Origin of the sequence: Chitinophaga jiangningensis, from assembly GCF_900142605.1 — a bacterium.
In the GTDB taxonomy this organism is placed as follows: domain Bacteria; phylum Bacteroidota; class Bacteroidia; order Chitinophagales; family Chitinophagaceae; genus Chitinophaga; species Chitinophaga jiangningensis.
The window spans coordinates 461,371-519,041 of record NZ_FRBL01000005.1 but is presented as its reverse complement, the minus strand read 5'-3'; the positions used below and the strand labels follow the sequence as shown (position 1 = coordinate 519,041).

At 46.7% G+C, this 57,671-nt stretch carries 53 protein-coding genes and 1 tRNA gene (2 of these 54 only partly in view); 21 read left to right on the top strand and 33 right to left on the bottom strand.

Annotation, left to right across the window (positions count from 1 at the left end; all coding sequences use genetic code 11):
* Together BUB18_RS15020 and BUB18_RS15015 are read left to right on the top strand one after the other, a co-directional pair.
* Window positions 1-543, top strand: partial view of a 3-hydroxyacyl-CoA dehydrogenase NAD-binding domain-containing protein gene (locus BUB18_RS15020; protein ID WP_073082491.1) — the 3' portion only. It extends 306 nt beyond the left edge of the window; 543 of the gene's 849 nt are visible here — the last part of the coding sequence; the start codon falls outside the window, past its left edge; it ends in the stop codon at window positions 541-543.
* A 56-nt stretch (window positions 544-599) separates the two neighbouring features.
* On the top strand, window positions 600-1,583 hold the full coding sequence (locus tag BUB18_RS15015; RefSeq protein ID WP_073082488.1) for an NAD-dependent epimerase/dehydratase family protein: 984 nt from the start codon (window positions 600-602) through the stop codon (window positions 1,581-1,583).
* Here the strand turns inward: BUB18_RS15015 and BUB18_RS15010 are convergent.
* The 13 genes from BUB18_RS15010 to BUB18_RS14950 all read right to left on the bottom strand — a co-directional run bounded on the left by BUB18_RS15010 (window position 1,569) and on the right by BUB18_RS14950 (window position 15,257).
* Entirely contained in the window at window positions 1,569-2,243 is a 675-nt protein-coding gene (locus BUB18_RS15010) for a hypothetical protein (RefSeq protein WP_073082485.1), read from the bottom strand. The genes BUB18_RS15015 and BUB18_RS15010 overlap by 15 nt on opposite strands.
* Window positions 2,244-2,314: 71 nt before the next feature.
* Window positions 2,315-3,262: a UDP-3-O-(3-hydroxymyristoyl)glucosamine N-acyltransferase gene (locus BUB18_RS15005; protein ID WP_073082483.1), complete on the bottom strand. Its 948-nt coding sequence runs from the start codon at window positions 3,260-3,262 to the stop codon at window positions 2,315-2,317.
* Window positions 3,263-3,747: 485 nt separating this feature from the next.
* Window positions 3,748-5,106 (bottom strand): oxygen-independent coproporphyrinogen III oxidase, encoded by a 1,359-nt coding sequence (gene hemN, locus BUB18_RS15000; RefSeq protein ID WP_073082480.1) that lies wholly within the window; start codon window positions 5,104-5,106, stop codon window positions 3,748-3,750.
* A 4-nt stretch (window positions 5,107-5,110) separates the two neighbouring features.
* A complete protein-coding gene (locus BUB18_RS14995) occupies window positions 5,111-5,821 on the bottom strand; it encodes a sulfite exporter TauE/SafE family protein (RefSeq protein WP_073082477.1) in 711 nt (236 codons plus the stop codon).
* A 6-nt stretch (window positions 5,822-5,827) separates the two neighbouring features.
* On the bottom strand, window positions 5,828-6,265 hold the full coding sequence (locus BUB18_RS14990) for a FixH family protein (RefSeq protein ID WP_073082475.1): 438 nt from the start codon (window positions 6,263-6,265) through the stop codon (window positions 5,828-5,830).
* Between the two features lie 31 nt (window positions 6,266-6,296).
* Entirely contained in the window at window positions 6,297-7,685 is a 1,389-nt protein-coding gene (ccoG, locus tag BUB18_RS14985; protein ID WP_073082472.1) for a cytochrome c oxidase accessory protein CcoG, read from the bottom strand.
* Window positions 7,686-7,688: 3 nt separating this feature from the next.
* Window positions 7,689-8,756, bottom strand: a complete 1,068-nt coding sequence (locus BUB18_RS14980; RefSeq protein ID WP_083550036.1) for a cbb3-type cytochrome c oxidase N-terminal domain-containing protein — start codon at window positions 8,754-8,756, stop codon at window positions 7,689-7,691.
* Window positions 8,757-8,764: 8 nt separating this feature from the next.
* Window positions 8,765-8,935 (bottom strand): cytochrome C oxidase Cbb3, encoded by a 171-nt coding sequence (locus tag BUB18_RS14975; RefSeq protein ID WP_073082469.1) that lies wholly within the window; start codon window positions 8,933-8,935, stop codon window positions 8,765-8,767.
* An 11-nt stretch (window positions 8,936-8,946) separates the two neighbouring features.
* On the bottom strand, window positions 8,947-11,091 hold the full coding sequence (ccoN, locus tag BUB18_RS14970) for a cytochrome-c oxidase, cbb3-type subunit I (protein ID WP_073082466.1): 2,145 nt from the start codon (window positions 11,089-11,091) through the stop codon (window positions 8,947-8,949).
* Between the two features lie 30 nt (window positions 11,092-11,121).
* Complete coding sequence (gene ccoS / locus BUB18_RS14965) at window positions 11,122-11,280, bottom strand: cbb3-type cytochrome oxidase assembly protein CcoS (protein WP_073082464.1); 159 nt, start codon at window positions 11,278-11,280, stop codon at window positions 11,122-11,124.
* A gap of 210 nt (window positions 11,281-11,490) precedes the next feature.
* A complete protein-coding gene (locus tag BUB18_RS14960; RefSeq protein ID WP_073082461.1) occupies window positions 11,491-13,902 on the bottom strand; it encodes a heavy metal translocating P-type ATPase in 2,412 nt (803 codons plus the stop codon).
* Window positions 13,902-14,456: a hypothetical protein gene (locus tag BUB18_RS14955; RefSeq protein WP_073082459.1), complete on the bottom strand. Its 555-nt coding sequence runs from the start codon at window positions 14,454-14,456 to the stop codon at window positions 13,902-13,904. The genes BUB18_RS14960 and BUB18_RS14955 overlap by 1 nt, the downstream gene beginning before the upstream one ends.
* 93 nt (window positions 14,457-14,549) lie before the next feature.
* Complete coding sequence (locus tag BUB18_RS14950; RefSeq protein ID WP_073082456.1) at window positions 14,550-15,257, bottom strand: Crp/Fnr family transcriptional regulator; 708 nt, start codon at window positions 15,255-15,257, stop codon at window positions 14,550-14,552.
* Between the two features lies 1 nt (window position 15,258).
* On the opposite strand from BUB18_RS14950, the gene BUB18_RS14945 reads away from it, so the two are divergent.
* The 7 genes from BUB18_RS14945 to BUB18_RS14915 all read left to right on the top strand — a co-directional run bounded on the left by BUB18_RS14945 (window position 15,259) and on the right by BUB18_RS14915 (window position 21,012).
* Window positions 15,259-15,903, top strand: a complete 645-nt coding sequence (locus BUB18_RS14945) for a pseudouridine synthase (protein ID WP_083550032.1) — start codon at window positions 15,259-15,261, stop codon at window positions 15,901-15,903.
* A 56-nt stretch (window positions 15,904-15,959) separates the two neighbouring features.
* Window positions 15,960-16,835, top strand: coding sequence for a YicC/YloC family endoribonuclease (locus BUB18_RS14940; protein WP_073082453.1), 876 nt, complete (start codon window positions 15,960-15,962; stop codon window positions 16,833-16,835).
* A gap of 15 nt (window positions 16,836-16,850) precedes the next feature.
* A complete protein-coding gene (locus tag BUB18_RS14935) occupies window positions 16,851-17,339 on the top strand; it encodes a gliding motility lipoprotein GldH (protein ID WP_073082450.1) in 489 nt (162 codons plus the stop codon).
* Window positions 17,339-18,358, top strand: coding sequence for a sensor histidine kinase (locus BUB18_RS14930; RefSeq protein ID WP_073082447.1), 1,020 nt, complete (start codon window positions 17,339-17,341; stop codon window positions 18,356-18,358). Before BUB18_RS14935 ends, BUB18_RS14930 begins: the two co-directional genes overlap by 1 nt.
* A 63-nt stretch (window positions 18,359-18,421) precedes the next feature.
* Window positions 18,422-19,132 carry a response regulator transcription factor gene (locus BUB18_RS14925; RefSeq protein WP_073082445.1) on the top strand — a complete coding sequence of 237 codons (711 nt, stop codon included), beginning with the start codon at window positions 18,422-18,424 and terminating at the stop codon, window positions 19,130-19,132.
* Between the two features lie 221 nt (window positions 19,133-19,353).
* Entirely contained in the window at window positions 19,354-20,163 is an 810-nt protein-coding gene (locus BUB18_RS14920) for a sensor histidine kinase (protein WP_143159957.1), read from the top strand.
* Window positions 20,164-20,265: 102 nt separating this feature from the next.
* Window positions 20,266-21,012 (top strand): LytR/AlgR family response regulator transcription factor, encoded by a 747-nt coding sequence (locus BUB18_RS14915; RefSeq protein WP_073082438.1) that lies wholly within the window; start codon window positions 20,266-20,268, stop codon window positions 21,010-21,012.
* 3 nt (window positions 21,013-21,015) lie between these two features.
* On the opposite strand, the gene BUB18_RS14910 is transcribed toward BUB18_RS14915, so the two are convergent.
* From BUB18_RS14910 to BUB18_RS14900, 3 genes are all read right to left on the bottom strand, one after another.
* Window positions 21,016-21,783, bottom strand: a complete 768-nt coding sequence (locus BUB18_RS14910) for a tetratricopeptide repeat protein (protein WP_073082436.1) — start codon at window positions 21,781-21,783, stop codon at window positions 21,016-21,018.
* Between the two features lie 33 nt (window positions 21,784-21,816).
* The gene (locus tag BUB18_RS14905; protein WP_073082433.1) at window positions 21,817-23,733 is read right to left on the bottom strand and encodes a BatD family protein; all 1,917 of its coding nucleotides are present in this window, start codon (window positions 23,731-23,733) and stop codon (window positions 21,817-21,819) included.
* Window positions 23,734-23,839: 106 nt separating this feature from the next.
* Complete coding sequence (locus tag BUB18_RS14900) at window positions 23,840-24,541, bottom strand: SDR family oxidoreductase (RefSeq protein WP_073082430.1); 702 nt, start codon at window positions 24,539-24,541, stop codon at window positions 23,840-23,842.
* 62 nt (window positions 24,542-24,603) lie between these two features.
* On the opposite strand from BUB18_RS14900, the gene BUB18_RS14895 reads away from it, so the two are divergent.
* Window positions 24,604-25,299: a YjjG family noncanonical pyrimidine nucleotidase gene (locus BUB18_RS14895; RefSeq protein WP_073082428.1), complete on the top strand. Its 696-nt coding sequence runs from the start codon at window positions 24,604-24,606 to the stop codon at window positions 25,297-25,299.
* A 160-nt stretch (window positions 25,300-25,459) separates the two neighbouring features.
* On the opposite strand, the gene BUB18_RS14890 is transcribed toward BUB18_RS14895, so the two are convergent.
* The 5 genes from BUB18_RS14890 to BUB18_RS14870 all read right to left on the bottom strand — a co-directional run bounded on the left by BUB18_RS14890 (window position 25,460) and on the right by BUB18_RS14870 (window position 28,622).
* Complete coding sequence (locus tag BUB18_RS14890; protein ID WP_073082425.1) at window positions 25,460-25,687, bottom strand: hypothetical protein; 228 nt, start codon at window positions 25,685-25,687, stop codon at window positions 25,460-25,462.
* A gap of 7 nt (window positions 25,688-25,694) precedes the next feature.
* Entirely contained in the window at window positions 25,695-26,345 is a 651-nt protein-coding gene (locus BUB18_RS14885) for a phosphatidylserine decarboxylase family protein (RefSeq protein WP_073082423.1), read from the bottom strand.
* Between the two features lie 86 nt (window positions 26,346-26,431).
* Window positions 26,432-27,313 carry a phosphatidate cytidylyltransferase gene (locus tag BUB18_RS14880; RefSeq protein ID WP_073082420.1) on the bottom strand — a complete coding sequence of 294 codons (882 nt, stop codon included), beginning with the start codon at window positions 27,311-27,313 and terminating at the stop codon, window positions 26,432-26,434.
* 75 nt (window positions 27,314-27,388) lie between these two features.
* Window positions 27,389-27,664, bottom strand: coding sequence for a putative signal transducing protein (locus BUB18_RS14875; protein ID WP_073082417.1), 276 nt, complete (start codon window positions 27,662-27,664; stop codon window positions 27,389-27,391).
* 64 nt (window positions 27,665-27,728) lie between these two features.
* Complete coding sequence (locus BUB18_RS14870; protein WP_073082415.1) at window positions 27,729-28,622, bottom strand: CPBP family intramembrane glutamic endopeptidase; 894 nt, start codon at window positions 28,620-28,622, stop codon at window positions 27,729-27,731.
* Window positions 28,623-28,770: 148 nt separating this feature from the next.
* On the opposite strand from BUB18_RS14870, the gene dusB reads away from it, so the two are divergent.
* Window positions 28,771-29,838: a tRNA dihydrouridine synthase DusB gene (dusB, locus tag BUB18_RS14865; protein WP_073082412.1), complete on the top strand. Its 1,068-nt coding sequence runs from the start codon at window positions 28,771-28,773 to the stop codon at window positions 29,836-29,838.
* Between the two features lie 42 nt (window positions 29,839-29,880).
* The gene (locus BUB18_RS14860) at window positions 29,881-30,450 is read left to right on the top strand and encodes an NUMOD4 domain-containing protein (RefSeq protein ID WP_073082409.1); all 570 of its coding nucleotides are present in this window, start codon (window positions 29,881-29,883) and stop codon (window positions 30,448-30,450) included.
* Window positions 30,451-30,550: 100 nt separating this feature from the next.
* Here BUB18_RS14860 and BUB18_RS14855 read toward each other — a convergent pair whose 3' ends face one another.
* Complete coding sequence (locus tag BUB18_RS14855; protein ID WP_073082407.1) at window positions 30,551-33,850, bottom strand: AAA domain-containing protein; 3,300 nt, start codon at window positions 33,848-33,850, stop codon at window positions 30,551-30,553.
* An 86-nt stretch (window positions 33,851-33,936) separates the two neighbouring features.
* Here BUB18_RS14855 and proC point away from each other — a divergent pair, with 86 nt between their 5' ends.
* The gene (proC, locus tag BUB18_RS14850) at window positions 33,937-34,734 is read left to right on the top strand and encodes a pyrroline-5-carboxylate reductase (RefSeq protein WP_073082404.1); all 798 of its coding nucleotides are present in this window, start codon (window positions 33,937-33,939) and stop codon (window positions 34,732-34,734) included.
* Here proC and BUB18_RS14845 read toward each other — a convergent pair.
* The 6 genes from BUB18_RS14845 to BUB18_RS14820 all read right to left on the bottom strand — a co-directional run bounded on the left by BUB18_RS14845 (window position 34,731) and on the right by BUB18_RS14820 (window position 44,605).
* Window positions 34,731-35,225: a SixA phosphatase family protein gene (locus BUB18_RS14845; protein ID WP_073082401.1), complete on the bottom strand. Its 495-nt coding sequence runs from the start codon at window positions 35,223-35,225 to the stop codon at window positions 34,731-34,733. The two genes, proC and BUB18_RS14845, sit on opposite strands and share 4 nt — an antisense overlap.
* A gap of 373 nt (window positions 35,226-35,598) precedes the next feature.
* Window positions 35,599-37,326, bottom strand: a complete 1,728-nt coding sequence (locus BUB18_RS14840; RefSeq protein ID WP_245805677.1) for an amidophosphoribosyltransferase — start codon at window positions 37,324-37,326, stop codon at window positions 35,599-35,601.
* Window positions 37,327-37,582: 256 nt separating this feature from the next.
* The gene (locus BUB18_RS14835) at window positions 37,583-38,965 is read right to left on the bottom strand and encodes a peptidylprolyl isomerase (RefSeq protein WP_073082394.1); all 1,383 of its coding nucleotides are present in this window, start codon (window positions 38,963-38,965) and stop codon (window positions 37,583-37,585) included.
* Between the two features lie 166 nt (window positions 38,966-39,131).
* A complete protein-coding gene (infB, locus tag BUB18_RS14830) occupies window positions 39,132-42,785 on the bottom strand; it encodes a translation initiation factor IF-2 (RefSeq protein WP_245805676.1) in 3,654 nt (1,217 codons plus the stop codon).
* Between the two features lie 91 nt (window positions 42,786-42,876).
* Window positions 42,877-44,124, bottom strand: coding sequence for a transcription termination factor NusA (nusA, locus tag BUB18_RS14825; protein WP_073082391.1), 1,248 nt, complete (start codon window positions 44,122-44,124; stop codon window positions 42,877-42,879).
* 16 nt (window positions 44,125-44,140) lie between these two features.
* Window positions 44,141-44,605 (bottom strand): ribosome maturation factor RimP, encoded by a 465-nt coding sequence (locus BUB18_RS14820; RefSeq protein WP_073082386.1) that lies wholly within the window; start codon window positions 44,603-44,605, stop codon window positions 44,141-44,143.
* A 306-nt stretch (window positions 44,606-44,911) separates the two neighbouring features.
* On the opposite strand from BUB18_RS14820, the gene BUB18_RS14815 reads away from it, so the two are divergent.
* Window positions 44,912-45,169, top strand: coding sequence for a DUF4834 family protein (locus tag BUB18_RS14815; RefSeq protein WP_143159955.1), 258 nt, complete (start codon window positions 44,912-44,914; stop codon window positions 45,167-45,169).
* A 38-nt stretch (window positions 45,170-45,207) separates the two neighbouring features.
* Here the strand turns inward: BUB18_RS14815 and BUB18_RS14810 are convergent, their stop codons facing one another.
* Window positions 45,208-45,834 carry an HAD family hydrolase gene (locus BUB18_RS14810; protein ID WP_073082380.1) on the bottom strand — a complete coding sequence of 209 codons (627 nt, stop codon included), beginning with the start codon at window positions 45,832-45,834 and terminating at the stop codon, window positions 45,208-45,210.
* Between the two features lie 142 nt (window positions 45,835-45,976).
* On the opposite strand from BUB18_RS14810, the gene BUB18_RS14805 reads away from it, so the two are divergent.
* Window positions 45,977-46,050: transfer RNA gene (locus BUB18_RS14805), tRNA-Ile, on the top strand.
* A gap of 41 nt (window positions 46,051-46,091) precedes the next feature.
* Here the strand turns inward: BUB18_RS14805 and BUB18_RS14800 are convergent.
* The gene (locus BUB18_RS14800) at window positions 46,092-46,358 is read right to left on the bottom strand and encodes a hypothetical protein (RefSeq protein WP_073082378.1); all 267 of its coding nucleotides are present in this window, start codon (window positions 46,356-46,358) and stop codon (window positions 46,092-46,094) included.
* 401 nt (window positions 46,359-46,759) lie between these two features.
* Here BUB18_RS14800 and BUB18_RS14795 point away from each other — a divergent pair, with 401 nt between their 5' ends.
* Window positions 46,760-47,017 carry a helix-turn-helix domain-containing protein gene (locus BUB18_RS14795; RefSeq protein ID WP_073082375.1) on the top strand — a complete coding sequence of 86 codons (258 nt, stop codon included), beginning with the start codon at window positions 46,760-46,762 and terminating at the stop codon, window positions 47,015-47,017.
* A gap of 173 nt (window positions 47,018-47,190) precedes the next feature.
* Window positions 47,191-48,216 carry an AAA family ATPase gene (locus tag BUB18_RS14790; protein ID WP_073082370.1) on the top strand — a complete coding sequence of 342 codons (1,026 nt, stop codon included), beginning with the start codon at window positions 47,191-47,193 and terminating at the stop codon, window positions 48,214-48,216.
* On the opposite strand, the gene BUB18_RS14785 is transcribed toward BUB18_RS14790, so the two are convergent.
* From BUB18_RS14785 to BUB18_RS14775, 3 genes are all read right to left on the bottom strand, one after another.
* Complete coding sequence (locus tag BUB18_RS14785; protein ID WP_073082368.1) at window positions 48,217-50,661, bottom strand: S8 family peptidase; 2,445 nt, start codon at window positions 50,659-50,661, stop codon at window positions 48,217-48,219.
* Between the two features lie 153 nt (window positions 50,662-50,814).
* Entirely contained in the window at window positions 50,815-51,081 is a 267-nt protein-coding gene (locus BUB18_RS14780) for an Arm DNA-binding domain-containing protein (protein ID WP_073082366.1), read from the bottom strand.
* Window positions 51,082-51,468: 387 nt separating this feature from the next.
* Entirely contained in the window at window positions 51,469-51,951 is a 483-nt protein-coding gene (locus tag BUB18_RS14775; protein ID WP_143159954.1) for a hypothetical protein, read from the bottom strand.
* A gap of 308 nt (window positions 51,952-52,259) precedes the next feature.
* Between BUB18_RS14775 and darG the strand changes: the two genes are divergently transcribed.
* The 4 genes from darG to BUB18_RS14755 all read left to right on the top strand — a co-directional run.
* Window positions 52,260-52,712 carry a type II toxin-antitoxin system antitoxin DNA ADP-ribosyl glycohydrolase DarG gene (darG, locus tag BUB18_RS14770; RefSeq protein ID WP_083550088.1) on the top strand — a complete coding sequence of 151 codons (453 nt, stop codon included), beginning with the start codon at window positions 52,260-52,262 and terminating at the stop codon, window positions 52,710-52,712.
* A gap of 296 nt (window positions 52,713-53,008) precedes the next feature.
* The gene (locus tag BUB18_RS14765) at window positions 53,009-53,599 is read left to right on the top strand and encodes an RNA polymerase sigma factor (protein ID WP_073082351.1); all 591 of its coding nucleotides are present in this window, start codon (window positions 53,009-53,011) and stop codon (window positions 53,597-53,599) included.
* 71 nt (window positions 53,600-53,670) lie between these two features.
* Window positions 53,671-54,861, top strand: coding sequence for a FecR family protein (locus BUB18_RS14760; protein ID WP_073082348.1), 1,191 nt, complete (start codon window positions 53,671-53,673; stop codon window positions 54,859-54,861).
* 278 nt (window positions 54,862-55,139) lie between these two features.
* A protein-coding gene (locus tag BUB18_RS14755) for a SusC/RagA family TonB-linked outer membrane protein (RefSeq protein ID WP_245805675.1) crosses the window boundary here: on the top strand, window positions 55,140-57,671 show its 5' portion. It continues 1,188 nt past the right edge of the window; only the first 2,532 of its 3,720 coding nucleotides appear in the window; its start codon is at window positions 55,140-55,142; the stop codon falls past the right edge of the window.

The window sequence follows — 57,671 nt, the reverse complement described above, 5'->3', positions numbered from 1 at the left end:
GCAGAAGGTAACCACGCAGATACCATCTTCGCCACCAATACCTCTTCCCTATCGGTGTCCGCTATCGCTGCGGCCATCAGCATCAACCCTTCCAGGGTGGTAGGCATGCACTTTTTTAATCCCGCCCATGCCATGAAGCTGGTGGAGGTTATTTCAGGCACGCAAACTTCCGAAACAGCGGCAGGTACCATCTACACACTGGCGAAACAAATGGGCAAAACGCCTGTAAGGGTGAAAGACTCGCCCGGGTTCATTGTAAACCGGGTAGCACGGCACTACTATCTCGAAGCCATGAAAATTGCAGAAGAAGGAACGGCCGATTTCAGCAGCATTGATCAGCTCCTGGAAGCAGCCGGATTCAGAATGGGCCCCTTTGCCCTGATGGACCTCATCGGCAACGATATCAATCTCGCCGTGTCGCAATCCCTTTACAATGCCTTTGAGCAGGCTCCCCGCTTTAAACCGAATCACCTGCAGGAACAGCGGGTAAAAGACGGTAAGCTGGGCAGGAAAACCGGCATTGGTTTCTATCGTTACGAATAATATCCAAACAAACAGCCTATTTTTGAGCCTGCGATTGTAAAAAAGAAACACTTCACATGATTTTAGTAACCGGCGGAACTGGTCTTTTAGGTAGTCATCTTATTCGTTCACTGGTGGAAGCAGGGAAGCCTGTACGCGCCTTGTACCGTAAGCATCCAGCTGCGGTGCTGCAGGACATCAGAAACAAAATAGAATGGGTGAAATGCGATATCCTGGACGTGATTGAGCTGGAAGAAGTGATGGAAGGCATTGAACAGGTATACCACTGTGCCGGTGTTGTTTCTTTTACGCCGGGCAATAATGAGCTGCGACTGGTAAATGTAACCGGGACCGCCAACGTGGTTAACCTCGCACTGGATGCCGGCGTGAAAAAACTGGTGCATGTGAGCTCGGTAGCCGCCCTTGGCCGTGTTAAAGACGGCATTTATATCTCCGAAGAAAGCGAATGGGAACAGAGTAAAAACAACTCTAAATACAGCGTCAGCAAATATGAAGGTGAAATGGAAGTATGGAGAGGTATAGCCGAAGGCCTGCCTGCCGTAATAGTAAACCCTTCCATTATCCTTGGTGCCGGCAACTGGGCAGAAGGCTCCAGCGCACTCTTTAATAACGCCTACAAAGAATTTCCTTACTATACCAACGGTGTGAACGGTTTTGTGGATGTGCGCGATGTGGTGAAGGCCATGATGATGCTGATGGACAGCCCTATCACCGAAGAACGTTTTATCCTCTCTGCCGATAACTGGACTTATAAAGACCTGTTTACCACCATGGCTAAAGCCATGAATAAAAAGCCACCTATGAAGGAGGCTACCCCATTTATGACGGGGTTGGTATGGAGAATGGAAAAACTGAAACATATGTTTGGCGGTAAATCTCCGTTGATCACAAAAGAAACTGCGCACACCGCCCAGATGAAAGTGTACTATAAAAACGATAAGATCCGCGAATGTTTACCGGGTTTCTCCTTCAGGCCACTGGCCACTACGGTGGAAGAGCTGAGCAAACAGTTTCTGAAGGATAAATCAGCGCAGCAGTAGCGCGCCGATTGCTGCCGCCAGCACTTGCACAGTAGATTCGTCCAACCCCTTACGCACCCATACCCTCGGTGCATCGCCGGGAATCACTGCGGCTACAGATTTCTTCCCCTGCTTAAATACATAACAGAGCTGCTCATACGAATTGGCGGGCCCAAAACGGTTGTTGGCCGTAATACGGATGTCCTCTTTTGCGGTACGTAATATACCGGCAGGTTTGTCCGCATTCAGTTCCATATAGGTGGATGCTTTTAGTATCATTTCCCAGCGACTCCCGGCTTTGTTTGCCGGCACATCAAACAGGGTGTAATACAACGTGGCTTTATCCGACGCTTTAGCCAGGAAATCAGGCAGATCGCTGTTCAGGAAGGCAATATGTGTTACCTCTGCTGCTTGCACGGTAATGGTGTTCCCATTGCTGCTTACATCGAAATGAAATGCTTTACCCGGCGTTTTAATAGTGGGTGCAAGTGCCGGAGATATCCCATTTTTCCGTGAGGAGGTAGTATAACCTCCATAGGTGATGGTTTTTGCGGTAAACCAACCATCGTCAATGGATACACGCCATTGGTTCACGGTGTCGTACAGGTCGTCTTTGGGAAAACGCTGGGCCGCTGCGGTACCTGTAATGAGCAGCAACAATATCGCGATCAGAGAGCGCATAGCATAGCTTTAAAAAAGGCAGAGGAGCACTGAATATGCTCCTCTGCGAATGTAATATTTTGCGGCTGATATCAGGAAAGGTGTTTGATCTTTTCCCAGATTTCCGGAATGCGTTTGATCCAGGCCAGTTCTTTTTTCTTGGTGCGGGCTTCTTCCGCAGGGTAACCGAAGTATACCTTACCACCTTCGAGTGAGCTGGGCACACCACTTTGTGCAAGCACAACAGCGTTTTTACCAATCACCAGGTCTTTCGATACACCCACCTGACCCCACAGGATCACGTTATCCTCGATGATGGCTTTACCACCAATACCTACCTGTGCAGCAAAGAGACAGTTTTTACCAACGATGGTACCATGACCGATGTGAATCATGTTATCCAGCTTGGTACCTTTTCCGATTATGGTATCGCCACTCACCCCTTTATCGATGGTGCAGCCAGCTCCTATTTCCACATCATCTTCCAGGATCACCCTTCCGCAGCTTTCCAGCTTATCGTACATCACTTCCCTGTCTGCCCTTTTCTTGAAGTAAAATGCATCCGCACCGATCACTGTTCCTGCCTGAATGATCACATTATCACCGATCACAGCGTGGTCGTAAATGGTCACGTTAGGATGAATGATACAGTTGCGGCCAATACGCACATGATTGCCAATGAATACGTTAGGTTGAATTACAGTTCCTTCTCCTATCACGGCAGTATCGCTGATGGCTTTTGATGCCGGCTCAAACGGACGATAAAACTTTACGAGTTTTACATAGGCACTGAACGGGTCGTTTACCACGAGCAGTGCTTTTCCCTGCGGACAGTCCACTTTTTTGTTAATGATGATGATGGTAGCTGCAGAATTCAGACTTGCTGAATAGTATTTTTCAAAGTCTACGAAGGAGATATCTCCTGGAGTAACTTTATGTATCTCGTTGATGCCGGTGGCCATCAACTGGCTGTTACCAACCAGCTCCGCGCCTATCATGTTTGCGATTTCCGTTACGGCAACAGGTGCTTCGAACTTCATATGAACTGAATTATAGAATATGTTTTAAAGAGAAACAAAGGTAGTAAATCGGAGATTGTAATGTAGTTTTTCAGACAGGAAGTTGAAGATGCATTCTGTTGTTATCCACAATTATTTTAGTAGTGTGAATAAAATTTTTTGTAAATTTTTTCTTTTGTCATGAAATTATTTTTAATATTGTGTAGGGAATTTTGTTTCCCTGTACTTACTAACCCATTCACATAATAAGAAAGTCTGATTGTCTACACGGTCAGACTTTTTTTATTGCCTCTGAAAACCGCTGCAGCACTGCGTTTCATCCGGCACACTTTTTTCGCTTCTCTTTTTGCTCACTATTACTTCACCTGATTTTCCGGATTAGTGGAAAGTTGAACCCGCCGGTGGATAACTCACAAAATTTGATTTTTGGGGAGATATGGATGCCGGGCAGCCCGATTTTTTTCTTATTCTGAAAAATCGGGCTTATCCGGGAGCTTATGTCAGGATTATATAGCGCTGCTGAAGAGTTGTGATGCGGGTAACTTACGCCATAATCTCGCATCAAATGCCATGCAGATATTTCTTATAAACGTTCTGCCATGGGGCGTTACAGCTACCTTGCCAGGGAGTACATTTACCAGTCCGTCCCTTTCCAGTTCCTGTAATCTTTCTATACCATCCACAATAGCATCGCACTGCGTATCTGCTTTATGCCAGCTGGTGGAAAAGTTGCACATCAGGTCGTGTATATGCCCGCGAATCAGCAAGTCCTCCTGGTTGAGTAAATGGCCTCGTACCACCGGAAACTCACCGCGATTTACTTTCTCCTGGTACGCCGCAGTGTTCTTTTCGTTTTGTACATAGGCATACCAGTTATCACCGATAGAAGATGCTCCCAAACCTATCAGTAAGGAAGTGTGCAACACAGTATAACCCATGAAGTTACGGTGTAGCGTACCATTGTTCCACGCATGAAATAACTCGTCGTCAGGCAGCGCAAAATGATCCATTCCGATCTCGGTATATCCTGCTGCTACAAACAATTCCTTACCGGTTTCATACAGCCTGCGCTTCTCTCCTTCTTTCGGCAGATCAGCCTCATCATATTTGCGTTGTCCCACTCCTTTGATCCAGGGCACATGTGCATAACTGTAAAAAGAAATTCTGTCGGGGCGCAACAACATTACCTTGTTGATGGTGTTCTCCACACTTTCTACTGTTTGCAGCGGCAATCCATAGATCAGGTCAACATTCACAGAAGTAAAACCAATCGCTCTTGCCTGCTGCATCACTGACTCCACCGTTTCAAAATCCTGTACGCGGTTGATCACCTCCTGCACCTTCGGATCAAAGTCCTGAATACCCAGACTAATCCTTCGGAAGCCCAGTTGATGGAGTAATGCTAAATGGGCTTTGGTAGTATTGCCTGGATGACCTTCAAAACTGAGTGCTGCATCAGGCAGTAGCTCGGCATTTTCAAACAGCCCATGCATCAGTTGACCGAGGTGTTCCGCACTGAAAAAAGTAGGAGTACCACCACCCAGGTGCACTTCCCTGATTTTAGGCTTACCACCGAAGGTATCGGTGTAGAGTTTCCATTCTTTCAGTAATGCGGTGATATAAGGTTCTTCCACGCTGTGGTTTACCGTAATGTGTTTGTTACAACCGCAATAGGTACATAGTTTTTCACAGAAAGGAAGATGTATGTAAATGCTGATGCCTTCTTTGTTGTTTGATTCGTTGAATGAGCGCTGAAGCAAAGCCTTCCATTGGTCCAGGTTGAAGCCGGATTCATCCCAGTAGGGAACGGTGGGGTAACTGGTATATCGTGGCGCTGCCACATTGTATTTCTGTAGTAGGCTCATTGGTTCATGGTTTTTGACAGTGAATAAATTCAGTGGGTGCCTGTTCGTTTAACCGGGGGCTGATATACGGTATGCCCAGGTTCATGCCGCGCATGAGGAGCATTATTGCCATAATCGCCACCATAATGGGTATAAGTTTGCGCATTTTATTACGGATGCCCAGGCTGAGCAGATGTCCGAACCACCCGGCTGCTACCATGGCAGGCAGGGTTCCGGCGCCGAATGCTGTCATGAAAAGCATTCCCTTTTCTACAGTGCCCGTAGATGCAGCGCCGGCGATTCCCATGTATACTAACCCGCAGGGTAACAAACCATTTAGCACACCTATGGTGAAGAGCGTATGAAAACGTTGCGCAACAAGTAATTTCCCGAGGTATGATTTAACAGCCGCTGTAAAAATACCGGGGGCGGATAATCGAAGTTTACGGTGAGTGGTGAGGTATTGCAGCAATAGGCCGAATAAGAGGATCAGCCCCGCCGTAACGGACAGCCATTGCTGGAAGCCTGCGAGGGACACCTGCTGCCCGAGCCAGCCGAATACGAGCCCTAAAACAGCATAGGTGCATATCCTCCCGGCATTGTATAGCAGGATGCCACCCATTTTTTTGCCGCCTTCCAGGTGCCTCACCGGAACGGTCAGCGCAATTGGCCCGCACATTCCCACACAGTGGAAACTTCCGGCAAGGCCAATCAGGAAGGCAGTGAGTGTAAACATGTGCGATTAATTGATGTGTATAACCTGTTCTTGGTAGTAGGGTTTGTTGTTCATTTCCCAGCTCACCTTTACGCGGTAGTTGCCACGGATGAATTTTTCTCTTCCAACTATCTGAGTACCAGTGCCATCAGGATTTAGCGGCACGCTAAAATCTTTGCCGGAATCTGATGGTCTGTAGAAGTTCACCGTACCGGTTAGCGGCGTACCCACCAGCTCCTGTGGCACTTGTATGGCGACTGCTGCTGCCGGCTGTGTTATTTTTACAAGAGATGAAAGGCTACCGGCATTGGTACGTCCTTCGATCACTTCCTGGTATTTCAGTTCTTCACTGTAGTAATCTTTGGTTACCATGTCGATTTTAGTACGCATGCTTTTGGTAACCAGTGTGAGTATGCCTGCGGCAAACAACACAAAAACGATAATGATGCTATGTCCCCAGTTCATGATAAATAATTGAAATTGTGTATGATAGCTACTATTCCATTGGTCCGGAGAACGTAGTGGAAATGGTGGCTATTTTTTGATGTTGTTGATAAAGTCCTACTTTAATGTTCGACTTCCTTCCATGCACTTCGGTACGTGGCAGCACGATAAAGAAGGTCCCTTCTCCTTGTCCCTCCGGTTTTACGGCAATGTTTTCTTTCCCTATCATTTCTATTTTACCGCCTTCATCTTCCAGCTGAAGACGGAGCGGTATTTCCGCAGTGGTTTTGTTAATAAGTTTGATACGATAGAGGTTGGAGATACTGTCGGTTCCCCGTTCCTGATACAGCATACCCGCGGTGCGGATAATCGTGCCCGTTACCGGCTTGCGGCTGCCGAGCATAAAGGTGATGGCCCCCAGTATCAGCACCAGTACGGCACTGTATACTTTCATGCGGGGGGTAAAGTGCAGCTTCTCTTTGTTGGCAATGCCATTTTCAGAGGCATAACGGATAAGTCCACGGGGACGCCCTGTTTTCTCCATCATAAAATCACAGGCATCAATACAGGCGGTACAGCTAACACATTCCAGTTGAGTACCGTTCCGTATATCTATCCCCGTTGGACAAACCCTTACGCACTGCATGCAATCAATACAGTCGCCCCTATCATGATTCCCATTTTTGGTGTATTTGCCGCGGGGTTCTCCCCGGTTGTAATCGTAGGCCACGATTACTGAGTTTTTGTCCAGTAAAACGCCTTGCAGGCGGCCGTATGGGCATATAATGGTGCATACCTGCTCCCGCATAAACGCGTATACGCCGTAAAACACGCCAGAAAACACCAGGATGGCAATAAAGCCACCGGTATGTTCTTCGAAAGGGCCGGTAATTATTTTCCCCAGTGCTTTGGCACCGATGATATAAGCCAGAAAGATGTTGGCAATGAGGAAGGAGAGTCCGTAAAATACCAGGTGTTTGGCGGTTTTACGCAGCATTTTTTCGGTATTCCACGGTGCTTTGGCGAGCTGCTGTTGTTTTGCCGCGCTGCCTTCTATCCAATACTCCAGCCTGCGGAACATCATTTCCATGAAAATGGTCTGCGGACATGCCCATCCGCAGAAGAGCCGCCCGAAGGCCATGGTAAACAGTACAATAAACAATATAAAAGCCAGCATGGCGAGCCCGAAGATGAAGAAATCCTGCGGCCAGAAAATGACGCCGAAGAGGATGAACTTCCCTTCCAGCACGTTGAGCATAAACAAGGGCCTGCCATTTATGGAAATAAACGGCAGGCTGAAAAATGCAATGAAATAGAAAATGCTGAGTAAAGTGCGGACGTTATAGAAACGGCCTTCGGGCTGCTTCGCAAAAATCCACTTGCGCTTTCCTTGTTTATCAACTGTGGCTATGCTATCTCTGAATGTCGTACTGCCTTCCATCTGCTACTGTGCTTTTTCGCCCTGTGGGGCTTTCGGATTAGGAGGATTGGAACCTTTGATAGATTCGATGAAGCTGGCCAGCATCGCTATCTGCCTTGGTGAAAAATCTTCCTGCCATGCTTTCATCCCTTTTTCAGGAACACCGTATTTGATGGTTTTAAACACATCGTTGATTTTCCCACCGTGCAACCAGTACTCGTCGGTAAGGTTAGGCCCTACCACACCCTGTCCCTGAGGGCCGTGGCATGGAGCGCAGTTGCTGACGAAGAGCTTTTGCCCGCCGGCCAGCTCATCTGCGGAGGTGAGTAAGGTGACCGTGTTTTCATCTACATTATTGGCGGCATTTTTCAGAAATTCCGCTTTGGCGGCAGCAGCTTTTTCTTCTGCCATGGCCAGCTCTTCAATCTGTGTGGGTGCAGTGCCAGATACATATCCTCTCCACAGATACACCACACCAAAGGCGATACTGAAATAAAAGCCCCATTTCCACCATGGTGGGGTGGGGTTATTCAACTCGCGGATACCGTCGTAATCGTGTCCCATGTCCTGCTCTGCTTCGGAAGCCTGATCCACCGTTTTGGTGTTGTTGAGCTTTTCGAACCAGTTGACACGTGGCTTGCCGGGCACGGGTGCTTTCTTCGGTTTGCGCTTGCGCTGAATACCCACCAGGTGTTTCAGTGTAAAAAGTAGGGTTATGATTACCAGGATTTCTAAGAGGATTACGGACACTAATGTCCACAGGGATGTTTTGGACAACAGGCCGCTGGTAGGAGCTTCCACCAGTGCATCGGCGGCGTGTGCCTTTAAAGCACCCGACATGGCCAGTAGAATCACCCCGATGGTGATCATGGCTTTGCCGGCATCTTTTTTCATTTTTTCCCGGAAGATGTCCATGGCTCCCATTACAGCATTGCCAAGTACTGCGATCGCTATCAGCAGGAAGCCGGCAATGATCAGCAGCATCAGCGCTACCGGGTCAGCGAGCTCGGAAGGTTGCGGCTTTCCGTTGGCCAGTGCCGGCACGCTCATAAGCGTACCGGCCGTTAATATGATCAGTGGTTTGATGTTCATGTTGGTGATTAATTTTCTTCTTTGTCCAGTGGAATACGACTTACATGATCCATCATTCTTTTATCGGAGCTGAACGCCAGGTAGGCTGCTGCCACAAAGAAAATGGAGAATATCAACAGGGATGCAAGCGGGTAAATGCTTACGCCGGTGATGGATTGCAGGTAGTTGATGAATTTCATGATTACTGGTTTTAAAAGTCAGTGTTTGCGGCAGCAGCTGGTGCTTTGGGCGCATCTTTAATATCCTTGCCGAGGCGCTGCAGATATGCGATCAGTGCTACAATTTCCCGGTCTTTCCCTACCGGCAGCTTATCGTTTTTCAGGTTCGCTACGATGCCGTTTGCCTGTGCTTCCAGGTCAGCGTTGGCTTTGGTTTCATATCCGCCCGGATAAGGAACACCCAGCTTACGCATTACATTAATCATTGCTGGTGTTTTGCTTTTATCAATTCTATCTTCAAACAGCCATGGATAAGCCGGCATGATAGAACCCGGCGACATAGACGTAGGATCCAGCATGTGGTTGAAGTGCCAGGAGTCAGGATACTTACCTCCGAGGCGGGCCAGATCCGGACCTGTGCGTTTGGAGCCCCATTGGAATGGATGGTCGTACACGAACTCGCCGGCTTTGGAATATTCGCCGTAGCGGGCCACTTCGTCGCGGAACGGGCGGATCATCTGGGAGTGACAGGTATAGCAACCTTCTCTCAGGTAAATATCACGGCCATGCAATTCCAGCGGTGTATAGGGTTTTACACTGGTGATAGTGGGTATATTACTTTTCACGAGGAAGGTAGGCACCATTTCCAGCAGGCCACCAATACCTACCACAATCAGGCTGAACACGACCATCTGCACTGGACGGCGTTCAATCCAGTTGTGCCAGTGACTTTTACCATGTGTGGTGATCACTTTAGGCAGTGGTGCCGCTTCTGCTGCTTCATTGGCCACAAAGCTTCCACGACGGATTGTTTTGGTCAGGTTCACTATCATCAAAATCAAACCACCCACATAAAACAGGCCTCCAACCGCACGTAGTGCATACATGGGCAGAATAGCGCTTACTGTTTCCAGGAATTGGTATTTTAAAGTCCCTTCTTCGGTGAACTGCTTCCACATCATGCTCTGGGTAAAGGCCGCCCAGTAGAGTGGAATAGCATAGAAGATAATACCGAGTGTACCCAGCCAGAAGTGTGTGTTAGCCCATTTGCGACTGTATAACTGGGTAGAAAATATTCTCGGGATCATCCAGTAAAGAATACCGAAGGTCAGGAATCCGTTCCAACCCAAGGCTCCTACGTGTACGTGTGCGATGGTCCAGTCAGTATAGTGACTGATAGCGTTTACGTTTTTCAGGGATAACATGGGACCTTCAAACGTAGCCATACCGTAGCAGGTAAGGGCTACTACAAAAAACTTAAGAATAGCATCTTCCCTAACCCTATCCCAGGCTCCACGCAGGGTAAGCAGCCCATTGAGCATACCGCCCCATGATGGGGCAATCAGCATGATAGAGAATACGGTACCGAGTGACTGTGCCCACTCTGGCAGTGCAGTATATAACAGGTGGTGAGGGCCTGCCCAGATATAAATAAAGATCAGTGACCAGAAGTGAATGATTGACCAGCGGTAGGAATATACCGGCCTGTTGGCAGCCTTCGGAACAAAGTAGTACATCAGTCCCAGGTAAGGCGTGGTGAGGAAGAAAGCCACGGCGTTGTGCCCATACCACCACTGTACCAGCGCATCCTGCACGCCGGCGTACCAGCTGTAACTTTTAAATAACGTGATCGGATACTCGAAGGAGTTAATGATATGCAACATCGCGATGGCTACCCAGGTACCTATATAGAACCAGATGGCAACGTAGAGATGAGCTTCGCGGCGCTTCAGGATAGTTCCCAGCATATTGGCTCCAAACACCACCCAGATAAGGGTTATGGCGATATCAAAAGGCCATTCCAGTTCGGCATATTCTTTACCGGTAGTGTAACCGAGGAACAGGGTCAGGGCACCGCCGGCGATGATAGCCTGCCAGCCCCAGAAGTGAATTTTACTCAGCAGGTCGCTAAACATTCTGGCTTTACACAACCGTTGCAACGAGTAGTACACGCCCATGAAAATACCATTGCCCACAAAAGCAAAAATAACGGCGTTGGTGTGCACCGGGCGTAAACGACCAAATGTGGTGGGAGCAAAACCGAGGTTAAGGTCTGGAATTACCAGCGCTGTAGCGGCCCACAGCCCGGCGAGCATGCCTATTAAGCCCCAGAATACACAGGCGTAGGCAAACCATTTAACCGTTCGGTTGTCGTAGTAGAAACGTTCTAAAGACATAAGTATGATGGATTGAGTGCGGAATTACGTTTAGTCGTTGTTGTTAGTTGTTTTATCCTCAAACAGGATGCGGTGTGCGGGAGAAAAATCATCTTCAAACTGTCCGTGCTTCACAGACCAGATAAACGCGGCCAAAAATCCGAGTGCGACGGTAAGACTCGCTCCCAGTAAGAGTATGATGACGCCCATGGCAACAGTAGTTTGGTGATAGTAAGCTTCCAGCGCGACAAGGGTTACCCGTTGCCCCGCAAACGATTGTTTGCGGGGCCCATTTCAATTACGGGCATTAATACTAGCGCTTTGGAGTTATTACTATGTATATGTTTCGTGTCGTTAGCAAAGGTAATTTTGGAGGAACGGTGGTACAATGATATTGCTCAATCGCAAACATGATTTTTGTCAGGCATTCGCTGAAAGTCCTTTGTCAGAAAGCCTTTTGCCGTATATCTCGCTCATGCTGTAAGTAAGCAGGATAATACTGATGGAGCTGGCCGGCATCAGGATAGCGGCCACCAGTGGGGATAGTATGCCCTGCACGGCGAAGTATAGTCCGGTAATATTATATGCGAGCGACATAATAAAGCTGATGATCACAATATGTTTGTTGGCTTTACAGAGGCGTATAAACGCTGGCAGCATGCTGAGCTGCTGTGCTTCAATGATGCCGTCGCTGGCAGGTGTAAAGTTGTTAGTGCTTTCTGCTACGGAGATGCCAATATCGCTTTGCCTTAATGCACCGGCATCATTCAATCCATCTCCTATCATCAATACTTTTTCACCATGCTGCCGGAGATGAATAATGTAGTCCAGCTTGTCCGTAGGTTTTTGCTCAAAACGCAGTGTGGCACTGCTTCCCATGAGGATGCGCAGGCTGGCTGCCTCGCGGGTATTATCCCCGGAAAGCACGGATAAATTGTAATGGTTACGGATGTTTTCCAGCATACCGCGTATCCCCGGCCGGTACCCATTGCGGACCGTAAACAGTCCTACCGGTTTTTCATTGAAACCAATATACACAACGCTGCCGTCCTGTTCTTCTTTTGGATCAATACCTACAAATGCGGCACTGCCCATGCGGATGTATTGGTTTTCTATCCATCCGGAGATGCCATCGCCTGCGGTCTCTTTAAATTCACGTACCGGGTAGCTGCTGCTGTTGCCGCAGTAATTATTAATAGCGTTACTGAGCGGATGGGTGGATTGTGCCGCCAGGCTACTAATCATCATCTCCTGCATGGGACTGAGTGTATCCCCAACATAGCGGACTTCTGTACCGGATTTGCCGGTGAGTGTGCCGGTTTTATCAAATACAATGTGCGTGGTATTGGCCAGATTTTCAATGGATTGTGCGTTTCGCAGGTACAGTTTGTGCCTGGAAAGTATGCGTAGAATATGGCCGTTTGTAAAAGAAGAGGCAAGCAGTAAGGCGCAGGGGCAGGCAATAATTAATATAGCCGTTACCGATGGCCATATACGTGCAGGATCTTTTACCGCCCACACTGTAGCTGTTACAACGGCAATGAGCAGTACTACCCAGGTAAAGTACTGGCTGAGCAGGTGTACAAAAGAGGTGTTGGTATCACTTTCCTTTTTAAGCTCATCGCGGTTCCAGAGGCTGGTGAGGTAGCTCTGGGCTACCTCTTTGATGGTGAGCACTTCAATGTTGCCACCCATTTGCCTGCCTCCTGCGTACACGATTTCCCCTACGGATTTCTTTACCGGTGCAGCTTCGCCGGTAACGAAGCTATAATCGATCAGTGCCTCGCCGCGGGAAATAATGCCGTCTGCCGGAATCAGCTCCTGGTGATGAATCAGCAGGGTGTCATTAATTTTAATATCCGGCAGTGTAGTAGGTACCGGGTTGCCTTCCTTTATAACGGAAACGGCTATGGGAAAATAGGACGTATAGTCGCGATCAAAAGATAATCCCTGGTAGGTTTTTTCCTGTAAAATGCGGCCGATGAGCATGAAGAACACGATGCCCGTCATGGAATCGAAGTAACCGGAGTTGCCGGTGGCCACTTCGGTCAGGCTCCTGATAAATGTAACCCAGATGGCGAGTACAATCGGGACGTCGATATTGAGGAAACCGTGTTTAAGGCCGCCCCAGGCGGATTTATAAAATGCCTGTGCGCTGTAAAAGAAAACCGGTAAGGAAAGGCCGAGGTTCATGAACTGGAACATTCTGTTCATGGCAGCATCCGTATGCCCTGAGCCGGAAAAATATTCCGGAAAGCTCAGCAACATAATATTGCCAAAGCAAAATCCTGCTACGCCCAGTTGGTACACCATTTTACGTTGTACGGTTGGTTTTTTCTCCTTCATATCATTTAGGGAGATGTAAGGTTCGTAGCCGATAGCCGTCAGCACTTCTGCCACGGCGCGGAGGCTGGTAGCCGAATGATCGTATATAATGAAGGCTTCTTTTTTACTAAAGTTGACGGTTACACGTTGTACGCCTTTATTGAGCCTGTGCAGGTTTTCCAGCAGCCAGAGGCAGCTGCTGCAGTGGATCTGAGGCAAGTAAAAGGTCACATGCACCTGTGTTTCGTCCTTGAACTGGATAAGATGCTGCTGTACCTTTTCATCTTCCAGGAATGCAAATTTATCTCTCCTTACCTGCATACGCTGGTTAACGCCTGGCTGTGCGTTCAGGTCATAATATTCACAAAGATTGTTCTGGTGCAGTATTTCATATACTAGTTTACAACCTTCGCAGCAGAAAGTTTTTTCTGCCATCATCACCGGGCTGTTGTTGCAGTCTTCGCCGCAATGGAAGCAGGCGACCTGTGTTTGCATGGTATCAGACATCAGTCAATGCTTGAAGAGTGAGGTAAATCGTCCTGCTGGATCATGATAGTTCCTGGTTTGGTAACGGCAGGGTACAGTATATTCTGGGTTACGTACATCCATTGGTGTACGAGTAGTTCCAGCAGGTACATATCGCCTATACATAATTTGTAGGCATTGCTCCAGGATGGCTGTAGCTGGTAGTTACCGGTTACCTGACGCAGCTTTTGCAGCAGCAGGGTTATTTTCTGGTAAGAGGATCGGATGGATTGGTAGGTGTTGGGTTGTATGCAGCGGATATTTTCCTGGTTTTCCTGTGCCTTTTCTATTACGGGAAACAGGATGGTACTTTCCTTGCGGATTACCTGGAGTATTTCGGCCTGCATGCGGGAAAAAAGCAGGTGTTGAATATCTGCTGCTGCCGGGGCATTCCCATCATCCTGCCGGTCGAGCAAAAAGTAGGACATCACCTGTTCAGCGGTTTGTTCTACCGGCGTATGGAATTTATGGACAGTGACCTCACAGAGTTCTGCGGGGCATAGTTCATGAAAGTTTATAATGGCAAAAGGCAGCATCAGTACGGACGTATTTTTGATGCAACAAATTTACCGGGAGCCGCAGGGGCATCCAATGACTTGTGTCAAGCGTAAAACTGATATTTATCAGGATTAATCGTGCAGGTTGGCGGTACGGATAATTTCCGGCATATCTAGGAGGCGGATTTTTTTACCGTCCAGTTCGATCATACCGTCCTTTTTAAATTCGGAGAGCAGTCGGATAGCGGATTCGGTGGCAGTGCCAACGAGGTTGGCGATTTCCTCACGGGAGAGGCGCACGTTGAGGGTATGGCCGTCTTCTTCGAGGCCGTAGGTTTCTTTAATGAATAGTAAGGTTTCGGCGAGGCGCTCACGCACCGGCTTTTGGGCGAGGTGGGTGATTTTGAGTTCTGCCTTACGCAGTTCGCTGGACAGGATGCGCATCATCTCGAAAGATAGGGATGCATCTGACTGTAGGATGTTGAGAAACAGGTCTTTAGGAATAAAGCAGATAGAAGAATCTTCCAGGGCGGTGGCAGTTGCGGTGTAACGTTCGTTACTGAGCAAGGCCTTATAGCCCATGATATCGCCGGCTTTCACGAGGCGTACGATTTGTTCGCGGCCATCGTCGCCACTGTGCGACAGTTTGATTTTACCGTCGTTGATACAGTAGACACCAAATGGGTAGGCTCCTTCGTGGAAAATTACCTGTCCTTTTTTGTAGGATGAGCACACTTTTGCCGCATCAATCTGTTCAAGATTGTTTTGGTCCGCTTTGCAGAATATAGACGAGAAGCGGTCTTTACAGTTTTGACATGCTGGATTTAACGGTGTACTCATAATGAATTGTGCAAATGTACTAATTTACGGCTCCTTAACCAAAGCAAAAGCAGTTGTGGCGCTTCATTATTATGTAATTTATAAACCATACGAAGTACTGACCCGGTTTACCCCCGAGGGGAACAAGGCTTGTCTGGCAGATTTCTTTAAAGTACCTTCAGATGTATATCCTGTGGGGCGCCTGGATTATGACAGTGAGGGGCTATTATTGCTTACGAACGATAAAGCATTGAATCACCGTTTGTTATCTCCCAAATACCAGCACGAAAGAGAGTATTGGGTACAGGTAGACGGCGCTGTGACGGAAGAGGCTGTCAGAAAACTGGTGCAGGGAGTACAAATAAATGTGGATGGCAAAATGTATCTCACGAGAAAATGCAAAGCAGAAATTTTTGAGGAGGAGCCTGTTTTACCACCACGCAATCCACCGATCCGTTTTCGTAAGAGCATACCCGCTCCCTGGCTGCGGATGACGCTGCATGAGGGAAAGAACAGGCAGGTAAGAAAAATGACGGCGGCCGTAGGCTTTCCTACGTTGAGGCTTGTACGTTATAGAATGGAGGGGTTAACAATTGCCGGTATGAACGCCGGAGATATGGTGGAACTGAGTCGCGAAGAGGTTTACCGGAAGCTAAAACTGCTGTGATGCTTTTTGGCTTTCTGGTCTTATTTAACTAGGTTTGTTGCCTACAAATTTCTATTATGCTGAAATCAATGACTGGCTTCGGAAGGGCGGAGAGCACAAGAGGCGAAACAACTATTGTGGTGGAGATCAAATCGCTCAATGGAAAACAGTTTGAGGTGAATCTGAAATTTTCTCCTTTACTGAAACCTTATGAGTTTGATATCCGCTCCCAGATGCAGCAGGTGCTGCAGCGCGGAACACTGGATGCTACCGTCAACGTACGTCAGAATGGCGCTACAAGGCCTGTAGTCATTAACACTGACCTTGCCAAGTACTACTACCAGTCCATTACTATGCTGGCCAACCAGCTGGAGCTGCCGCAGGGCGACATGCTCAACATCCTCATGAAACTGCCCGAAGTAGTGACCCCTGCCACCGAGCAAATCACCGAAGGCGAATGGAAAGATGTGGAAGAAGTATTACAGGCTGCTTTGCAGGACCTCGATATGCACCGCCAGGACGAAGGCATTATGCTGGAAGCCGACCTGATTCAGCGTATTGAAAATATCGAAACATACATGGGCAAGGTGAAAGAGCTGGACCCGCTCCGCAAGGATCGCATCCGCCAGCGCCTCGAAGGCCTGCTTGCCGAACATGTAGGTAAAGAGAATGTGGACAGCAACAGGCTGGAACAGGAACTCATCTTCTATTTAGAAAAACTCGATATCTCCGAAGAGCTCTCCCGCCTGGAAAACCATTGCCGCTATTTCAAAGAAATTTTGAAAGAAGCAGATCCTGCCAAAGGTAAAAAACTCGGCTTCGTGCTGCAGGAAGTAGGCAGGGAAATCAATACCACCGGCTCCAAAGCTAATGACGCCGGTATTCAGCAATGGGTAGTGCTGATGAAAGACGAACTGGAAAAAGCCAAAGAACAAGTACTAAACGTTTTATAGCAAGGCGTAAACCTTATGAAGAGACTACTCCTGGTAACCGCAGGCCTTTTAATTCTGGCTGCAGCCTGCAAGCCGCCTAAACTGGACGTCTACGAAAAAAACCTGGAAATCCCGGGGCATGACTGGACCTACGACTATAAACCAGCTTTTGAAGTTAAACTGGAACCGGAAGATACTGCCTGGCTGTACAACATATACGTGAACGTACGCCACCAGACATCTTATCCGTACAGTAACCTCTGGCTAATGGTAGGAACACAATACCCGGGCGACAGCATCCCTGCCCAGCAACGTGTGGAACTGCCCCTGGCAGAACCCTCCGGAAAATGGCTCGGCAGCGGTATCGATGATATATATGAGCATAGAGTGCCTATTCAGCAAAATGCAATTTTTAGCAAACCAGGCACCTATAAAATCACTTTTGAACAAAACATGCGGCAAAATCCGCTTCCCCATGTAATGAATGTTGGTTTGCGGATAGAGAAAGCCGGTAAACGGCCTTGATGAAAAGAATTTATAATAAAATGCAGGAAGGAAAATCAGTATCCTTCCTTTACTTTTTAGTACTGTTTTATACAGTTGCTGCACTGGTATGGTGGGGAATACTACTCCTGCGCCAAAGCCACCAGATCACCGGTTTTGAAGTGCAAAACCTCGCCCTCCGGATCGATAGCCTGCAAAAACCAGTGGAATACCAGCTGGAACTTCAGCGCATCGAAAAAGACGAAAAAATGCGCTTCATCAAATATCTCGGCGAAGGCCTCACCTTTCTCGGCATATTGCTGGTAGGCGCCGGATTTGTATACCGCGCCATCTGGAAATACATGAAACTCAGCCGTCAACAGCAAAACTTTATGATGGCGGTTACCCATGAACTGAAGTCCCCTATTGCGGCAGCCAAGCTAAACCTGGAGACTATACGCAGACACAGTAGCCTCGACGAAGAAAAGAGGTCACGGCTCATCGATAACACCATCCGGGAAACCAATCGCCTCGACCAGCTGTGTAACAACATCCTGCTGGCAGCGCAACTGGAAACCCACCGCTATCAGCTCTTTAAAGAACCCCTGAATGTATCGCAGCTGATGGAGTCAGATATTAAAGAAATTGGCGGACGAATTGGCACTCATACTATTCAGGCAAGCATTTTGCCAGGGGTATGGATGGAAGGTGACAAGCTGATGCTGCACATCGTACTGAGTAACCTGGTGGAAAATGCTGCCAAATATGCACCCAAAAACACCGCTATTCTGGTAAAACTGTTCGAATCCAATAAACAGCTCAAGTTACAGGTAGTGGATGAAGGTCCTGGTATCCCTGACGAAGAAAAAGAAAGAATCTTCCTCAAGTTTTACCGCGTAGGCAATGAAAATACCCGTAAAGCCAAAGGCTCCGGTCTCGGACTGTTCCTGACAGCTAAAATTGTAGAGCAACACAACGGGATCATACATGTGCGCGATAATAAACCTACCGGCGCCTGCTTTGAAATAACATGGACTGATTATTCCATACAAACGGCGTAAATTTAAACCGGATTAAATGACAGCCTTTAATCCATCATTTGACTTACAATCAAATATTAACACATGAAGGAAGCTACAAAAGCATCAATACTACTGGTTGAAGACGAAGAAAATCTCCAGGAGGCGCTTAAGCTGAACCTGGAGCTGGAAGGCTATGAAGTTACTGCCGTTGACAATGGGACCGCTGCCCTCAAAGCAGTCAAAAACGAATATTTTGACCTGATCATACTCGATATCATGCTCCCGGAAATGGACGGCATCGCTGTTTGCGAAAATATCCGCATTCAGAATAACGAAGTGCCCATCCTGTTTTTGAGTGCTAAAAACAGCAGCGCCGACAGGGTGCTGGGACTCAAAAAAGGCGGGGACGACTACATGACCAAGCCCTTCAACCTCGAAGAACTGCTGCTGCGTGTAGAGAAACTGATCGTAAAAAATAAAAAAATACAGGATAAAGACAGCGTACCAAACGTTTACCGCTTTGGTAACAATACCATCGATTTCGCCGCACAGGAGTGCATTGGCAAAGACGGTAAACATTATGAGCTCAGTAAAAAAGAAGCCATGCTGCTGAAACTACTCATCGAAAACAAAGGTGAAGTAGTGACCCGTGAAAAAATCCTGCAGGTAGTTTGGGGATATAACGTATACCCCACCACCCGTACCATCGATAACTTTATCCTCAACTTCAGAAAATACTTTGAAGAAGACAGCCGTAACTCTAAATACTTCCATTCTGTACGCGGAGTAGGCTATAAATTCACAGAAGCATAAGCTATTTCACGCTGGTCAATGGCCTTCGGCCATTGACCAGCGTGTTTTAATCGCGCAGGAGGCGCGATTAAAACACGCCACCGAAAGCAACTATGCCTCAAAACGCAATGCAAACAACAAAACACCAAATTTCCTCCAAATCTCACCGCTTTCCGGTTATTTTCTGCCTTGTACAAAATGACACTTCCATCTGGCAGTGATTTACCCGATATTTAATTATCGTGGCACATTTAACTATAGCAATGGTGTTTGCTGCAGTCTGGCCGTATTGGGTATTCTTCGGGGTTAGCCTCATTACGATCCTGCTTTTTTTCTTCGAAAGAGAGAAAAGAATCCGTCGTGCCGCCAAAGAAGCCCTGCACCGGCAGCAGGCCATGATCAACCTGGAACTCAACGCCTTTCAGGCCCAGCTGGACCCTCACTTCATCTTCAACAGCCTTAATGCCATCCATCACTATATCCTGGCTACCAGCACAGATATGGCCTCCCTTTACCTCACCCGCTTCTCCAAACTGATGCGGCTCATGATGGGAAATTTCAAGAAGGAATGGATCACCCTTCAGGAAGACCTCGACGCACTGGAGCTTTATTTACAACTGGAGCAGTTGCGGTTTGAGCAGCAGTTTACCTACCGCCTGGTGCTGGAGCCGGAAGTGGAACCTATGCACACGCTGATTCCTCCCCTGATTATACAACCTTACGTGCAATATGCCATCTGGCACCGGCTGCTGGTGCGCCCGGAGAAAATCGGCGGCCAGCTGGATATTATTATCGGCCTCAAAAACGACCGGCTTTATATCCGGGTGGAAGATAACGGCAATCCCACCGCCTCCCTGCTGGACGATACCGCAGCCCGCCTCGCCAACGGCATCGATATCGCCTCCGAACGCCTGTACCTCATGAGTGAGCGCTACCATATGAAAGCCAGCATTTCCGCACAGCCCATCCTGGACAGCGCCAGCCACCCTTGCGGCAATCGTCTCGTGATCAGCATGGAACATACCCCCGCCCGACAGGAACTGACGGGCTGAATGCTTGTACAGCAGCAAAAAAAAGCGTAATTTTTCATCGTCAAACAGAGGCATTTCCCCCTCTTTTTGTAATTATACCATCTATCAACTATTTCTACCTTCATGCGCGCCATCATTGTGGACGACGAGAAGCACAGCCGAGACGTACTTCGAATTCTTCTTGAAAAAAACTGCCCGGATATAACGGTAATGGCTACATGCAATAATGGCGAAGCCGCCCTTGACGCAATTGCCATGTACGACCCTCAGTTGCTGTTTCTTGATATTGAAATGCCCGGACTGGACGGATTCCAGGTACTGGAAGCCACTAAACGAGGCTCCTTTGCTGTGATCTTTACCACAGCGTACGACCATTATGCGGTCCAGGCCATACGGCACAGCGCACTTGACTATCTCCTTAAACCAATAGATACAGCAGAACTGAAAGAAGCCGTTATAAAAGCCACCGAACGCATGGGGCAACCGGTTACTAAAAAAGTGGATAACCTCGTGGAAATGTTGCAGCAGCATATTAAACAGTCGGAGCGACTGGCGCTGCCCACCACAGAAGGCCTCCGCATGGTGATCGCCAGCGATATCCTTTACTGCGAATCAAACGGGGCCAACACCAACGTATACCTGCGTTCCCAGGAAAAACCTTTCCCTGTAACCCGTACCATGAAGGAAATGGAGGAAGTGCTGGAAGATAAAGCTTTTTTCCGCGTGCATAACAGTTTCCTCGTCAACCTCTCCTTTATGGATAAATATATCAAAGGCGACGGTGGTGAAATCATCATGTGTGATGGACAGCGAGTGCCCGTATCCCGCCAGAAAAAGCAGGACTTCCTGTTAAGGATCGAGAAGATGTAATGCTTACAAACGCTTGATGGCAGCGCAGGATACCCAGCCGTTCTTACCGTCGTTGAGCTCTACTTTGCAGTATTCGCTGGTAGCGTCCACCAGCTTCACTTTCATACCTTCATGCAGTTCAAACAGCTCCTTGCTGTTATCGTCCGGAGCGGCCTTTACTTTGATGGAGCCCGTCATTACAATACCACTGTTGTGGTTATTGGCGATGTTATAGGTATCAACGGCCATCAGCAGGTACACGATAAACAGTACGCCAAACAGGTAATTAGCCCACTTTAGGTATTTATTGTGTAGTCCGGGAATCTGGGTGTTTATAATAAGAGATGTAATGAGTATCCAGATAAAAATGACCGCGCCTACCGCCCAGCCATTAGAGGTGTGCAGGTGTTGCAGCTGTAGCCACCAGCGCTGGAAAAATACCAGCGGGAGATCCCCTACGTAGCCATTCACCTTTTGATTGGCCACGCTGAGGTTATGCTTGATGGCAGCGTCTTCCGGTGACAGCTGCAGGGCCTTTTCATAGTTATACACCGCCTGTCCCGTTTTGCCTGCCTTATACCAGGCATTGCCTGCGTTGAGGTATAAAGGGCGTGCGGTGTAGCCGGCATCTATTAGTTGCTGATAGATAGTGGCTGCTTCCGTAAACTTGCTCTGACGATAGAGGTTATTGGCTTCGTCAAAGCGTACTTGTGGATTCACTTCCTGCGCAAGGGCCGGCGTGAAGCAGGCCATCAACAGAAGGCCTGCTGCCAGGAAAATCGATTTGAACATTCTGCAATAGAACATTTGCCTGGTGGTTAAAAATTAATTCTTCAATGCGTCTTCCAGGTTGGTGATGATGCTGACAGCTTTTTCATACGTCCCCTGCATCCGGCGGTTGTCCTGGCCAGGGGCATACAATGCAACCTCACAATTGTCTATCAGTTCAAAAAGCTCGGAAGTATTGCTGCCATTGATACTACGGGCAGTCAGTTTCTCCTGTACCAGTTGCTTGCTAAGGTCAGCAAATGGAATTTTGAGCTTATGGCTTAAATAACCCCATACGGCCCTGGAAGTTTCTTCGTAGAAGGCTTTGTCCTTACCTTCTTTGAGGTAACGGGCGGCCAGTTCCAGGCGTTTGAGTGCTACTTTGTTTGCATAGCGGTGTTTGAGCACAGCAGCGTTGGTGGTATTGTAATCCTGGCGGCGTTTATAAAACACAGCGCCTGCATACACCAACACCGGTATCAGCAGCAGGATGTAGAACCATATGCTGGTTACAAACCAGGTATGTTTTTTTACCCATGGCATAATGCCGGTTTCAATGCCCACCAGCTCATTTCTACCTACGCTGTAATCCTGCTTTTCGGATTTAACTTTTTTCCCTTGTGTGATATTAATAGGGAAAGATGCAGATTTTATCGTTTTATAGGTGTTCGCGGAAGGGTCGAAGTAAGAGAACTCCACAGGAGGAATCACATGCTCCCCTGCTTCTGTTGGCATCAGTACAAACTCGAATGTACGGCTGCCCGACAGTGGATTACTGTTCTTTTCAATATTGTCGGTTACTTTCGGGTCATATGCTTCGAACCCGGAGGTGACGTCCACTTTGGGTGTATTCAGCAGGTTTACGTTGCCCTGGCCGGTGATGGTCACTTTCAGGGTCAGCGCTTCGTCGGTGGAAAGTTTGTCCTTATTTACCTCCGCGGTCATATTAAAGCGGCCTACGGCACCATTGAAGCTCGCAGGGCGGCCATCCACGGGCAGCGGCTTCACGGTAATTTTTACCGGGTTGCACTGCGTTTTGTATGGCACATCTTCATATTCCACATCCGGGCGATTAAAGAAATCGTCGAAGAAGGGATCCTTAAAGGCAGGGTCATTGAAGAAGTCCTCAAACGGGTCTCTTGCCCGGCGTTTGTTTTGTACCACTTTCACCAGGCGCACCTGATTATCCACTTCCACGGGTTCCAGTTCCAGGGTGCCGGATTGTAATGGGAACAGCAGCGTTTTACGGATGGTAAACACCTTAAACAACTGGCCATTCACCATTTCTTCGGTGGCCTGCGGCGGGTTGGGAAGTTCTATGTCTTTAGCAGAAAAGCCTTTGAAGGCAGGGACTTTTGTAACACTTGAATTAGTAGGGAGGCGGGTATAGAGTTTATACGTAGCGGTTAGCTGGTCGCCTTCGTAGAGATTGGTTTTATCCACATCTACTTTTACAAATATGTTCTTACGGAGTTTTTCGTCGATATTTTCACCTTTCTTCAGTATGCCGTCAACCGCTTCATCGCGGCCGCCACGCTGGCCATAGCCACCGGCAGACTGCTGTTGTTGCGGGGCCTGTTGCTGGGAAGCACCTGCACCCCTGCGTACTTCTATCAGTACAGGGTTGGATTTTACCACGTTGCCATTTACTCTGGCCTGTGCGCCGGCAATGGTGAAACTACCTACACGTTTGGGCTGAAGCACATATATGAGCGCTATGTATTCTGATCTGCGTCCATTCATGATGGATTGACCCATGCTTTGACTGGGGCCTTGCAGCACATCAAAATCTTTGAAGTCGGGAGGGTTAAAGCTAGTCACATTGACCCCATTCTCAATCATGAACTGAATCTGAAATGGCTCGTCCAGTGCCACCGTGTTGCTGCTCACAGTGGTAGTAAAGCGGAAATCCTGCGCAAATGCGCAGTTCACCAGCCCTACTAAAAACAATAAGGAGAAAAGACACTTTCTCATACTAAATCTGACCATCATAATTATGTCAACAAATTTAACCTAACCCGCCATGGATGCGGTACCTGCGCCGTTAAAAGTTAGTTAAAAAATTATGAATATATGATTGTTAAATATCTCCTAAAACTGGCCGTAGTACGATATCTTCGACTACTGTTTGTTTGGCAAGTGTAAAGGCGGTCCACACTACAGTGGCGATATCTTCAGGAGGCATCATCCTGTCGGGCGGCGCTTCAAAACCATCCCAGGAGGCGGTGAGGGTGGCGCCGGGGCTGATGCTGGTTACTCTTACACCATAGGGTTTCATCTCTTCGCGCAGGTTGCGGCTAAAGCCGAGCAGGGCGTGCTTGGTAATGCTGTAGGAGCCGCCATTGGCGTATGCCTTGTGGCTGGCCACCGAGCAGAGATTGAAAATATGTCCTTTGCGGAGCTGCATCATTTCCGGGAGCAATGCCCTGGTGAGGTGATAGGCGCTGTATAAGTTAACCGCCATCAGCTGCTCCAGCAGCCCTTCCGCTTCTTCGTACAGGGAGCCTGGGGTAAATATACCGGCATTGTTGACAAGGATATCCACCTGGCCGAAGGCATTTTTCACCGTTTCTGCAAAACGCAACACCTGGGCCTTATCGCCCATGTCCACCTGCTCCGCGAGTACGGTTACCGCGCTGTTTTGCGCCTGTATTGCGGCTTTAGCTTCCGCCAGGGCCGCGGCATTACGGGCACATATGGCAATGTTAAATCCTTCTTTTGCTAATCTTTCAGCTACTGCCCTGCCAATACCCTTACTGGCGCCGGTTATTACTGCATTCATGGTTATGTCCTGAGTTAAAGCGGTAAAATAGTAAAAATTGTATTTCGTAACTTTGCGCGATCATGAAATATAAACATCTTTTCTTTGACCTGGATCATACACTCTGGGACTTTGAGACCAACGAACAGGAAACACTGCTTGAACTATACGAGCAGCATGCATTGGAAAGTAGAGGGGTGCCATCATTTCAGGAGTTTTCAACTGCTTATGTCGACATTAACGAACGCCTCTGGGATCGCTTCAGAAAAGGCTTTATCACCCGCAAGGACCTTCGCTATAAACGCTTCAGCATGACTTTACTGGCCTTTAAGATCGGTGATGAAAAGCTGAACGAAGCCCTGTCAGACCAGTTCCTGGAAGTATTGCCGACTAAAAAAAGGCTCTTCCCGCACGCCGTAGAGGTGCTGGACTACCTGGCGGCCAAAAATTATCCCATGCATATGATCACCAATGGTTTTGAGGAGACGCAATTGCTGAAGATGAAAAATTCCGGGATAGATAAATATTTTACTCATATCATCACCTCCGAAGTGGCGGGCAGTCTGAAGCCATACCGCGAAATTTTCGATTATGCGATGGCCAAAGCGGTTACTTCTGCCCCGGAAAGTATTATGGTGGGAGATGCGATGGAACTGGATATAAAGGGTGCGCATGGCGTAGGGATGGATCAGATCTATTTTAACCCTGCCAAGCCTCCGGTAGATTTCAAGCCTACGTATACCGTGAATTCGCTGGCGGAAATCATGGATATTCTTTAACCGATCACAGCTTTGTAAGTGAAATTGCAGGGTTGATCCGCCGGTTGCGAGGCTGAACGCCAGTGGCGATACTGAATAGAACCAAACCTTAGGTTTTGCGCCTAAAACAAAAAGGAATCGCCAAGCGATTCCTTTTTGTTTATTCCAATATGTTAATGGCTTATTTAGTAGTTTTTTTAGCCGCCTTTACGCGCATGGCTGCGGTTTTGGATGGCTGTTTACAGCAGCTTTTCGCTGTGCCCTTGCTTTGACAGGTGGCGGCATCTTTGCAATCCGCCTTTTGTGCTGTTTTGGCTTCCTTTGCAGGAGCTTTCTTCGTATTGTCTTGCGCAAATGTGGTACCTGCAACGAGCAGGGAGGCGATAGCCAGTGTAAATAACTTTTTCATAGCCCGATTAGATTTTTGCAATTACTGTTTGTGCACCTTTTACAACCTGTTCCAGCTGCACGGTTACTTCTGTTCCTAAAGGTAAGTAAAGATCCACCCTTGAACCAAATTTAATGAAGCCCATTTCGTCGTTCTGGCTTACCTGCATACCCGGCTTGAGGTAGTTAACGATACGACGTGCCAGGGCGCCGGCGATCTGGCGGATCAGGATATCGGTTTTGCCGTTGCCGATCACCACGGAATGTCTTTCATTTTCGGTGGAAGACTTTGGATGCCAGGCCACCAGGTATTTACCGGGGTGGTATTGGGAGAGTTTAACCTCACCGCTGATGGGATTTCTATTTACGTGAACGTTGGCAGGGCTCATGAAGATGGATACCTGCAGGCGTTTGTCTTTGAAATATTCAGGCTCATATACTTCCTCAATCACCACTACTTTACCATCGCATGGGGAGATAACGAGGTTATCGCCTTCAGTATTTTTTCTGGCCGGTAACCTGAAAAAGGATACGATGAACAGGAAAAATATTACGGAAATGGCCAGGAGGCTCCAGGTGAGCGCCGGTGAGTCGAACCAGTAAAATACTGCTCCGTTAATTACTAACAGTACCAGGAACACAAGGGAAATGGTAGCAAATCCTTCACGATGGATCTTCATTGTTTTCTATTTGTTTGTCTGTTTATTGGTTTAATCGCACAGCGAAGTTAGTTCAATTCAAAAAATTCAGCATACGAATTTCTTTTTTACAGCATAAATGACTGTACGTAGATCCAGGCAAAGGGTGCTGCCAGCAGCATGGAATCGAACCGGTCGAGGAATCCGCCGTGGCCGGGCATGATGTTGCCGGAGTCCTTTACACCCGCCATACGCTTGAGTTTGGATTCGATGAGGTCGCCAATGGTGCCAAACACCGCTGCGATGCCTGCCAGCACCAGCCAGTGCTGTAAGGCAAGGTAGCTGCTGCCCCAGAAATGGCCGTATACACCGGCAGCTGCTACTGCGAGGATCATACCGCCCAGAGTACCTTCAATGGTTTTTTTAGGGGAAATGGCCGGCGCAAATGGGGTGCGGCCAATCAGCGAACCCACAATGTACGCCATGGTGTCGTTGATCCAGATGAAAATGATAAGCAGCAAGGGGATCAGCCAGCCGGGAGCGGTGCCTACCTGGTCGGCGGTGTAGTGAATATCGATCGCATTCAGGCGGATATTCACCAGCATGCTGAATGGGATGGTAACATACAGCAGCCCCAGGGCGGAATAGCCGATGTTTTTAAGTGAAAAGTCTTTGCTGAACAGGATTTCGCCTAACGGGAGTACCATCAGGAAGATAATGGCGAGCCACCATCCTATAAAGCCGGCATTAATATCTCCCAAAATAAAATTACTACCGGTAAATGCCAGCATAATGGCGCAACTGGCGATAGAAACGCCATAGCGGTGTAACCCGGAGGTATTGGCAAAATCAGTATCGATCTGCCTGATCAGTTTGAAATATTCCTGCAGGGCGAAAAAGTTCACCAGGAAAAACAGCAGGAAAAAAGTAAAGGGATTCCAAAGGATACCACCCAGCATCACTGCTACAAAAACCAGTGCTGACGCGGTGCGGGTAAAAAATGTTTTCATTATCGAAATTGCTGTTAGTTGATTTTAGAGCCGCAAAAGTCTGCAAAAATTTGAGCAAATGCCAGTCCGGGTGTATTATTCATGGTCCCCGGCCTTGTTTCCTTCCTCTTCATCCAGCTCGTAAGGGTCGCCGGTAGGCAGGTTATTATGCTGGGTAACCAGCGATTTCGCCGTTTCTGCCTGCTCATCGGGCACGTACAGCTCTACCTGACCAGGGATGGTAAAGGTATAAGAGGAAGATTGTTTGTTGAGAATAACCGCGTCAATTCCATTTTCGATCAACATACCTTTCACGATTTCCGTTTCGTATGGTCGGTCGCTTGCGAATACTTTAGTCCAGCCTTTTTCCATGTTACAGTTATTTTGTTAGTAAGTTAAGTTACTATTTTTCTGCCGTTTAGCGTGGTGCGTCTGCCTATTCTACTTCCAGTGGCTCCGGCGAACGCTTCATCAGTGCCCAAATCAGCCCAACGGTTACCACCGCACTGGCGAGTCCGAGGTACCACTCCACCCCCTGCTCTACCGCCGGGTCAGTTTTAATGTAACCGTGCTGAAACAGGTAATACTGAATCACCAGCATGCCGTTGTTAATCAGGTGGGCCAGTATGGCCAGCCAGAGGTTGCCGGTGACCAGGAAAATAGTACCCAGGATAAACCCAAGGGCTATACGGGGTAATACCGCCTGCATTTCAAAGTGCATTGCTGCAAATATGACGGCAGTCACCAGAACGCCGGTCCATTTGAGGCGGGTGAGGTTGATGAAGATCCGCTGGAACACGCCTCTGAAAAACACTTCCTCTGCAATAGCCGGTACGATGGCCATAAGAATCAGGTTCATCAGCAGGTCCGTGATGGCTGGCATCTGCAGTAGGGCCTTCGTCATCTGTTCATTCCGCTGCTGTGCGCCGAGTGCCGCAGCGGGCAGATCCCACTGCAGGTTCCATTGCGCCAATACTCCTACCACAGGCAGGCAGCAAAAGAATAAAGCGATGGTAAGTATGATTTGCAGCAGCGAGGCTTTCGTTTTTAAACCGAGATAGCGCATCGGCTCCGGATGCCAGAGGTAGGCAAAGATGGCCGCAGGTAAAAGATATGTTAAAGTTGTGTAGAAGAACTGTAACCACTTCTGCATCGTCAGAAACTTAGGATCAGTAAGCACTCCCTCGGAAATCTCCATTGCCGTATAGCCGGTAAGTTTAGGTGTCAGCAGTGCTGTCAGCAGTATGAAAACCCCTATGGATCCTGCATAAAAGCCAAGAATGGTGATGAACTGTAATAAAGGAGGGTGCTGCTTAAGGTAGCCTCTCATAATCAAATACTGTATTAAAATGCGTAAATTTACAGCGTGAAATTAAGCATTGCAGCAACAGTATCACAAACTACCCTGCTGCATTTAGCAAAAATATATAAGTTAATACAATAATACCTGGTGCCTTGTTGGCCGTGGTTCTTACTTTATGGTGAAGATAGGAAATATAGAACTGGGAGAATTTCCCCTTTTGCTGGCGCCCATGGAAGATGTGAGCGATCCGCCGTTTCGTGCCGTTTGCAAGGATGGCGGTGCTGATCTCATGTACACAGAATTTATTTCTTCTGAAGGCCTTATCCGCGATGCTATCAAAAGCCGTAAGAAACTGGACATCTTCGAATATGAACGCCCGGTGGGCATCCAGATCTTCGGGGGTGATGAGGAACCATTGGCAATGGCCGCCCAGATTGTAGAAGCTACCAACCCGGACTTGCTGGACATCAACTTCGGCTGCCCGGTGAAAAAGGTGACCTGTAAAGGTGCCGGCGCCGGTATCCTGAAAGATATTCCTAAAATGGTGAAACTTACCGCTGCAGTAGTAAAAGCTACTAAGCTGCCGGTAACTGTTAAAACCCGCCTCGGCTGGGACGACGACACCAAAAACATTGAAGAGGTGGCAGAGCGCCTGCAGGACGTAGGGATCAAAGCCCTGACCATCCACGGCCGCACCCGCGTACAGATGTATAAAGGTCATGCCGACTGGACCCTCATCGGAAAAGTTAAAAATAATCCGCGCATCAACATTCCGATCTTTGGTAACGGTGACATATGTACGCCGGAACAGGTGATTGCTGCCCGCGCCAAATACGGTGTGGATGGCGTTATGATCGGACGCGCTGCGATCGGCTATCCCTGGATTTTCCGGGAGATAAAGCATTTTATGCAAACTGGCGAACATTTAGCCCTTCCAACTGTTTTGGAAAGAGTACAGGTATGTAAAAGACACCTGGAACAATCTGTAGCCTGGAAAGGTGATATCGTTGGCATCCTCGAAATGCGCCGCCATTACACAAATTATCTCAAAGGGTTACCTCACATCAAGGAATTCAGACAACAATTAGTAACTTTAAAGACGCAAGCTGAAATAGAAGAAGTTTTAGACGCGATCGTGGTGCAATATAAAGATCATATTTTCGAAAGGACTACTCCCCAATGGGCCGAAAACGAGCATTTACCGGCCTCTGATAAAATGGCCGGTTGTAACGTTTACGGTTAAACGATGACCCCGGAAATACAATAAATCATAAATTACTTTCACATGACCACAATTAAAAATCTGAAAAATGAAGTCTGGAAAGACTTACAGATTAAAAACAAATCTGCCCTGCGTAAGAAATATGCTGTTTCTAACATGGGAAGAGTGATCAGCTATCATGAAAGTATTGAAGATGGTAAGCTCCTCACGGGTTCTACCGTGGAAGGCTATACGGTTTTAAATGTAAAGCCTGCAGATACCTATCAATCACTCTACCTGCACAGAGAAGTGGCCAAGCTCTTCAACAAAAGACCAGGGCGCTCCCACAGGTATGTGATCCACCTCGACTACGATAAGAAGAACAATAAAGCCAGCAACCTGGAGTGGGCTACCAAAGAAGAAATGGAAGGCCACCAGCAGAACAGCCCGGCTAAAAAAGCTTATAAAGAAAAACAAAGGAACAGGCTGAAAGGTCTGAAACTGAACGTGACCAAAGTGAAGAGCATCAAACGCCTGCTGAACAAGCCCGGTAAGAAAACCATGAAGCAGATCGCAGAGCAGTTTGATATCAGCGAAATGCAGCTCTACCGTATTAAAAGCGGCGAAAACTGGTCGCACGTTACTTTGGATTAATGCCTGGTTTGCCAGGAATGATCTATATATGATGTTGTCTGACAAAGGCCATACGTACGTGTGGCCTTTGTTATCTCTTTTATTTTCAGGTACTTACAACCTACCCTGCCTCTACTCTTACCATCTCCCCCAATACCCGCCTGTAATGGGCACTTTCCTGTAACACGGGCTCATACCCCATCATGATCACCTGTTTTCGTGCGCGCGACAACGTTACCAGCAGCTTGCGGTCCACCTCAATCTGTTCGCCTTCCCATTGAAACCTGCCAATGCACTGCAATGTATGCACCTGCCCCGTATGGTATACCGCCAGTGAAACAATGATGATGTCATTTTCCGATCCCTGGAAACGTTCCACCGTGTCAATGTTTACGGCCTGTAGTTCCTTGTCGTCTGCAATCAGTTCGCGTATCAGGCTGATCTGCGTACGCCACGGCGTTACTACTCCCACAGTATCCTTAGTGAAAGCAGGGCCATATTGTTGCCGCAGGTATCGCAATAAATCCACTACCCTGGCGGCTTCCGTGCTGTTCATTTTGGAAGTGGGCTCGAATGGACTGGGTATAAATACTTTTCTACCGAGAGATAAAAGCCGGTCCCACTGGCTATTGCCGGCGTTGCGGGTAAAGGCCTCCTGCTGCTCTATGCGCCCGGAAGTTAGCTGCCCTGCATAATATGGGTTGACCATGCTGGCAATGCTATCATGCATTCTGAAATGTGTATTCAGCATACCCCAGGCATGTAGCCAGTTGTTTTGCTTGCATTGCTGCATCAGTCGTTCAAAAATAGAACAACGCAGGTCCGCAATGCCTATCTGCCGCAGGTCTTCATTGGTTGTTTCGCAGAAAAAACTTTCCTGCGCTACCACCGGCGGTAACTGGTTTTGATCCCCGATGAGGATGAACTTGCGGAAAGGCATCAGCAGTCCTAACAATTGCGGCTCCGTGAGCTGGGAGGCTTCGTCGGCAATGAGTACATCCATGGGAATGCCCATGGTGATCAGCAAATCCAGTCTGGTAGCCATAGTAGCTACAGTACCTACAAATATGCGATGACTGGTAATGAACTGTTTCGCATCATCCAGGGAGCCGTTCATACACAGCTCTTTCAACTGCACGGCCGATGCCGTATTGCGGCCACCCATACGCAGGTAGGAGATATCTTTTGCATCCAGCTTCCCGCAAATTTCTTCCACGGCCTTATTGGTAAAGGCTACGATCACCACATGATTATTCCTTTTTACCAGTTCATCCGCAATAGTAGTGAGCATGGCAGAGGTTTTGCCTGTGCCTGGCGGGCCTTGCAGCAGGTAATAATCTTCTGCCTGGATGGCGTTGCGAACGATCTCTTCCTGGTTGCGGTTAAACATCGGCGGGAGCGGGATTTCCAGCTCGCGGGTGCGGGGAGCTCTAAGGCCAAGCAGTGTTTCAGCTTTGTTACGGTATTGTGGTGCCAGCATGTAAAACAGTGCTGACGCGGCTATCCAGTAGTTGGACTCGTAAATATCGTGTTCAATGATCCACTCATCGTGCTGCCGGAAGAAATCGAGTGTCATCTGCCTGTTATTCAGGGAGAAGACAAGGTGATCCCTGCCCAGCTCCTCTATACGGCCCTTGAGCAGCTCCTGCTGTAAAGGCTTCAGCTCCGCCCCGGTTCTGGCGTAGATGATAGCCGTATCCCCTACCCTGAAGTTGTGACTAACGGTGGTGACTATATCAAAAGTTACCGAGCTGGAGTTACTGTCGAACTCGCGGAATTGCAGCCCTGGAATAATGTTGAAGCGGTCTGCCTTTTCCTCTTCCTGTTGCAGCCACAGTGCGGCGAATCCGTCCGCATCATCTTCCCGGTGTACTTCGGAAAACATGCCGCATTTCGCCTGTAAAAACTCGCGCAGGATAAAGGAAAGGAATGTTTTATAATAGGTTTTGGTGATGTCGGGTGCTTCATTCCAGGCTTTCTCGAAACCCATAAAGGGCTCCATGCTAAAGGAAGGAAGGCCTGCGGCAGCGGTGCTGTTGATAGTGGATAAGATATCATATTCGCCGGCAGCGAGGCGAAGTAACATGGCTACTACTTCATTGCGGAGTTGCAGCAGTGCATTTTCGCCGGCATGGGTACTGCTTACATTGCGCAGTGGCTGGGCCTGTGCGCCGGAATACAGGATTGCACTACTCCCCTTACGTTTACGGCCAAACGCAGAACGGAGCAGCAGGTTATAGCCTACTACCTGCATTTCGTGGTTCTTCCAGGTATTGAAGTCCGGTGCTTTGCCGCTTTTCAGTTCGAAAATTTCTTTCCTGTTGGGGTCGGTGTCATCTTCCGCCATGATATCCAGTCGCCCCTGTATGCCGTAGTTGCACGAAAAGAAGGTTGGTTCTATTCGAACCGGTTTGTTTTGGAGGTCGGCCACCGTTTGGTGCAGGTTGGCCCAGTGCGACTGCCGGATATCGCGGAACATTTCATTGATTTTATCGCGGCCATAGGCAGCGGCCTGCAGCACGTTATCGGCTACAGCCTCTTTGAAGGAGGTTTTGAAATCTATGGCTTTGTTGCGCAGCATTTCATCCAGCAGTGCATTTACGAGGTTTCCTTTAAAGGCAGCGGGGCTGGACGTTTGCGGCACCAGCTTTTTCACCAGGTACAACAGCTTATTAACGCCTTTGTGGTTAAAGCATTCTGCCAGGTCGCTAATATCGATCAGCAGGTCGGGCTCCAGTACCAGCTGACTTTCGGCGGTGGTGGTATAAAAAGGTGTTTGGTGTTCTTCCGTTTCTTCCTGGCGACAATGAATCACATGCAGGGAGTCGTATGGGCGGAGTTGTGCGTGCAATGCCATTACAGCAATGGAATCCAGGCCATCCAGCGACAGTTCAAAGTCGCCCTGTTCATCGTTTTTTGCCAGCAGCACGCAGGAATATTTTCCCTGCTGGTTGGTTACGAGTGGTCCTACCGCGGTAACCATACATTTCAGTGAAATGATGCTGGCAGGGCGGTTACGTATATTACGGGAGAGAGATTTATCACCCGCATCGTAGTAGGTTTCGGAGAGGCGCAGTGGTACTACTGCTGAATAGAACCAGGCTACCGACTCCGCGAGGGCTTTGATACAGAGGGTGTGTTCTTCTCCCTGTAAAGGAAAAATAGTACGTGTAGCCCTTGAAGTTAGGATGCGAAGTGCGGTGAGTTGTTGTTGGATATCGGCAGGTACAATTTCCTTATCAAAGTAGAATTGCATGCGGGCAAACAGGTTGCCGAAGGAGCGGTGCTCCTGGCGGGTGAGGTCACGAAAAAGGCTTTCCAGGATGAGCTTATAGAGCCGGAGCTTATCGTTTGGCTGCGGAGTATTTGCTGCTTCCTGGATACGTGCGAAAAACGCTGCTGCTTTTTGTGATGCGCCCATTTATGCAAGATAATGCAATGCTGACTTTTTGCATCAATGGAGCAATTGTTTTACCTTTCTGAGGATTTATAATGTAAACCTTTTTTATGTCAGCCAAGAAGATAGCCATTATAGGTGGTGGAAATCTGGGATCGGCCATTGCCCAGGGATTGCTGAAGAGCGGTTTTTCACAGGCCGGAGACATTACCATTACCAAGCGTAATACTGATACCCTTGTAGCCCTGAAAGATGCGGGTGTACAGGTGGAAAAGGATAATGCGAAAGCGATTCGCGGTGCAGAGGTGATTATCGTAGCCCTGAAACCCTATAATGTACGCGAAGTGCTGCAGGAGTACAGCACCGTTTTTGACCCCGCAAAACAGATTTTAATCAGTGTGGTTACCGGCGTCAGCATCGACGATCTGGAACGTATTGTTCCCGGAATGGCGGTGGTGCGCGCGATGCCCAATACCGCGATTGCCATTCAGGAATCTATGACCTGTCTGAGTTTCAAGCATGCTACTCCTGAGCAGACGAATTTTGTTACCGATATGTTTAACCAGCTGGGTGCTGCTGTTACCATCGATGAAAAGCTGATGGATGCAGCTACGGTGTTGGGTGCATGTGGTATTGCCTATGCGTTGCGTTTTATCCGGGCAAACATCCAGGGAGGTATTGAAATCGGCTTTGACGCACGTACAGCCAGCCTTATTGCGGCGCAAACCGTGAAAGGAGCCGCTGAATTGCTGATCAGGGAGAAAACCCATCCGGAGGCAGAAATCGACAAAGTTACTACCCCTAAGGGCTGCACCATTGCGGGACTCAATGAAATGGAACACCAGGGATTCAGTTCTTCGCTGATCAAGGGTATTACTGCTTCTTACGACAAGATTGTAAAGGGTTAATCTTTCCGGGGATAATCGAAGAACAGGAATGATTTTTTAGCGCGATCGAATTCCTGCCAGGAGTCCGTATTAGCTTGTATGGCGAATACGCCGGCGGTAGGCACGTTATCAATCCTGATTTCTTCCGTTAAATAATTGGCGAAGTCAGTTATCCCGGGGTTATGTGCGAAAATGGCGATGGTGTTGAAGTCGTCATCGATTTTAGTGATTACTTTGAGGAATGTGGACGCATAGCAGAGGTACAGCTCATCTTCGAGGAGGATGGCCTGTTTTGGATAGTGCCATACGTCGGCCATTAGTTTGGCGGTAGTACGCGTTCTTTTTGCGGGACTGGCAATGATCAGTTCAGGAACTACACCTTTATCCAGGAGTCTTTGGGCCATTTCGGGGGCATTATCTTTTCCCCGTTTGTTGAGAGGCCGGTCAAAGTCATCGGTATTTGGATCATTCCAGCTTGACTTTGCGTGTCGGATGAGTAGCAATGTTTTCATGGGCTGAAAACTTACGTAAATACTTATTTTAAAGAAAGTTAATAGGAACGGGGCAAATAGGAATCGTTGTGTGATTCATTTAAGATAAAATTAACATAGAAATGCGGAAAATGTTGTTTTCCAAGGGATTTTATATGTTAATGACACCTTCGGTGTCATTGAGAGGGTACCGCGCTTCGCGCGGCAATGGGAACTGATGAGTTTTTAGAGAGATGTAGGTTTCGCAGCTATTACACTTTATTATTCGGTAGATGCGCCCCAGCCGGGGTCCATCTACCGAAGTTTCGGATGCCGATGGTATCCGAAACTTAGGGGGCAAAAAATAAGGCGCACCAATTGTTGCGCCTTATTTTTATAATGAAGTAGTATACTATTAGTAGCCTCTTTCGTTTTTACCTTCCATGAAGTTCATGAAAGCCTTGTTTACTACGCGGTTACCGCCCGGGGTTGGGTAGTTACCGGTGAAGTACCAGTCGCCCAGGTTATTAGGGCAGGCTTCGTGTAAGCTTTCGATGGATTGGTAGATCACTTCGATTTCAGCGCCGATACCGCCAGGGTTGAGGATCTGAGCGATTTTAGCGGAAATCTCTTCAGGCGTAAACAGCTTGTACACATTTTTCACCACGTTTTGAGCGTGGAGGGTGTTGGTACGTTCCAGCTCTTTACAGAGGCCGTAGGCTTCCTGGAGAATGTGTTCCTTGCCTTGTTCTTTCAGCAGTGCGATGGCGGCCTGGAAGGCAACGAAATCGCCCATTTTACTCATATCAATACCGTAGCAATCAGGGTACCTGATTTGTGGTGCGGAAGAAACGATGATAATCTTTTTAGGACCGAGGCGATCCAGCATTTTCACGATACTTTCTTTGAGCGTGGTACCGCGAACGATGGAGTCATCGATCACGACGAGGGTATCTACACCCGGACGAACCGTACCATAGGTAATGTCGTACACGTGTTGTACCATTTCGTTACGGCTGGAATCTTCTGTGATGAAGGTTCTCATTTTCACGTCCTTGATCGCGATTTTGTCGATACGGATGCGGCGGTTCACCATTTCGGAGAGCTTTTCCGGATCAACATCGTTACCCCAGGAGAGGATACGTTCGATCTTGATTTTGTTGAGATAGTCTTCCAGACCTTTGAGCAGGCCGTAGAAGGCTACTTCTGCTGTATTTGGTATAAAGGAGAAGATAGTATTTCTCAGGTCGTTGTCGATAGCTTTCAGTACGGTGCCTGAAAGGTTACGGCCGAGGGCAGTTCGTTCTTTATAGATCTTTTCGTCGTTACCTCTGGAGAAGTAGATTCTTTCGAAGCTACATGCTTTTCTCTCTTTAGGTTCGATGATTTTTTCGATCGCGTATTCACCGTTTGATTTCACGATGAGGGCGTGGCCTGGCATCAGTTCCAGTACTTCGTTTTCGCCAACGTTGAAAGTGGTGCGGATAGCAGCTCTTTCGGAGGCGGCCACGATTACATCGTCGTTCACATAGTAGTAGGAAGGACGGATACCGTTCGGATCGCGTATTACGAAAGCGTCGCCGGTGCCGATAAGGCCGGCAGCGTGGTAACCACCATCAAATAAGGAGAAAGCCTGTTGGAGGATATGTTTGATGTCGAGGCCGTTGCGGCGCACTTCATCTTCTTTGCAGAGGAAGTGGTGTACGGTTTCGAGCATGGCAGCGAGGTCGCTGTTTTTGTGTACTTCGCCTGGGTTTACGTCGGTGAATTTGAAGAGTTCATCTGCGTTTACCAGGTTGAAGTTACCTGCCATAGCGAGGTTGCGGGCAGGGATGGTATTGTATCTAACAAAAGGGTGGCAAAGTTCCACATTGTTTTTACCCTGCGTAGCGTAGCGAAGGTGTCCCATGAGGAGTTCGCCGAGGAACTTGATATGACCTTTCATCAGGCCCGGATACTTGGTAATTTCCGGTTGATACTTTTCGATTTCCTGAATTTCGTCCCTGATTTTGCTGAAAACGTCGCCGATGGCTTGTGGAGCGCTACTGCGTACGCGGTGCATAAAAGGAACGCCGGGTTCAGTGTCTAATTTTACTGCAGCTACACCAGCGCCATCCTGGCCCCTGTTGTGCTGCTTTTCCATGAGCAGATATAATTTGTTCAGCCCATAAAAAACAGTTCCATATTTCTGTTGGTAATATGAGAACGGTTTTCTCAATCTTATAAATGCCAGTCCGCATTCATGCTTGATCGCATCACTCATGCCTGAAAATTGAAGATGCAAAGTTACGGCAATTTCAACTAATTCGCGTCATGTGAGCGTAACTACGGGATGAGTGGAACGAAAAGCGGCGCGGAGATCATCTCCGCGCCGCTTTTCAAAAACGTTAAAATTAGCTTTACTGTTTGGCGAGCTGTGCCATCCATTGGTTGATGTGCTCACAGTTTTTGTACTCAGGATCCACGTGCACATAGAATGTAGGGATCTTTTCCAGCAGCCATTTATTGATTGCTTCGGCCTGCTTGATCATCAGGCAGCGTTGCTGAATGCGTGCGTAGTCGTCGTTGAGGTTTTCCCGGTGTGGCTGTGTACGTGTTTTCAGGTACACGATGCGCACGGCGGTATGGCCTTGTTCATCCACGAAGGTGGTAGGTTTGGAGATACCGCCTGGTTTCAGGGTATCCAGCATCATTACGATCTCTTTTTCGGAAGGTTCTTCCAGTTGATCGATGGTGATGAGGGTACCGTCTCCGGTTTTGGATTGCAGCATACCTCCGGTGAATTTAGCAGAAGGATCGTCGCTGTAGTCGCTTACTGCCTGGGCAAAAGTGGTTTTACCGGCGAGGATCTGGTTGCGTACAGAATCCAGTTTTTCGGTGGCTTTTGCCAGGTCGGACTTGGTTACTGCAGCTCTGAGGAGGATATGTTGTACGGTGATATTATCGCCCTGACGTTTCAGCATCTGGATGATATGGTAACCGTGGGCGGATTTAACCGGGCTGGAGATCTCCCCTTCTTTCAAACGGAAGGCGGCGGCCATAAAGTCCGGATCCCAGGTGTTTTTATCGTTACGGTTCATCGGGTACACGCCTTTGTTATCTTTTACGCCCGGATCTTCGGAGTAAAGGATGGCGAGGGAGCTGAAGTCCGCTTCTTTGGCGAGTACACGTCTTTTGAATTCCTGGAGGCGCTCGATGGCATAGTTATCCATTTCGCGGGTAGCTTTAGGAGTAATTACTACCTGGCCGATTTCCAGTTCAGACTCATAGAATTTGAGACTGTCTTTAGGAATGGCGTCGAAGAATCGTTTTACTTCGGAAGGGGTTGCCTTCACCTGTTCGATTACTTTATTGCGCATGGCCTGGGCCAGCAGATTTTCTTTAATGGGAGTGCGGAAGCGTTCGCGCAGCTGGTAAACGGTGTAGCCAGTTACTTCCTTCATTTTTTCTTTGGAGCCATAGAGCTGTTCGAAGTAGCGGATACGGTTTTCCATCTGGCCTTCGATATCGCCATCACTTACCGGGAGGGAGTCGCGTTCTGCCTGGAGTACCATTACCTTCTGGGAGATGAGCATTTCCAGGGTGTTGCAGGAGGCGTTAGGCGGTAATACACCGTCAATGGCGTTGCGCTGCTGATCTGCGAGTGCACCTTCCATATCCGATTGCAGGATTATTTTGTCCCCTACTATGCCAATAATTTTATCTGCTACAAGTTTCTGCTGCGCTGAAACAGCTTGCAGGATGGTAAGTGATATAGCAGATAATACCAGAAGTTTCTTCATACTAAATTCGTAAAGTTCAAAAATAACCAAATAAAGATCAGTCCCCTACTAAATTTCGATGGATTTAACAAAAGTTTAGATCAGCCCGGGGAAAAAGCGGACTGACGCTAAAAAAAAGTGCAGCGAAGTGGACCTCGCTGCACTTTAAGATTATGGAGAAGAGTTCTTATAAAGTTCTCTTAACTTCTACTTCTTCGAAACCTTCGACGATATCGCCTGGGCGGATATCGCTGTAGTTGCGCAGACTCAGACCGCATTCCATGTTGGAGGCTACTTCCTTCACGTCTTCTTTATAACGTTTCAGGGATCCGAGGTCTCCGGTATGAACTACGATACCATCGCGAACGAGGTTCACGCGGGTATTTCTTGTCAGCTTGCCATCGAGTACGAAGCAACCAGCCACTGTAACCTTGTCGAATTTGTAGGTTTCGCGTACTTCGACGTTGCACACCACTTTCTTTTCGATTTTTGGTTCCAGCATCCCTTCCATCGCGGATTTGATCTCTTCGATCGCATCGTAGATGATGGAGTAGTTGCGGATTTCGATGTTTTCTTTCTCGGCGAGTTTGGCTGCCTGGGAAGAAGGCCGTACCTGGAAACCGAGGATGATGGCATCGGAAGCGGTAGCGAGGAGCACATCGGATTCGGTGATCTGACCCACGGCTTTGTGTACGATACTGATAACGATTTCTTCGGTAGACAGTTTCTGCAGGGAGTCGGACAGCGCTTCCACGGAACCATCAAAGTCGGCTTTGATGATGAGGTTGAGCTGTTTGAAGTTACCCAGTGCCAGGCGGCGACCGATTTCATCCAGGGTGATATGTTTCTTGGTACGGATACCTTGTTCGCGAACGATCTGGGCGCGGCGGTTAGCCACTTCTTTGGCTTCAGATTCGTTTTCGTACATTCTGAACTTCTCACCTGCCTGAGGGGCACCGTTCAAGCCGAGTACCTGTACTGGCATGGATGGACCTGCTTCTTCCATTTTCTGGCCACGTTCGTTGAACATGGCTTTGATTTTACCGAAGAAGGAGCCGGATACGATGGTATCGCCCTGACGGAGGGTACCATTTTGTACGAGGAGGGAGGCAACGTAACCGCGGCCTTTATCCAGGGAAGCTTCCACGATAGAACCAGCTGCCTCACGATTAGGGTTGGCTTTCAGTTCGAGCAGTTCAGCTTCCAGGAGGATTTTCTCCAGGAGTACATCGATGTTCAGACCGCTTTTAGCGGATATTTCCTGGCTTTGATATTTACCGCCCCAGTCTTCAACGAGGAGGTTCATACCTGCGAGTTGTTCTTTAATTTTCTCAGGGTTGGCGCCGTCTTTATCAATTTTGTTGATTGCAAAGACCATTGGGAGGCCAGCTGCCTGTGAGTGGGAGATGGCTTCACGTGTTTGAGGCATGATAGCGTCATCTGCTGCCACTACGATTACGGCGATATCCGCTGCTTTCGCACCACGGGCACGCATTGCGGTAAACGCTTCGTGACCTGGGGTATCGAGGAAGGTGATTTTTTTACCGTTTGCGGTTGTCACCTGGTAAGCACCGATGTGCTGGGTGATACCGCCGGCCTCACCAGCTACTACGTTTGCGTTACGGATATAGTCGAGCAGGGAAGTTTTACCGTGGTCAACGTGACCCATGATGGTAACGATTGGCGCGCGTGGTTCCAGATCTTCCGGTGCGTCTACTACTTCTTCCTCTTCAGATTCTTCGGCAGCGTCGAGACCGATGAATTCAACTTCGAAGCCAAATTCGCCGGCAACCAGCTCGATTACTTCTGCATCGAGGCGTTGGTTAATGGAAACCATGATGCCGAGTCCCATACATTTTGAGATCACTTCGGCGAAGCTAACGTCCATCAGGTTAGCGAGTTCGCTAACGGAGATGAATTCGGTAACCTGGAGTTTGTTGTCCTCCATGTTCTGGTTAGCTCTTTCATTGGCTCTCTCTTCGCGTTTTTCACGACGGTGTTTCGCTTTCACGTTTTTACCGCGGGTGTTGCCGGAGAGTTTGGCCATTGTTTCCTTAATCTTATTCTGGATTTCGTTTTTGTCGATTTCCTTTTCTTCAGCGGTACGTTTATCCGGACCGTTGTTGCCGTGGCGGTTAAATCCACCACCCTGGCCTGGTCGGTTGAAGTTACCTCTGTTTTGGCCACCCTGCTGACCACCTGGGCGGTTGTATCCACCACCACCTTGTTGGCCACCCTGGCGATTGTATCCACCACCTTGCTGACCACCAGGACGGTTTTGTCCGCCGCTGTGTTGTCCGCCAGGACGGTTTTGACCACCTGTGTGCTGACCACCACCCGGGCGATTTTGGCCGCCACTGTGTTGTCCACCCTGGCGGTTTTGACCACCGTGTTGGTTACGATCACCATGTTGACCACCAGGACGGTTTTGACCGCCGTGTTGGTTGCGGTCGCCGTGTTGGCGTTCGTGACGTGGGTGATCCCCTGTACCTTCCTTGTTTTCGCCGCTTTTAAAGTCGCGGGGCTGGATTGGTTCAGGTTTCTTTTCAACGATGATGCGCTTACGTTTACGTTTATCGTCGCGATCCTTGTTGAAATTGCTTTTATTATTATCTCTTCTGTCGGATTGCACCGGCAGTTCGATTTTGCCAATTACTTTAGGGCCGGTTAATTTTTCGGCCTGGATGTTTTCAATAACGGCACTGGCTTGCTCATCTGCATTATTTTGTGCAGCAGGAGCTTGGGCAGGGGGCTCGTTATTTGCAGGTTCTTCCTTCACAACAGGTTGTTTAACGGGAATAACCGTAGGTTTGGTTGCAGCAGCCGGTTTTGCCTCTTGTAATACTTCTTCCACTTTGTTAACTAAAGGTTTATCTTCAACCGGTGCGGCTTTTTCCGTTTTATCTTTCGTCGTATCGGTTTTATCTGTTTTTGCTGATTGCTCAGCTTGAGGAGCCTTGGCAGGGGTAGCTTCGGGAGCTTTATCTGCGGGTTTCTCAGTGCTGGCTGCCGGTTTTTCCGGTTGTACCTGTGCAGGAGCTGCTGGTTTTTCAGCGGCTGGAGCTTTAGGTGCTTCAGGTTTGGCGGCAGGCTCTTGTGCTGCGGGTTTTTCAGCGGCAGGTTGTTCCTTAGGCTGAGTTGCAGCAGGTTTTTCCGTTGCTTCTTGTTTAGGCTGCTCTTTCTGGGCTGGTTTTTTACCGCCGCGGTTAAGCGCATCGAGGTCGATCGTGGTGATGACGCGAGGGCCGTTAATTTTAGGAGCTTCGGTTTTAACCACATCCGGTTCGGCAGGCGGGGCCTGTGTTTTAGGCGCTTCCGCTACAGGGGGAGGTGGTGCAACGGGAGGTTCAACCTTTTCTTTTTCCTTAACCGGCGGGTTTTCCTGAACGGGAGCTTTAGGTTCCGGTTTAGGGGATTCCTTCACTGGTTCCGGCTTAGGTTCGGCTTTAGGTGCTTCTGCTACTGGAGCAGTTGGCTCTTTTTCTTCTTTAGGAGTGTTCTTTTTAGCCACAGCTTCCGCTTCCTCGTTTCCTTTCTCTTTCTCTGCTTCTTTCTTCTTCGCTTCTAACACGCTTCCTTTGGGCAGGGCTATCTGGTCGCTTTTGCGTTTGTTAGCCTTGTCCTGTTGGAACTCCGACTGCAGCGCTTGGTACATAACAGCCGTGAGGCGGGCATTTGGCGAACCAAAGCCGCCAATATCGAAGCCTTTATTGGAAAGAAAGTCGATAAGTGTTTCTTTACCAATATTAAACTCTTTGGCTGCGGCCAGCAATCGTGGTGTGTTGTTTGTTGTTTCAGGCATATCGTAATTCGGGCCTCCCCTGTTTCCCGTTTCTTCCAAACGGGTTGTTTTTTTACGTTTAAACAATAACTCGAAAAAATCAATTCCCCTTCTAATAAGCCCTTTACCTGGGAAGGGTTCTGGCTGGGCTTTATTCTTTGTCAAACTCTTCCTGTAATATTCTTCTTACATCCTGCACTGTCTCTTCTTCAAGATCCGAGCGGCGGACCAGTTCTTCAGTGGTCAGCTCCAATACGCTGCGGGCAGTATCACAACCTATGCGCTTCAGTTCATCTATGATCCATTCTTCGATTTCGTCTGAGAATTCTTCCAGATCAATATCAAATTCGGCTTGTTCCTGTTGTTCATCGCGGAATACGTCAATTTCGAATCCGGTGAGTTCGCAGGCGAGTTTGATATTAACGCCTTTTTTACCGATGGCCAGGGATACCTGATCTGGGTTCAGGTAAACGGAGGCGTATTTATTTTCCATATCCACTTCCATGCGGCTGATTCTTGCAGGAGTCAGCGAGCGTTGAATCAGGAGTTGGATATTGGTAGTATAGTTAATAATGTCAATGTTTTCGTTTCTGAGCTCACGAACGATACCATGGATGCGGCTACCTTTCATACCCACGCAGGCGCCTACCGGGTCGATACGGTCGTCATAAGATTCAACGGCCACTTTAGCTCTTTCACCTGGTTCGCGAACGATTTTCTTAATAACGATCAGGCCATCAAAGATCTCAGGAACTTCAATTTCCAGCAATTTAGCCAGGAAGGATGGATGTGTTCGGGAAAGAATGATGAGTGGGGCATTATTCTTCATTTCTACCTTTTTCACCACCGCTCTAACGTTCTCCCCTTTCTTGAAATAATCAGTGGGGATTTGTTCGGCTTTAGGCAAAATTAATTCATTCCCTTCATCATCAAGCAATAAAACTTCTTTTTTCCAAACCTGGTAGACTTCACCGGTTACAATTTCGCCGGCTTTATCAGCATATTTCTTTACGAGAATATTCTTTTTGAGGTCACCGATGCGGGCAGACAGCGTTTGTTTTGCTGCCAGGATGGCGCGGCGTCCGAAGTCCAGGATCTCTACTTCTTCGAAGAGTTCCTCACCGATTTCCAGGTCTTTTTCAATGGCAGTAGCCTCTGTGTATGCGATCTGCGCATTTTCATCCTCCACTTCTCCATCTTCCACTACGGTACGGCGGCGAAATATTTCAAGGTCCCCTTTTTCTGTATTTACAATGACGTCAAAGTTCTCATCAGAGCCATACTTTTTCCTCAGCAGGGTCTTGAACACATCTTCCAAAACCTTCATCAGCGTAGGGCGGTCAATGTTTTCCGCCTCCTTAAACTCGGTGAATGACTCAATCAGGTTAATACTAGCCATGTTTATTTATTATATTTTAGAACACAATGCACACTTTCGTATGCTTGATTTCATTGAATTTTATTTCGGTAGATTTTTTTTCTTTTTTCTTTCCAATCAGCTCTTCGATGGTAAAACCTTCGTCTGTTACTGCGGTCAGGGTTCCTTCTTTAGAAGTACCGTCCAGGAAAGTGGCTTCCACTTTTCGGCCAATATTTTTGAGATATTGTCTGTGCAGTTTCAGGGGTTCATCCAGTCCTGGGGAGGAAACTTCGAGAGAGAAGTCGCCATCCGGGAAAAGGGCTTTTTCCTCCAGCAGGGCATAGAGGGCGCGGTTAAAAGACACCAGTTTATCGACTGGTACACCTTTATCCCCATCCAAAAAGAGCTTTATATTATTTGTGGGCTTAATTCTGATATCTACCAGAAAGTTGTCGGGATCGTTTGCCAGCAGGCCTTCTGCTAACTCCCTTATTGCTGTTATCACGAGTTCGTTTGCCATACAAAAAGCGCGAAGGGGCCGATATCTCGTCCCCTTCGTTTGAATCATTTTTCCTACGCAAAATTAGGATATTATATTGGATAATGAAACAAAATCTGTTTTTCTGATAATATTTTTCTGAATGGACTAATTGTATGTGATATTTGTGTAATGTGTGAGGGTGGTGTTTTTGAATGTTTTTGGGCTGTGGTAGTCATTTACCTGATAGCAAGGGAGTTATATAGCAGGCGTTGAAAGTTAAAGAAAACTTAAAATGCCGAGCTGGTTAAAGTGTCGGCAGAGATTATCTGCTACCTTTGCACCATTATGTTGAAGACGTTAATATATCTTTTTCTTGCCTGGCTGCTTTATAAGCTGGTGTTTGACTTCATCATACCTATTTATCGCTCAACCAAGGTGGTAAGGAGGCAGATGTCGGACATGCAGGAAGCGATGCGCCAGCAATATGAGCAGCAGCAGGCTGCCCAGCAGGGATACAGTTCGCAGCAGCAGAAGCCGCCGGTATCCCGTCCGGAATCCAAGCCCGATAAAGGCGATTACATTGATTTTGAAGAAATTAAATAAAAAAACCTCACGGAAACGTGAGGTTTTTCTTTTATGTTTTATACCGCAAGCGGTTTAAAAATATCCAGGATCGTTTTAGGCGGTACCAGATGAATGGTGTGAATGCCCACTTTTTTTGCTGCTTCTATATTAGGTAAGGTATCGTCAATAAATACAGTCTCTCCTGCTTTCAACCCATTTTCGTCCAATACAACCTGGTAGATTTCAGTTCCCGGCTTACGATAGCCCATCAGGTGGGAGTAGTATGCTTTGTCGAAAAATTCCGCCAGGGAAGGAATACCGCGGGTATCCATCAGGATTTTATTGAAGTGATCGAGGTGGATAGCGTTTGTATTACTAAGGAGATATAAATTATACTGCTGGCGTAATTGCTGTAGTAATTGGAGTCGCTGCAGGGGGAAATCCAATAGCATGGCGTTCCAGGCGGCAATTATCTGTTCATCGGTGACGTTCTCCGGTAACTGTTTATGCATTGCTGCCAGGAATTCATCGTTGGTGACATGACCTGTTTCGAGGTCATTGAACAGGCTGGAGCCTTTGAACTGCGAATACAGCTCGTGAAAGTTTACAGCGCCGAGTTTTACGAAAGCCTCGTTGGTTTTTTGGTAGTCGATGTTCAGGATTACTCCACCCAGGTCGAAGATGATATTTTTTATTCCCTGCATATGTGCGTATTTACTACAAAGAAAAGCGTTTTTCGTAAAGTGTAGGCGTTTGAGTTACACTGTGGAAAATATTTTTAGGTTAATTGAATAAAATAATTAATTTTGCCGTCCCCTCGAAAGAGGGTTTGCGTTCTTCGGAACAGCTCCTATAGCTCAGTTGGTTAGAGCACCTGACTCATAATCAGGGGGTCACAGGATCATGCCCTGTTGGGAGCACGGATTAAAAGCGGTCTATTTTAGGCCGCTTTTTTTGGTTTTTACTCTTCTGGTGTCTCCATTTTATTGATCTGATAAATTGCTTCGATTAGCTTCTCTAATGCGGTATAGGTAATAAAGATGCTTTTGCTATCGGCTACATCATCTGATAAAGAGGCAGCGTACCACTCTTTCAATAAAGTTCTTATTTCTGATAGGGAGAATTGCCAGCAAAATTCTTCCACGACTTCTTTGGGATTGATTAATTCTGCGTTGGTGAGGCTGAATGGTAGTTGATGCCATTCAGGGTAAGTTGCAATATTTTCCATTGGTTGAAGATTTAATATTGGGGAATGGAGGTGAATGGGCGGGCATAAAAAAGACGCATGGCCCATCCTAGCATCCTGGAGGTACTGGTATACCTGGCGACGACTAAGTGAGCCCATGCGCCATAGCATGGGCTACCCACCTTGTATCCCTCGTCGCCTTTCAAATTACCAGTTTTCCAGGACGAGATCTAAAGCAAGAAGCTTGAATATCTTTAGATCACTAAAATAGTGTTTTGCAGTTTGTTATCCTGATAGCCTTTTCATGTTGATAGGTTTTACTAGCAATTTAGTAAAAGATTTTCATATTTTACTACTAATAAGTAGTAAAATATTGGTAGTATTTAATCAGTAGTATCATGTTAGTGGTTACTAATTAGTAAACTATTCATTTATTTTATTTTATGGATAGCAGCAAACAAAAAACTCCAACAACTCCACTTGATCCTGATGAACAACTTGCAAAGTTGGGCGCTCGCATTAAGGAATTAAGGATAAAAGCCGGTTACTCAAACTATGAGGTATTTGCTTATGAGCATAATATCCCGAGGGCGCAGTATGGGCGCTATGAGCAAGGGAAGGATTTGAGGTTTAGTAGTTTGGTGAAGGTGGTGAGTGCGTTTGGGATGACGATGGAGGAGTTTTTTGGGGAGGGGTTTTAATTAAACATAGTTGATAATAGATTGTTTTTGTTTTTTTAATTGTAAATTTAAAAGCGTATTAGCCCCGTCTTTTCTAACTCATATTACCTCTTTTAGCAACTTTCTTTGTTGCTGCGGACTATTTAAATTCGAAAACTCTAATTTTGTTCCTTGTTTAGAAATGAAAAAATCGCATGAGTCAACTTAATTACATAAAAGATATTGCAAAATTCGGGTTAGAAAATGACCAGGAAAGGCTATTGTCAGTACTAAATGAACTCATTGAGCATTCAAAAAAAACAAAGAAAATTAATTTTGCATTACAGCTTCAGTCGATATTAAAAGATGCAATCCGTGTTCAAAAAACCAGTTCACTTACAAAGGCGGGTTCTGATACATATTTTAATCGTCTAGATGACAAGGAAACAGGCGAGTTAATTCTAGAGAAGTTAACATCTGATTATACCTTTGAGAATTTGGTTGCTGATTTGGAAGTGAAGGAACAATTATCTTTCTTTATTAAGGAGCATCAAGCTGCAGATATATTACGTGAATATGGTTTGCCAATTGCAAATAAAATTCTATTTCATGGTCCTTCTGGTTGTGGTAAGACATTAGCATCTTATGTTATTGCGGGAGAACTGCATAAAATGATGGTAGTGGTTAATTTAGGTGCTATTGTATCTTCTAAATTAGGAGAGACTAGTAAAAACCTTGCAAAAATATTTCGAAAAGCTGCTTCCGAAGATTGTATAATTTTCATTGATGAATTTGACACACTTGGTAAAGTAAGAGATTATGACCAAGATCATGGCGAAATGAAGAGAGTCGTAAATACTATTCTACAGTTGTTCGATTATTTGCCGCAAACAAGTATTGTTATTGCAGCAACGAATCAAAAAGAAATGTTAGATGACGCGATTTTAAGAAGATTTGATGTTAATATCAGATTAGATTTACCTAATGAAAATCAGATTATTGATTTAGTAAACTTGACTCTTAGAAATGGACAATTTAAGTTTGCGTCAAAAGCCTCAATAAAGTCCATTATTAAGGATGCAATAGGCTTAAGCTATTATAGCATTCAGAAAACACTCATAACTGCAATTAAGAGAAGTATTTTTTCCAATATGGCAGCTAAGGTAGCCTCCCCCCCTACTATTGATTTAAGAGTATGGAGGGAGTTAATTGCTGCTGAAAAGAAAGCACTTAAAAGTTGACTAAACATCTAAGTCGATGTCATTGTCATTGATCACTTCAGCTATATTTCTGATTTCATTACAATTAATCATTTCTTGATAGAGCCTTCCATCAACCTCATTAATTGGGATTTCTGTGATCCTAATTACAATTGAGAATCTATGTTGATTATTACTTGCATGCCTTTTATAGCTGTCTGGGATCTCATCTTTACACAAGCATCTTACAGCTATCGCAATGGCATTTTCAACATTCAATAAATCAGCCGGCTGCAGTGTATATGAAGTTGACTGCGCATTCGAAAATAGCCTATTTTCAATACCATAGTGGTCTTCACTCCAACTGAATCCTCTTTTTATTCCATACTGTGCTTGTTCTGCTTGTGAAATTGTTCGAATATCCAGGTTACGAACAATATTGAAGGCCATATAAATTGGAAGGTAGTTTAAATGGTTATCCTTTAATGGCAGGAAACTATAGCATAACGATATATCGAATTTTAATTTATTGCCAGAGGTTTGCAGATATTCTGGAAGGTGAATGGGCATGGTAATAATCTGACCGATAGATATTTCATCTTCAATGACAAATAAAATGGAATTGTCATCCGTAGATAATAAAGTGCTTTTTTGTGGTCTACCAAACCCTACCATACTTTTTAATAAGCTATCTGTGCTTGTACTAAAATGTGGTAAATCCTTTCTCCTATGAAACGTTGCAGTATTAATGAGTAGAGCTTTTACTGTTTGTGTTCTAAGGGAAGGATAATTATTCAATATTTCAGCAGCATATGAAGCACCGAGCGGAGTCGCTAAACTTGTACCGCAAGTTCTACCAAAGTACTTTTCAGTTTCTGCCATCGGCGATCTAAGAATTTCAATGCCTGCTTCATAGCTGAACAAATCACCTCCCTCAAATACAAGGTCAGGTTTATTGAGATATTTGTTCCTTTGGTTCTTTTTTAAAGGGGTGGAATTAACAGCCTGATTATAATCAAAATGAAACTTGCGACTATAATATGCAGGATATGAATTATTGGGTGTTATGTCAGAATTGTCATCTTTCTCTAAGTTTCCCGCTAAAGCACCAATTGAGATATTATTTAAGGATTCAGAGGGTTCAGAAATATTAGTGTTTCGGCAATTATGAAACTCGCTTGTGCTGTCTATTTTATAGAAGAATGCTGGATACTCATGATCTGGATGTGTTTCTTCGATTAAGAGCCGTTCAATGTAGTCCCCATTTATATTTCCGACTGAGATAAAAATGAGTAAGTCTTCCTCGTAAGCTAACTTGTCTAACTCATAAGCAAATTGACTATATCCATCATTATACTTTTTAGCAAGAGGAATATTTAATGACATATTGAATAATCTGATGCCATGGGTTCTTTTGGCATCTCGAATATCCTGGATTAATCTTGGTATATTTATTTCGTCATCCTGATTGTGAATTGCCTTTATAACAGCAATTTTTGCCTTGGCAGTATAGCTTTCCTTTATTTCAGCAGGAAATTCGTCCCCTAATGTTACTAGGCCCGCAACTAATGTTCCATGTCCTACTTCGTCCCAATAAGAGCCCATATTGGTGTGGTCATAAGCTGTTTCTGAAATTAGATTTTGTAAAGGCTCAATTCTATTAACGCCAGTATCAATAATTCCAACGGTTGTAAGTCCTTCTGGTACAATCACAGTAAATCCAAATTCCCTTCTTACAGTACCATAAATTCCAGGTCTGACCTTTAGTGCCCTGCTACTGGTAACTGTCTTAACAATATCAAAATTTGATGCTATTGTAACCTTCTCTTCTCTAGTTAAAGTTTTAACTTCTATGATGTCAGGACTGGCCTCAATATACGTCACATTTGCCTGCCGATTAGATAAATACTGTAAAAGCGTTCTTTTTTGAGCGAGATAGGCGGTGTTGGCAGAAGAAATAAGAGTTAACAAAATCCCAGTTTCATTGCTTGTGAATAAGCGTCTTAGGGTACCAATAAATTCAAATTTCATTACCAATGCCAATAAATTATATGGCTGATTCTCATAACTTGTTCCTTCAGGACTTTCGACGATCTGTTGGATGTGTGTGGAAAAAGTAGTAAATAATTGATTATCAATAACCTCAAACATTACCGTTTTGTTGAAGTGTGTATATTCAACCGGACTTAAGCCATAACGCTCGAAAAACTTTTTCTTCAGGTCATCACCAAAGACACATAAGAAATAGATACGTATTAAATCAATGATAGGCCCAGGAATTGTTCGATTTTCGTTTCTGGATTTTCGTTGAGTGTAAAATGCCGCATAATCATTCCGAAGTTCTTCTTTTTTGAATTCGTGAATAAATTTTGGTTCATTATTCTCTTCGTCCTGTGTTTCAGGGGTCGGATCAAATCCACGCTGACGTTTGAATGATGGATTATCAGCTTTGGGATTGATAATAAATACATGTTTATTATCTGCCATTGTTTCAGTTTTAATGTATAGGGTTGATACTTAAAATTACGAATCGAAAACATGGAAAGAGGGGGGCCGTGTTATTTCAATTCTATGTAATTAGAATGCACCACAATTTACGGGAATAAATTGAAATTATCCGTTGTGGATGGGGCAAGACAATTATAAAGTATCACCGTAGCTGGATTCAAACCGGGCAATGGAAAAGGGGATTAACTCCTCGCTGCAGCGGGCGGCATTTTTTTCAAAGATTCTCAGTTCCTGAGGTATACGCCGCAAATCACCCTTAGCAGTAGTAGGGTTCAATAAATCCCATTCTTCAGCTGTGGCATCAAAGCCGGTAGCATAGTATTTTCGTTCCCCCTTATAGGTTACACGCAGCTTTAGCGGGAATCTCTCCCCGCCTTTGGACCTCCGAAGGTCCGGCACTACCTTTTATATTGACCCTATCCCACCGCATGATACCTCAGATTTGATACATCTTTTGATACATGTTTTCAAAAAATGTCCGAAAACTAGATAAGGCAAGTCTAAATATAAAATCAATTAAAAGCTCACTGGTAGCGGCTTACAGACGTAACCGGCAATAACTGCAAACAACTGAAAACATAAATTTTAATGACTCATAATCAGGGGGTCACAGGATCATGCCCTGTTGGGAGCACGCTTCTATAAAGGCTTTCAGCGTTTTGTACGCTGGAAGCCTTTTTTATTTGATACATGTTTTGATACATGTTTTGAATGGTAGAGCTTGATTGTGGCTTGATGGCTAATCACAGCTGTATAGCAATTGAATTGCTACGCAGGCTAACATTCCTATTGTAATACAATTTTGGTTAAGGAGACATTGTCATAGGTATTGTCTGCTGGCGCAAATACTTTCTCACAAACAGGTTTTAAAACGCCACTGAAACTAACCTGCAAAGTGTTTTTAGAAGACTTGAGGGCCAATACTTCTGCAGGTAAAACGGATTCATTACATATTGCCAGGTAGTGTTTGCAATTAATACAGTCTTTCTCTGTATACACTATTACATATTTGTTCTGAAAGTCTTTACTATTATTGCTTCCAAAATACATTATTTCTCCTTTCAGATTAGATGTTTCAGCAATGGTATCTGTTGCGGGAGCAGAGCAGCCACACGCAGGTAATTCCTTATTTTTTTTGCAACCGTTAAGGACTATCAAAGCAAATAGCAGAAAAAACAGAACAGGGACTAATTTATCTTTCATTATTATTTTTAATGTTGGTTGAGTACTGATGTAGTGTATTTCAAATTTTGAAAATTTTATTTTCATAAGAACATTAAGTCGTAAAAAATCGTCTGAAACATCTTATCGAGATCAATTGCCCCTCTGCTTATCGCGTGTCGATTTTATTACGGTATCAATTCTATCTACTGGCAGTTTCGGAACAAAACAGCACATATAAAATGGGTTGAAAAGGATCTAAAGGCTAATATAGGGAATATTAAATGGTATCACTTTTTATGCGCGAAAGGAGAAAGATAGCAAGGTTAATGTTTTATTTCCCAATCTTTTTGCTAAAAAATTTAGTATTTTTGCTAGCGTTTAGGTTAATTTCCTACGATGCAAAAAGACTAAGTATGCAATTCAAATCAGGAAATCTTTTTGAAGCCGGAACTCAGGCATTAGTGAACGCAGTCAATACAGACGGTGTTATGGGTAAGGGTATCGCTTTACAATTCAAACAACGTTTTCCGGAAAACTTTAAAGCATATGCAGCCGCTTGTAAGCGAAATGAAGTTGTTATTGGAAAAATGTTTGTTTTCCATGAGGAAACAACTACAGGTGAAGTAATCATCATTAATTTCCCAACGAAAAAAACGTGGCGCAGGAAATCGGAATACAGTTTTATTGAAGCTGGCTTACCTGCTTTAGTCGATATTATTAAGCAGGAGAATATTAGTTCCATCGCAATACCGCCTTTAGGTTGTGGTAACGGAGGACTCCAATGGGAGCAGGTGAAACCCATGATCGAAAAGTATCTGTCGCCCCTGAAAGAAGTGGATGTGCAGGTGTTCGAACCTGTTAGTTAGCGTAGCGGAAGGGCTAACATCGATGTCAGCGAAACCCAGAGCATACTGCTAAAAAAAATAGAAGGGCCTACCCGTTATATTATCGATCAGGAAAAGCGCATCAACGCTCAAAACTAACGGAAAACTAAAATAAAACCATAATAAATGACTCAGGTCGCCTTATATGCGGCCTTTACGATATATTAAAAATATATTAATTTGTGTGAACCCCCTCCCCCATTGCTCCCCATCAAAAAAATCCTTAGCTTTAGCTCAGGCCCGACGTGCCGTTGTCCGGAAATTGTAGCATCGCCATTTTGTCAACTAAAGAATTATATAACGAACCACACCTTATACTCCTCGCATCACAAGGAAACCGTGAAGCATTCACCCGGCTGTACTCCCACTACCTGGATGCTGTAACGCAATACATACGCCTGTTTACACACTCGGAAGAGGAAGCCGACGAAGTTATTCAGGACGTGTTCGTACGCATATGGGAACAGCGGGACAAACTAAGCACGGTCACCGCATTCAAAGGCTACGTAGCTAAGGCTGCCCGCAACCGCCTGCTCGACCATCTACGCCACCTCGAGGTTCGGAAAGCCGCTATTATCGACCTACAAACAACCGCTACAGCGGAAACACCGGAAGATATATGGCATTATCGCTACATCTACCAAAAGGTACAGCAGCAGATTACCGCCCTCCCCGCCCAATGCCAGCACGTATTCCGCCTCAGCGTGGAAAAAGGAATGAGCCTGGACGAAATTGCCGCCGAACTGCGTATATCCAAGTCCGGAGTCAAAAACCAACTTTATAAAGCCCAAAAGCTGGTGCGGCAATGCTTTGAGGAAACTGATAACCACCTTTTCCTCGTACTCCTCCTTACAATTCCATTTTTCTAAAATTTTTTTTTGAATCGACGTGTCCTTTCGATTCCTTCAAACGTCCTTATACCGGATACACATTCCAGGTTATGACGCAGGAACAACTAAACGCTTTTTTAAAAGACTATACCGCCGGTAATTACTCAGAGCAGGATTACCTCGCCTTCCGCCATTGGCTTGATAACGCCGCTATGGAGGAAAAGCTGGCTGTACTGGATAAATATAGCGACCAGTTCCCGGAGCCCAACGCCCAACCATCGGCGGATACACGCCGTATCGCCATGATTGAGGCCGCCCTGGATGAATCCACAATCGAAGCACTACGTAAACCTGCGAGAGTACTTAATATCAGAAAATGGAGCGCCGCCGCGGCAGCTGTACTGTTGCTGGGCACCGGCGCCTGGTGGCTGCATAAAGAAAGCAAATCTAAACCTGCTACTGTAGCTCAACATGTAAATGTTGCCCCAGGAAAAGCCGGTGCCATTCTTACCCTCGGTGATGGGTCGCAGGTGGTACTCGACAGCGCCGGAAACGGCGTCATAGCCGTACAAAACGGCGCCAGCGTAGTGCTCGACAGCGGTAAAATCGGTTATGGAAAACAGGACCACAACAATGGGGAACCGCAGTATAATACCCTGTCCACCCCCATTGGGCGACAATTTAAAGTAGTACTGCCGGATGGTACCCTGGTATGGCTCAACGCCGCCAGCTCCATTCAATACCCCACCTTCTTTGCAGGCAACAGCCGCGAAGTAACCGTTACGGGTGAGGTGTATATGCAGGTGGCCCAGGATCATAATCACCCTTTCCGGGTAACCATTATGAGCGATGGCCACAATGAAGGTACTGTGGACGTACTCGGGACCGACTTTAACATCAACGCCTACCCGGACGAGCATGCCACCAAAGTGACGCTCATCAGCGGCGCCGTAATGGTGTCAGCAGGTAGCCCTATACAAAAAGAAATGCTTAAGCCCGACCAACAGGCTGCCATACACGAAAACAATAAAATAACCGTCCAGCACGTAAACACGGAGAGTGTTACGGCCTGGAAAAGCGGGTACTTCGATTTCGATGAAAACGACCTGACCATGCTAATGCGCCAACTCAACCGCTGGTACGGCATCGAAACAGAAATTGGAAAAAATGTTCCTGTAGATATTCAGTTTGGAGGTAAGATCAGCCGGAACCTGATGCTCTCCGAAGTAATCAAAGTCTTAAACCAGGCAGGTGTGCACTGCTACCTGACCAATGAAAGAAAGCTTATAGTAATTCCTTAATGAATGATGTTATTTGTTTTTAGTCGAGCAGAAATACTGCTGTCAACCAAAATGAGTAAACGCGATGGAAATGGCGTCACCTCTCAATGCTATTAACTAACAAGTAAATAGGACATAAGTAAAACAGACCGTCAAAGAAAAACCGGAAGTGTTACGAGCACCTCCGGTAAGTGATTTGACTGCCGCTGGCTGAATGAAACCAATTTTTTAAACAACCAATTAAACAGATCAAACTAATGCAATTTATGCAAAAAAATGCTAATTGTAGTTGGTATGCTATGCCCGGAAATGTAGCGCCGGACGGCTTCCAGAAAGGATCGGCCACCAATGCCGATACCCCGGAAGCAGTGCTGGCAGAACGGCATATTCCACACCAGGGTATGGGTACCAGCCTAAAAAAACTGCTGATTACAATGAAATTAACAGCATTGATTATCCTGGTATCTATCATGCAGGTTGCGGCGGAAGTGAAAGCGCAAAACGTAACATTTACCGGCCAGCGGGTAAGCCTCCAACGCGTGTTTTCTGCCATAGAAAAACAAACGGGATACCTCGTGTTCTATAAAAAGGAAGTGCTCCAGCGCTCCCACGATATCTCCGTTAACGCACAGGATGTTCCGCTAAACGAATTTATGGAGCTGGTACTCAAAGACCAGCCGGTGGACTATGAAATGGTAGCCAAAACCATCATCCTCAAAGTGAAGGAAACACCCGCCCCTAAAGAAAATACCGCTGCCTTTCAACAGGAAAAGCGTACGGGACGCGTTACCGATAAAAAGGGAAATCCCCTCATCGGTGTATCCGTTCAGGTTAAAGGGCAGTCCAAAGGCGCCATCACCGACGCTGACGGCCGATTTTCCATCGCCGCCAAAGCAGAAGATGTATTGGTATTTAACTTTATGGGCTTCAAATCCCAGACAATACCCGTAGCGGACCGCGCCAGCTTTAATGTAGTACTGGAAGACAACGTATCAGGACTGGGCGAAGTTGTAATCACCGGCTACCAGAACGTAGCCAAAAAACTCTTTACCGGCTCTGTTACCAATATCTCGGGTGCCGATGTGAAACAAGACGGTATCCTGGACGTTAGCCGTATGCTGGAAGGTAAAGTAGCCGGCGTATCGGTGCAAAATGTGTCCGGTACCTTCGGCGCCGCTCCTAAAATCCGCGTGAGAGGTGCCACCTCCATTACCGGTGAAAACAAACCGCTGTGGGTAGTGGATAACGTAGTACTGGAAGATATCGTAAACATCAGCAACGACCAGCTTTCCAGCGGCGACGCACTCACGCTGATCAGCTCCTCTGTAGCCGGCATCAATGCTGATGATATCGAGTCCTTTACTATTTTGAAAGATGCTGCCGCCACTGCGCAATACGGTGCCCGTGCGATGAACGGTGTAGTGGTGATCACCACCAAGAAAGGCCGCGCCGGTACCACCCAGGTGAACTATAGCGGCAACTTCTCCACCTTCCTTAAACCGGACTACAGCACGTTTAACATCATGAACTCCGCTGATCAAATGTCCGTATACGCTGAAATGTACCGCAAAGGAAATCTGACCTCCAACATCGCCAATGATAACACCGGCGGCGTTTACGCCAAGATGTACCGCCTGCTGAAAGAATATGATCCGGTTACCGGTAAGTTTGCCCTGGAAAACACACCAGAGGCCAGAACCGCCTTCCTGGAAAGATATGCTAAAGCAAACACCGACTGGTTTGGCCTGCTGTTTAAGAACTCTTTCGTACAGGAACACTCGCTGAGTATTTCTTCCGGTTCTGAAAAATCGCAACATTACTTCTCCCTTGGTTATTATAACGACAACGGATGGTCCATTGCAGACCGCGTAAGCAGATACACCGCTAACCTCCGTGGTAACTACAATATTACCAACCGCCTCACTGCTAACGTAATCGTTAACGGGTCTATCAGACAGCAGCGCGCGCCAGGTACACAAGGCCGCTCCAGTAACGTGGTAGAAGGCGTGTACACCCGCGACTTTGACATCAACCCATACAGTTTTGCACTGAACACCAGCCGTACGCTTACTGCCTATGACGAAAATGGTGAACTGGAATATTTCAACAGGAACTACGCTCCATTCAACATCCTTCACGAGCTGGAAAACAATTACATCAACCTGGATATGTTGGATACAAAAATCCAGGGTGAGCTGGGGTATAAAATTTCGGAAGATTTCAACTTCAAAACACTCGGTGCTATCCGTTTTGTAAAAACTACCCGCGAGAACATTATCACCGAGCACTCCAACATGGCTGAAGCATACAGATACATGCCTAATGCTACCGTTGCTGCAAATAACAGGTTCCTGTACCTTGATCCGGACCATCCGGAAATTACCGTAAAGGTGCCTACCCTGCCATACGGTGGTTTCTACAATCTGAACGAAGATAAGCTCGTGAACTACTACGTAAGAAACCAGCTGGACTTTAAACACACCTATAATGAAAAACACCTGGTATCCGCTTTTGTAGGCCAGGAGCTTAAATACACCGATCGCCAGAATAACTTTAACAACGGCTTCGGTTACCAATATGATAAAGGCGGTACACCATTTACTGACTACCGAATCGTAAAGATGTTCCTCGAAAGCGGTAACAACTATTACGGAATGCAGAAACAGTACGACAGATACCTTTCAGTTTTTGGTAATGCCAGCTATTCCTATGATGGTAAGTATGTGTTTAACGGAACGGTGCGATATGACGGCTCCAACCGCATGGGTAAATCCAGGCAGGCGCGCTGGCTCCCAACCTGGACGGTGAGTGGTGCCTGGAACCTTGACCAG

Excerpts from the sequence above, each read along its gene's own strand:
- BUB18_RS15015 (WP_073082488.1), top strand. The coding sequence starts at position 600 with ATGATTTTAGTAACCGGCGGAACTGGTCTTTTAGGTAGTCATCTTATT.
- BUB18_RS15010 (WP_073082485.1), bottom strand. The coding sequence starts at position 2,243 with ATGCGCTCTCTGATCGCGATATTGTTGCTGCTCATTACAGGTACCGCA.
- BUB18_RS15005 (WP_073082483.1), bottom strand. The coding sequence starts at position 3,262 with ATGAAGTTCGAAGCACCTGTTGCCGTAACGGAAATCGCAAACATGATA.
- hemN (WP_073082480.1), bottom strand. The coding sequence starts at position 5,106 with ATGAGCCTACTACAGAAATACAATGTGGCAGCGCCACGATATACCAGT.
- BUB18_RS14995 (WP_073082477.1), bottom strand. The coding sequence starts at position 5,821 with ATGTTTACACTCACTGCCTTCCTGATTGGCCTTGCCGGAAGTTTCCAC.
- BUB18_RS14990 (WP_073082475.1), bottom strand. The coding sequence starts at position 6,265 with ATGAACTGGGGACATAGCATCATTATCGTTTTTGTGTTGTTTGCCGCA.
- ccoG (WP_073082472.1), bottom strand. The coding sequence starts at position 7,685 with ATGGAAGGCAGTACGACATTCAGAGATAGCATAGCCACAGTTGATAAA.
- BUB18_RS14980 (WP_083550036.1), bottom strand. The coding sequence starts at position 8,756 with ATGAACATCAAACCACTGATCATATTAACGGCCGGTACGCTTATGAGC.
- BUB18_RS14975 (WP_073082469.1), bottom strand. The coding sequence starts at position 8,935 with ATGAAATTCATCAACTACCTGCAATCCATCACCGGCGTAAGCATTTAC.
- ccoN (WP_073082466.1), bottom strand. The coding sequence starts at position 11,091 with ATGTCTTTAGAACGTTTCTACTACGACAACCGAACGGTTAAATGGTTT.
- ccoS (WP_073082464.1), bottom strand. The coding sequence starts at position 11,280 with ATGGGCGTCATCATACTCTTACTGGGAGCGAGTCTTACCGTCGCACTC.
- BUB18_RS14960 (WP_073082461.1), bottom strand. The coding sequence starts at position 13,902 with ATGTCTGATACCATGCAAACACAGGTCGCCTGCTTCCATTGCGGCGAA.
- BUB18_RS14955 (WP_073082459.1), bottom strand. The coding sequence starts at position 14,456 with ATGCTGCCTTTTGCCATTATAAACTTTCATGAACTATGCCCCGCAGAA.
- BUB18_RS14950 (WP_073082456.1), bottom strand. The coding sequence starts at position 15,257 with ATGAGTACACCGTTAAATCCAGCATGTCAAAACTGTAAAGACCGCTTC.
- BUB18_RS14945 (WP_083550032.1), top strand. The coding sequence starts at position 15,259 with ATGAATTGTGCAAATGTACTAATTTACGGCTCCTTAACCAAAGCAAAA.
- BUB18_RS14940 (WP_073082453.1), top strand. The coding sequence starts at position 15,960 with ATGCTGAAATCAATGACTGGCTTCGGAAGGGCGGAGAGCACAAGAGGC.
- BUB18_RS14935 (WP_073082450.1), top strand. The coding sequence starts at position 16,851 with ATGAAGAGACTACTCCTGGTAACCGCAGGCCTTTTAATTCTGGCTGCA.
- BUB18_RS14930 (WP_073082447.1), top strand. The coding sequence starts at position 17,339 with ATGAAAAGAATTTATAATAAAATGCAGGAAGGAAAATCAGTATCCTTC.
- BUB18_RS14925 (WP_073082445.1), top strand. The coding sequence starts at position 18,422 with ATGAAGGAAGCTACAAAAGCATCAATACTACTGGTTGAAGACGAAGAA.
- BUB18_RS14915 (WP_073082438.1), top strand. The coding sequence starts at position 20,266 with ATGCGCGCCATCATTGTGGACGACGAGAAGCACAGCCGAGACGTACTT.
- BUB18_RS14910 (WP_073082436.1), bottom strand. The coding sequence starts at position 21,783 with ATGTTCAAATCGATTTTCCTGGCAGCAGGCCTTCTGTTGATGGCCTGC.
- BUB18_RS14905 (WP_073082433.1), bottom strand. The coding sequence starts at position 23,733 with ATGAGAAAGTGTCTTTTCTCCTTATTGTTTTTAGTAGGGCTGGTGAAC.
- BUB18_RS14900 (WP_073082430.1), bottom strand. The coding sequence starts at position 24,541 with ATGAATGCAGTAATAACCGGCGCCAGTAAGGGTATTGGCAGGGCAGTA.
- BUB18_RS14895 (WP_073082428.1), top strand. The coding sequence starts at position 24,604 with ATGAAATATAAACATCTTTTCTTTGACCTGGATCATACACTCTGGGAC.
- BUB18_RS14890 (WP_073082425.1), bottom strand. The coding sequence starts at position 25,687 with ATGAAAAAGTTATTTACACTGGCTATCGCCTCCCTGCTCGTTGCAGGT.
- BUB18_RS14885 (WP_073082423.1), bottom strand. The coding sequence starts at position 26,345 with ATGAAGATCCATCGTGAAGGATTTGCTACCATTTCCCTTGTGTTCCTG.
- BUB18_RS14880 (WP_073082420.1), bottom strand. The coding sequence starts at position 27,313 with ATGAAAACATTTTTTACCCGCACCGCGTCAGCACTGGTTTTTGTAGCA.
- BUB18_RS14875 (WP_073082417.1), bottom strand. The coding sequence starts at position 27,664 with ATGGAAAAAGGCTGGACTAAAGTATTCGCAAGCGACCGACCATACGAA.
- BUB18_RS14870 (WP_073082415.1), bottom strand. The coding sequence starts at position 28,622 with ATGAGAGGCTACCTTAAGCAGCACCCTCCTTTATTACAGTTCATCACC.
- dusB (WP_073082412.1), top strand. The coding sequence starts at position 28,771 with ATGGTGAAGATAGGAAATATAGAACTGGGAGAATTTCCCCTTTTGCTG.
- BUB18_RS14860 (WP_073082409.1), top strand. The coding sequence starts at position 29,881 with ATGACCACAATTAAAAATCTGAAAAATGAAGTCTGGAAAGACTTACAG.
- BUB18_RS14855 (WP_073082407.1), bottom strand. The coding sequence starts at position 33,850 with ATGGGCGCATCACAAAAAGCAGCAGCGTTTTTCGCACGTATCCAGGAA.
- proC (WP_073082404.1), top strand. The coding sequence starts at position 33,937 with ATGTCAGCCAAGAAGATAGCCATTATAGGTGGTGGAAATCTGGGATCG.
- BUB18_RS14845 (WP_073082401.1), bottom strand. The coding sequence starts at position 35,225 with ATGAAAACATTGCTACTCATCCGACACGCAAAGTCAAGCTGGAATGAT.
- BUB18_RS14840 (WP_245805677.1), bottom strand. The coding sequence starts at position 37,326 with ATGGAAAAGCAGCACAACAGGGGCCAGGATGGCGCTGGTGTAGCTGCA.
- BUB18_RS14835 (WP_073082394.1), bottom strand. The coding sequence starts at position 38,965 with ATGAAGAAACTTCTGGTATTATCTGCTATATCACTTACCATCCTGCAA.
- nusA (WP_073082391.1), bottom strand. The coding sequence starts at position 44,124 with ATGGCTAGTATTAACCTGATTGAGTCATTCACCGAGTTTAAGGAGGCG.
- BUB18_RS14820 (WP_073082386.1), bottom strand. The coding sequence starts at position 44,605 with ATGGCAAACGAACTCGTGATAACAGCAATAAGGGAGTTAGCAGAAGGC.
- BUB18_RS14815 (WP_143159955.1), top strand. The coding sequence starts at position 44,912 with ATGTTGAAGACGTTAATATATCTTTTTCTTGCCTGGCTGCTTTATAAG.
- BUB18_RS14810 (WP_073082380.1), bottom strand. The coding sequence starts at position 45,834 with ATGCAGGGAATAAAAAATATCATCTTCGACCTGGGTGGAGTAATCCTG.
- BUB18_RS14800 (WP_073082378.1), bottom strand. The coding sequence starts at position 46,358 with ATGGAAAATATTGCAACTTACCCTGAATGGCATCAACTACCATTCAGC.
- BUB18_RS14795 (WP_073082375.1), top strand. The coding sequence starts at position 46,760 with ATGGATAGCAGCAAACAAAAAACTCCAACAACTCCACTTGATCCTGAT.
- BUB18_RS14790 (WP_073082370.1), top strand. The coding sequence starts at position 47,191 with ATGAGTCAACTTAATTACATAAAAGATATTGCAAAATTCGGGTTAGAA.
- BUB18_RS14785 (WP_073082368.1), bottom strand. The coding sequence starts at position 50,661 with ATGGCAGATAATAAACATGTATTTATTATCAATCCCAAAGCTGATAAT.
- BUB18_RS14775 (WP_143159954.1), bottom strand. The coding sequence starts at position 51,951 with ATGAAAATAAAATTTTCAAAATTTGAAATACACTACATCAGTACTCAA.
- darG (WP_083550088.1), top strand. The coding sequence starts at position 52,260 with ATGCAATTCAAATCAGGAAATCTTTTTGAAGCCGGAACTCAGGCATTA.
- BUB18_RS14760 (WP_073082348.1), top strand. The coding sequence starts at position 53,671 with ATGACGCAGGAACAACTAAACGCTTTTTTAAAAGACTATACCGCCGGT.